Origin of the sequence: Pseudomonas sp. IT-196MI5, assembly GCF_949767415.1 — a bacterium.
Taxonomy (GTDB): domain Bacteria; phylum Pseudomonadota; class Gammaproteobacteria; order Pseudomonadales; family Pseudomonadaceae; genus Aquipseudomonas.
The window spans coordinates 342,746-400,281 of record NZ_CATKPZ010000022.1; the positions used below are offsets into that span (position 1 = coordinate 342,746).

52 protein-coding genes, 1 tRNA gene and 1 pseudogene (2 of these 54 running past the window's edge) are annotated in these 57,536 nt (G+C 59.3%); 31 read left to right on the plus strand and 23 right to left on the minus strand.

All coding sequences use genetic code 11. The features are described 5' to 3' along the window. From secA to ACM6IK_RS15895, 4 genes are all read left to right on the plus strand, one after another. Positions 1–2,696: the 3' portion of a preprotein translocase subunit SecA gene (gene secA, locus ACM6IK_RS15880; RefSeq protein ID WP_414875080.1), read on the plus strand. It extends 40 nt beyond the left edge of the window; 2,696 of the gene's 2,736 nt are visible here — the last part of the coding sequence; its start codon lies off the left edge, out of view; it ends in the stop codon at positions 2,694–2,696. A 120-nt stretch (positions 2,697–2,816) separates the two neighbouring features. Beyond that, positions 2,817–4,034, plus strand: a complete 1,218-nt coding sequence (gene argJ, locus ACM6IK_RS15885; protein WP_414875081.1) for a bifunctional glutamate N-acetyltransferase/amino-acid acetyltransferase ArgJ — start codon at positions 2,817–2,819, stop codon at positions 4,032–4,034. Between the two features lie 172 nt (positions 4,035–4,206). Next, positions 4,207–4,839, plus strand: a complete 633-nt coding sequence (locus ACM6IK_RS15890; protein ID WP_414875082.1) for a glutathione S-transferase family protein — start codon at positions 4,207–4,209, stop codon at positions 4,837–4,839. Then, positions 4,836–5,780: a Nudix family hydrolase gene (locus tag ACM6IK_RS15895; RefSeq protein ID WP_414875083.1), complete on the plus strand. Its 945-nt coding sequence runs from the start codon at positions 4,836–4,838 to the stop codon at positions 5,778–5,780. Before ACM6IK_RS15890 ends, ACM6IK_RS15895 begins: the two co-directional genes overlap by 4 nt. A gap of 117 nt (positions 5,781–5,897) precedes the next feature. Here ACM6IK_RS15895 and ACM6IK_RS15900 read toward each other — a convergent pair whose 3' ends face one another. From ACM6IK_RS15900 to ACM6IK_RS15910, 3 genes are read right to left on the minus strand one after another with little or no spacing between them, the layout of a single operon-like run. Next, positions 5,898–6,479, minus strand: a complete 582-nt coding sequence (locus tag ACM6IK_RS15900) for a cob(I)yrinic acid a,c-diamide adenosyltransferase (protein ID WP_414875084.1) — start codon at positions 6,477–6,479, stop codon at positions 5,898–5,900. Positions 6,480–6,481: 2 nt separating this feature from the next. Next, a complete protein-coding gene (locus ACM6IK_RS15905; RefSeq protein ID WP_414875085.1) occupies positions 6,482–8,518 on the minus strand; it encodes a sensor histidine kinase in 2,037 nt (678 codons plus the stop codon). A gap of 45 nt (positions 8,519–8,563) precedes the next feature. Further along, positions 8,564–9,481, minus strand: a complete 918-nt coding sequence (locus ACM6IK_RS15910; RefSeq protein WP_414875086.1) for a putative 2-dehydropantoate 2-reductase — start codon at positions 9,479–9,481, stop codon at positions 8,564–8,566. 135 nt (positions 9,482–9,616) lie between these two features. On the opposite strand from ACM6IK_RS15910, the gene ACM6IK_RS15915 reads away from it, so the two are divergent. Together ACM6IK_RS15915 and ACM6IK_RS15920 are read left to right on the plus strand one after the other, a co-directional pair. After that, the gene (locus ACM6IK_RS15915) at positions 9,617–10,102 is read left to right on the plus strand and encodes a YajQ family cyclic di-GMP-binding protein (RefSeq protein ID WP_007977344.1); all 486 of its coding nucleotides are present in this window, start codon (positions 9,617–9,619) and stop codon (positions 10,100–10,102) included. Between the two features lie 136 nt (positions 10,103–10,238). Beyond that, positions 10,239–11,081, plus strand: a complete 843-nt coding sequence (locus tag ACM6IK_RS15920; RefSeq protein WP_414875087.1) for a mechanosensitive ion channel family protein — start codon at positions 10,239–10,241, stop codon at positions 11,079–11,081. Positions 11,082–11,219: 138 nt separating this feature from the next. On the opposite strand, the gene ACM6IK_RS15925 is transcribed toward ACM6IK_RS15920, so the two are convergent. Continuing rightward, positions 11,220–12,548 carry an OprD family porin gene (locus tag ACM6IK_RS15925; RefSeq protein WP_414875088.1) on the minus strand — a complete coding sequence of 443 codons (1,329 nt, stop codon included), beginning with the start codon at positions 12,546–12,548 and terminating at the stop codon, positions 11,220–11,222. A 909-nt stretch (positions 12,549–13,457) separates the two neighbouring features. On the opposite strand from ACM6IK_RS15925, the gene ACM6IK_RS15930 reads away from it, so the two are divergent. Continuing rightward, positions 13,458–13,883: an HIT domain-containing protein gene (locus ACM6IK_RS15930; RefSeq protein WP_414875260.1), complete on the plus strand. Its 426-nt coding sequence runs from the start codon at positions 13,458–13,460 to the stop codon at positions 13,881–13,883. Positions 13,884–13,886: 3 nt separating this feature from the next. Continuing rightward, a complete protein-coding gene (locus ACM6IK_RS15935; RefSeq protein WP_414875089.1) occupies positions 13,887–14,093 on the plus strand; it encodes a SlyX family protein in 207 nt (68 codons plus the stop codon). A gap of 64 nt (positions 14,094–14,157) precedes the next feature. Here the strand turns inward: ACM6IK_RS15935 and ACM6IK_RS15940 are convergent, their stop codons facing one another. After that, positions 14,158–14,760 carry a cold shock domain-containing protein membrane protein gene (locus ACM6IK_RS15940; protein WP_414875090.1) on the minus strand — a complete coding sequence of 201 codons (603 nt, stop codon included), beginning with the start codon at positions 14,758–14,760 and terminating at the stop codon, positions 14,158–14,160. Positions 14,761–15,355: 595 nt separating this feature from the next. On the opposite strand from ACM6IK_RS15940, the gene ACM6IK_RS15945 reads away from it, so the two are divergent. The 18 genes from ACM6IK_RS15945 (at position 15,356) to nadA (ending at position 29,784) form a co-directional block, all read left to right on the plus strand. After that, positions 15,356–15,691, plus strand: coding sequence for a ribbon-helix-helix domain-containing protein (locus tag ACM6IK_RS15945; RefSeq protein WP_414875091.1), 336 nt, complete (start codon positions 15,356–15,358; stop codon positions 15,689–15,691). 136 nt (positions 15,692–15,827) lie between these two features. After that, the gene (locus tag ACM6IK_RS15950; protein WP_032829812.1) at positions 15,828–16,049 is read left to right on the plus strand and encodes an FmdB family zinc ribbon protein; all 222 of its coding nucleotides are present in this window, start codon (positions 15,828–15,830) and stop codon (positions 16,047–16,049) included. Positions 16,050–16,168: 119 nt separating this feature from the next. Further along, complete coding sequence (gene aspS, locus ACM6IK_RS15955; RefSeq protein WP_108215097.1) at positions 16,169–17,944, plus strand: aspartate--tRNA ligase; 1,776 nt, start codon at positions 16,169–16,171, stop codon at positions 17,942–17,944. Positions 17,945–18,072: 128 nt separating this feature from the next. Then, positions 18,073–18,819 carry a YebC/PmpR family DNA-binding transcriptional regulator gene (locus ACM6IK_RS15960; RefSeq protein WP_414875092.1) on the plus strand — a complete coding sequence of 249 codons (747 nt, stop codon included), beginning with the start codon at positions 18,073–18,075 and terminating at the stop codon, positions 18,817–18,819. A 133-nt stretch (positions 18,820–18,952) separates the two neighbouring features. Continuing rightward, positions 18,953–19,477 carry a crossover junction endodeoxyribonuclease RuvC gene (ruvC, locus tag ACM6IK_RS15965; protein WP_008015799.1) on the plus strand — a complete coding sequence of 175 codons (525 nt, stop codon included), beginning with the start codon at positions 18,953–18,955 and terminating at the stop codon, positions 19,475–19,477. A gap of 113 nt (positions 19,478–19,590) precedes the next feature. Next, on the plus strand, positions 19,591–20,199 hold the full coding sequence (ruvA, locus tag ACM6IK_RS15970; RefSeq protein ID WP_414875093.1) for a Holliday junction branch migration protein RuvA: 609 nt from the start codon (positions 19,591–19,593) through the stop codon (positions 20,197–20,199). Continuing rightward, positions 20,200–21,261 (plus strand): Holliday junction branch migration DNA helicase RuvB, encoded by a 1,062-nt coding sequence (gene ruvB, locus ACM6IK_RS15975; protein ID WP_046042209.1) that lies wholly within the window; start codon positions 20,200–20,202, stop codon positions 21,259–21,261. A 127-nt stretch (positions 21,262–21,388) separates the two neighbouring features. After that, a complete protein-coding gene (gene ybgC / locus ACM6IK_RS15980) occupies positions 21,389–21,856 on the plus strand; it encodes a tol-pal system-associated acyl-CoA thioesterase (protein WP_007990726.1) in 468 nt (155 codons plus the stop codon). Further along, positions 21,846–22,541, plus strand: a complete 696-nt coding sequence (gene tolQ / locus ACM6IK_RS15985; RefSeq protein ID WP_008147369.1) for a protein TolQ — start codon at positions 21,846–21,848, stop codon at positions 22,539–22,541. Before ybgC ends, tolQ begins: the two co-directional genes overlap by 11 nt. 23 nt (positions 22,542–22,564) lie before the next feature. Continuing rightward, a complete protein-coding gene (gene tolR, locus ACM6IK_RS15990) occupies positions 22,565–23,017 on the plus strand; it encodes a protein TolR (protein WP_162135951.1) in 453 nt (150 codons plus the stop codon). After that, on the plus strand, positions 23,017–24,114 hold the full coding sequence (gene tolA, locus ACM6IK_RS15995; protein ID WP_414875094.1) for a cell envelope integrity protein TolA: 1,098 nt from the start codon (positions 23,017–23,019) through the stop codon (positions 24,112–24,114). Before tolR ends, tolA begins: the two co-directional genes overlap by 1 nt. A gap of 17 nt (positions 24,115–24,131) precedes the next feature. Continuing rightward, positions 24,132–25,412, plus strand: a complete 1,281-nt coding sequence (gene tolB, locus ACM6IK_RS16000; RefSeq protein ID WP_218427092.1) for a Tol-Pal system beta propeller repeat protein TolB — start codon at positions 24,132–24,134, stop codon at positions 25,410–25,412. 52 nt (positions 25,413–25,464) lie between these two features. Then, positions 25,465–25,962, plus strand: a complete 498-nt coding sequence (pal, locus tag ACM6IK_RS16005) for a peptidoglycan-associated lipoprotein Pal (protein WP_003178634.1) — start codon at positions 25,465–25,467, stop codon at positions 25,960–25,962. A 6-nt stretch (positions 25,963–25,968) separates the two neighbouring features. Next, positions 25,969–26,808 (plus strand): tol-pal system protein YbgF, encoded by an 840-nt coding sequence (gene ybgF / locus ACM6IK_RS16010; protein WP_414875095.1) that lies wholly within the window; start codon positions 25,969–25,971, stop codon positions 26,806–26,808. Positions 26,809–26,974: 166 nt separating this feature from the next. Further along, on the plus strand, positions 26,975–27,622 hold the full coding sequence (gene queE / locus ACM6IK_RS16015) for a 7-carboxy-7-deazaguanine synthase QueE (RefSeq protein ID WP_007995628.1): 648 nt from the start codon (positions 26,975–26,977) through the stop codon (positions 27,620–27,622). 1 nt (position 27,623) lies between these two features. Then, positions 27,624–28,316: a 7-cyano-7-deazaguanine synthase QueC gene (gene queC, locus ACM6IK_RS16020; RefSeq protein ID WP_414875096.1), complete on the plus strand. Its 693-nt coding sequence runs from the start codon at positions 27,624–27,626 to the stop codon at positions 28,314–28,316. A gap of 63 nt (positions 28,317–28,379) precedes the next feature. Beyond that, positions 28,380–28,455: transfer RNA gene (locus ACM6IK_RS16025), tRNA-Lys, on the plus strand. Positions 28,456–28,725: 270 nt separating this feature from the next. Further along, complete coding sequence (gene nadA / locus ACM6IK_RS16030) at positions 28,726–29,784, plus strand: quinolinate synthase NadA (RefSeq protein ID WP_090457444.1); 1,059 nt, start codon at positions 28,726–28,728, stop codon at positions 29,782–29,784. Between the two features lie 135 nt (positions 29,785–29,919). On the opposite strand, the gene ACM6IK_RS16035 is transcribed toward nadA, so the two are convergent. The 12 genes from ACM6IK_RS16035 to arcD all read right to left on the minus strand — a co-directional run bounded on the left by ACM6IK_RS16035 (position 29,920) and on the right by arcD (position 44,574). Further along, positions 29,920–30,408 carry an RDD family protein gene (locus tag ACM6IK_RS16035; protein ID WP_414875097.1) on the minus strand — a complete coding sequence of 163 codons (489 nt, stop codon included), beginning with the start codon at positions 30,406–30,408 and terminating at the stop codon, positions 29,920–29,922. A gap of 94 nt (positions 30,409–30,502) precedes the next feature. Beyond that, positions 30,503–30,715 (minus strand): cold-shock protein, encoded by a 213-nt coding sequence (locus ACM6IK_RS16040; protein WP_007931076.1) that lies wholly within the window; start codon positions 30,713–30,715, stop codon positions 30,503–30,505. 403 nt (positions 30,716–31,118) lie between these two features. Continuing rightward, positions 31,119–32,243 carry a glycine cleavage system aminomethyltransferase GcvT gene (gene gcvT, locus ACM6IK_RS16045; protein ID WP_414875098.1) on the minus strand — a complete coding sequence of 375 codons (1,125 nt, stop codon included), beginning with the start codon at positions 32,241–32,243 and terminating at the stop codon, positions 31,119–31,121. A gap of 36 nt (positions 32,244–32,279) precedes the next feature. Further along, entirely contained in the window at positions 32,280–33,656 is a 1,377-nt protein-coding gene (locus tag ACM6IK_RS16050; RefSeq protein WP_108215106.1) for an L-serine ammonia-lyase, read from the minus strand. 207 nt (positions 33,657–33,863) lie between these two features. Then, a complete protein-coding gene (gene gcvP / locus ACM6IK_RS16055) occupies positions 33,864–36,716 on the minus strand; it encodes an aminomethyl-transferring glycine dehydrogenase (RefSeq protein WP_414875099.1) in 2,853 nt (950 codons plus the stop codon). Positions 36,717–36,727: 11 nt separating this feature from the next. Beyond that, complete coding sequence (gene gcvH / locus ACM6IK_RS16060; RefSeq protein ID WP_414875100.1) at positions 36,728–37,111, minus strand: glycine cleavage system protein GcvH; 384 nt, start codon at positions 37,109–37,111, stop codon at positions 36,728–36,730. Between the two features lie 417 nt (positions 37,112–37,528). After that, complete coding sequence (locus ACM6IK_RS16065; RefSeq protein WP_414875101.1) at positions 37,529–39,037, minus strand: sigma-54-dependent transcriptional regulator; 1,509 nt, start codon at positions 39,035–39,037, stop codon at positions 37,529–37,531. A 244-nt stretch (positions 39,038–39,281) separates the two neighbouring features. After that, a complete protein-coding gene (locus tag ACM6IK_RS16070; protein ID WP_414875102.1) occupies positions 39,282–39,644 on the minus strand; it encodes a DUF5064 family protein in 363 nt (120 codons plus the stop codon). Between the two features lie 63 nt (positions 39,645–39,707). Next, a complete protein-coding gene (gene arcC, locus ACM6IK_RS16075) occupies positions 39,708–40,637 on the minus strand; it encodes a carbamate kinase (protein ID WP_414875103.1) in 930 nt (309 codons plus the stop codon). 184 nt (positions 40,638–40,821) lie between these two features. Then, positions 40,822–41,832, minus strand: coding sequence for an ornithine carbamoyltransferase (locus tag ACM6IK_RS16080; RefSeq protein ID WP_108215111.1), 1,011 nt, complete (start codon positions 41,830–41,832; stop codon positions 40,822–40,824). Between the two features lie 24 nt (positions 41,833–41,856). Beyond that, entirely contained in the window at positions 41,857–43,113 is a 1,257-nt protein-coding gene (gene arcA / locus ACM6IK_RS16085) for an arginine deiminase (protein ID WP_414875104.1), read from the minus strand. Positions 43,114–43,146: 33 nt separating this feature from the next. Next, complete coding sequence (gene arcD, locus ACM6IK_RS16090) at positions 43,147–44,574, minus strand: arginine-ornithine antiporter (RefSeq protein ID WP_414875105.1); 1,428 nt, start codon at positions 44,572–44,574, stop codon at positions 43,147–43,149. A 498-nt stretch (positions 44,575–45,072) separates the two neighbouring features. Here arcD and ACM6IK_RS16095 point away from each other — a divergent pair, with 498 nt between their 5' ends. After that, positions 45,073–45,936: a DNA-3-methyladenine glycosylase family protein gene (locus ACM6IK_RS16095; protein ID WP_414875106.1), complete on the plus strand. Its 864-nt coding sequence runs from the start codon at positions 45,073–45,075 to the stop codon at positions 45,934–45,936. Positions 45,937–46,066: 130 nt separating this feature from the next. Here ACM6IK_RS16095 and ACM6IK_RS16100 read toward each other — a convergent pair whose 3' ends face one another. From ACM6IK_RS16100 to ACM6IK_RS16110, 3 genes and pseudogenes are all read right to left on the minus strand, one after another. Beyond that, a complete protein-coding gene (locus ACM6IK_RS16100; RefSeq protein WP_414875107.1) occupies positions 46,067–47,416 on the minus strand; it encodes a CoA transferase in 1,350 nt (449 codons plus the stop codon). Between the two features lie 172 nt (positions 47,417–47,588). After that, on the minus strand, positions 47,589–48,344 hold the full coding sequence (locus tag ACM6IK_RS16105; protein ID WP_414875261.1) for a methyl-accepting chemotaxis protein: 756 nt from the start codon (positions 48,342–48,344) through the stop codon (positions 47,589–47,591). Positions 48,345–48,446: 102 nt separating this feature from the next. Next, positions 48,447–49,727: pseudogene (locus tag ACM6IK_RS16110) on the minus strand (HAMP domain-containing protein); the annotation flags it as partial. Positions 49,728–50,100: 373 nt separating this feature from the next. Between ACM6IK_RS16110 and ACM6IK_RS16115 the strand changes: the two are divergent. After that, a complete protein-coding gene (locus ACM6IK_RS16115) occupies positions 50,101–50,973 on the plus strand; it encodes a hypothetical protein (protein ID WP_414875108.1) in 873 nt (290 codons plus the stop codon). A 61-nt stretch (positions 50,974–51,034) separates the two neighbouring features. Here the strand turns inward: ACM6IK_RS16115 and ACM6IK_RS16120 are convergent, their stop codons facing one another. The 3 genes from ACM6IK_RS16120 to gap all read right to left on the minus strand — a co-directional run bounded on the left by ACM6IK_RS16120 (position 51,035) and on the right by gap (position 53,624). Then, positions 51,035–51,769 (minus strand): hypothetical protein, encoded by a 735-nt coding sequence (locus ACM6IK_RS16120; RefSeq protein WP_414875109.1) that lies wholly within the window; start codon positions 51,767–51,769, stop codon positions 51,035–51,037. A 241-nt stretch (positions 51,770–52,010) separates the two neighbouring features. Then, positions 52,011–52,475 carry a methylglyoxal synthase gene (locus ACM6IK_RS16125; protein WP_414875110.1) on the minus strand — a complete coding sequence of 155 codons (465 nt, stop codon included), beginning with the start codon at positions 52,473–52,475 and terminating at the stop codon, positions 52,011–52,013. 147 nt (positions 52,476–52,622) lie between these two features. After that, entirely contained in the window at positions 52,623–53,624 is a 1,002-nt protein-coding gene (gene gap / locus ACM6IK_RS16130; RefSeq protein WP_414875111.1) for a type I glyceraldehyde-3-phosphate dehydrogenase, read from the minus strand. 220 nt (positions 53,625–53,844) lie between these two features. Here gap and edd point away from each other — a divergent pair, with 220 nt between their 5' ends. From edd to ACM6IK_RS16145, 3 genes are all read left to right on the plus strand, one after another. Next, the gene (edd, locus tag ACM6IK_RS16135; protein WP_414875112.1) at positions 53,845–55,671 is read left to right on the plus strand and encodes a phosphogluconate dehydratase; all 1,827 of its coding nucleotides are present in this window, start codon (positions 53,845–53,847) and stop codon (positions 55,669–55,671) included. Beyond that, positions 55,668–56,627, plus strand: coding sequence for a glucokinase (locus ACM6IK_RS16140; RefSeq protein WP_414875113.1), 960 nt, complete (start codon positions 55,668–55,670; stop codon positions 56,625–56,627). The genes edd and ACM6IK_RS16140 overlap by 4 nt, the downstream gene beginning before the upstream one ends. 185 nt (positions 56,628–56,812) lie before the next feature. Next, a protein-coding gene (locus tag ACM6IK_RS16145; protein WP_414875114.1) for a response regulator crosses the window boundary here: on the plus strand, positions 56,813–57,536 show its 5' portion. 8 nt of this gene lie beyond the right edge of the window; 724 of the gene's 732 nt are visible here — the first part of the coding sequence; the start codon lies at positions 56,813–56,815; its stop codon lies beyond the right edge, outside the window.

A 57,536-nucleotide genomic window follows, 5' to 3' on the forward strand; every position in this document is an offset into this window, starting at 1 on the left:
ACGAGCGTGAAGTCAAACGCATGCTCAAGACGGTGCAACTCGTCAATGCCTTCGAAGAGCAAATGGTGGCCCTTTCGGACGATCAATTGCGTGCCAAGACCAGCGAGTTCAAGGCCCGCCTCGCGAAAGGGGAAACCCTCGACAAACTGCTGCCAGAAGCCTTTGCGGTCGCCCGCGAAGCCGGCAAGCGTGTCATGGGCATGCGTCACTTCGATGTCCAGCTGATCGGCGGCATGACCTTGCATGAAGGCATGATCGCGGAAATGCGTACCGGTGAAGGCAAGACCCTGGTGGCAACACTGGGCGTTTACCTCAACGCGCTGTCCGGCAACGGCGTGCACGTTGTGACGGTGAACGACTACCTGGCCCGCCGTGACGCCAACTGGATGCGTCCGCTGTATGAATTCCTCGGCCTGACGGTCGGCGTGGTCACGCCGTTCCAGCCGCCGGAGGAGAAGCGTGCTGCCTACGCCGCCGACATCACCTACGGCACCAACAACGAATTCGGTTTCGATTACCTGCGCGACAACATGGCGTTCAGCATGGAAGAAAAATTCCAGCGCGAACTCAATTTCGCCGTGATCGACGAAGTCGACTCCATCCTCATCGACGAAGCCCGTACGCCGCTGATCATCTCCGGTCAGGCCGAGGACAGCTCCAAGCTGTACATCGAGGTCAACAAGCTGATCCCGACGCTTGAGTTGCACATCGAAGAAGTGGAAGGCGAAGTCACCAAGGCCGGCCACTACACCGTTGACGAGAAGACCCGCCAGGTCGAACTCAACGAAGCCGGTCACCAGTTCGTCGAAGAAACGCTGACCCGCATCGGCCTGCTGGCTGAAGGCGAGAGCCTGTACTCGGCGCATAACCTGAGCCTGCTGACTCACGTTTACGCCGGCCTGCGCGCGCACAAGCTGTTCCATCGCAACGTCGAATACATCGTGCAGGACGGTCAGGTCGTACTGGTCGACGAGCACACCGGCCGTACCATGCCGGGTCGCCGCTTGTCCGAAGGCCTGCACCAGGCCATCGAAGCCAAGGAAAACCTGAACATCCAGGCCGAAAGCCAGACCCTGGCGTCGACCACCTTCCAGAACTACTTCCGTCTGTACAACAAACTGTCCGGCATGACCGGTACGGCCGACACCGAAGCGTTCGAGTTCCACCAGATCTATGGCCTGCAGGTCATGGTGATTCCACCGAACAAGCCGCTGGCCCGTAAAGACTACAACGACCTGGTGTTCCTGACCGCCGACGAGAAATACGCGGCAATCGTGGCCGATATCAAGGAAAGCATGGCCGCCGGCCGTCCGGTTCTGGTCGGTACAGCCACCATCGAAACCTCCGAGCACATGTCCAGCCTGCTGGTGAAGGAAGGCATCGAACACAAGGTTCTGAACGCCAAGTTCCACGAAAAGGAAGCCGAGATCATTGCCCAGGCCGGTCGCCCGGGCGCACTGACCATCGCCACCAACATGGCCGGTCGTGGTACCGACATCCTCTTGGGCGGTAACTGGGAAGTGGAAGTGGCTTCCCTGGAAAACCCGACCCCTGAGCAGATTGCCCAGATCAAGGCCGACTGGCAGAAGCGTCACCAGCAAGTGCTCGAATCGGGCGGTTTGCAGGTGATTGCGTCCGAGCGTCACGAATCGCGCCGTATCGACAACCAGCTGCGTGGTCGTGCCGGTCGTCAGGGCGACGCCGGTTCCAGTCGTTTCTACCTGTCGCTGGAAGACAGCCTGATGCGCATCTTCGCCTCTGACCGGGTGAAGAACTTCATGAAGGCCCTGGGCATGCAGCCTGGCGAAGCGATCGAGCACCGCATGGTGACCAACGCCATCGAAAAGGCTCAGCGCAAGGTTGAAGGCCGTAACTTCGACATTCGTAAACAACTGCTCGAGTTCGACGACGTCAACAACGAACAGCGTAAAGTGATCTATCACATGCGTAACACGTTGCTGGCTGCCGACAACATCGGTGAGACCATCGCTGACTTCCGTCAGGACGTGCTCGACGCCACCGTCAGCGCACACATTCCTCCACAATCGCTGCCTGAGCAGTGGGACGTGGCGGGCCTGGAAGCGGCGCTGCAGAGCGATTTCGGTGTGACGCTGCCGATCCAGCAATGGCTCGACGAAGACGATCACCTGTACGAAGAAACCCTGCGCGAGAAACTGATGCAGGAACTGATCGCTGCGTACAACGAGAAAGAAGACCAGGCGGGCGCCGAAGCGTTGCGCTCCTTCGAGAAACAAATCGTTCTGCGCGTTCTGGACGACCTGTGGAAAGACCACCTGTCGACCATGGACCACCTGCGTCACGGTATCCACTTGCGTGGTTACGCCCAGAAGAACCCGAAGCAGGAATACAAGCGCGAGTCGTTCACCCTGTTCTCTGAATTGCTGGATTCGATCAAGCGCGATTCGATCCGTGTGCTGTCCCACGTTCAGGTTCGCCGCGAAGACCCTATCGAAGAGGAGCAGCGCCTGCGCCAGGAAGCCGAGGCATTGGCCGCTCGCATGCAGTTCCTGCATGAAGAAGCTCCTGGCCTTGAGCAACCGGAAGTGTTGGGCGAAGAAGTCGATGTCGCTCTCGCTGCTGCACCGGTTCGCAGCGAGCAGAAGCTGGGTCGCAATGAACTGTGCTACTGCGGTTCGGGCAAGAAGTTCAAGCATTGCCACGGGCAGATTCAGTAAAACCCGTTTCATTCGCTGAAATACCCGCGCCGCGACCGGCTTTTGCCGTCGCGGCGTTTTACCATTCGAACCACCGTTCTGCTGAAACGGTGCTGACATCATTTATAAAGGAGCGCATTCATGGCTGTTGGTCTTGGTCCTTTGCCAACGTTGCACCCGGTTGCCGGTTTTGAACTCGGTATCGCCTCGGCCGGCATCAAGCGCCCGGGGCGCAAGGATGTTGTGGTCATGCGCTGTGTTGAAGGCTCCACGGTTGCCGGCGTGTTCACCTTGAACGCCTTTTGCGCCGCACCGGTGATCCTGGCCAGGCAACGCGTACAAGGCCCTGTGCGCTACCTGCTGACCAATACCGGCAATGCCAACGCCGGCACCGGCGAACCTGGCCTGGCGGCCGCCGAGCGCACTTGCGCCAAGTTGGCGGAACTGACCGGTGTCGATGCCAGCCAGGTGCTGCCGTACTCCACCGGTGTGATCGGCGAGCCACTGCCGGTCGAGAAAATCGAAGGCGCGTTGCAAGCGGCCCTCGACGATCTGTCGATCCATAACTGGGAAGCTGCCGCCACCGGCATCATGACCACTGACACCCTGCCCAAAGGTGCCAGCCGTCAGTTCCAGCACAACGGTGTGACCATCACCGTTACCGGCATCAGCAAAGGCGCCGGCATGATTCGCCCGAACATGGCGACCATGCTCGGCTACATCGCCACAGACGCCAAGGTTTCCCGCGATGTGTTGCAAAACCTGATGCTCGATGGCGCCAACAAGTCGTTCAACCGCATCACCATCGATGGCGATACGTCGACCAACGACTGCTGCATGCTGATCGCCACCGGTCAGGCCGCGCTGCCGGAAATCACCCGCGCCGAAGGCGAGTTGTTCGCCAAGTTGAAGCAGGCGGTGTTCGAAGTGTGCATGGATGTGGCCCAGGCCATCGTTCGCGATGGTGAAGGCGCGACCAAGTTCGTGACCGTTGAAGTCAATGGCGGCGGCAATCACCAGGAGTGCCTGGACGTTGGCTACACCGTGGCCCACTCGCCGCTGATCAAGACTGCATTGTTTGCGTCCGACCCGAACTGGGGCCGTATCCTGGCTGCTGTCGGCCGTGCCGGCGTTCCGAACCTGGATGTGAGCAAGATCGACGTATTCCTTGGTGAAGTGTGCATTGCCAGCCGTGGCGCGCGCGCGGCGACCTACACCGAAGCCCAGGGCGCGGCGGTGATGCAGCAGGAAGAAATCACCATCCGCATCGAGTTGGGTCGTGGCGATTGCAGCGAAACCATCTGGACCACCGACCTGTCCCACGAGTACGTGAAGATCAACGCTGAGTACCGCACTTGATCTATCGCTAGATCGAGTCGCTGCTATCGCGAGCAAGCTCGCTCCCACAGGGATTTTGGTGCTCACACCCTTTGTGTTTCACCTTCACCACTGTGGGAGCGAGCTTGCTCGCGATGACGGTCTGTCAGTCGCTAGCTAGACTGGCCTGTTCCCCCATCAAAAGGTCCCGACTATGAGCCTGCACCTGATCATCGGCGACAAACTGCTTTCTTCCTGGTCCCTGCGAGGCGCCTTGGCCCTCGACCTGACCGGCGCTACCTACACCGAAGAACTGATCAAGCTGAACCAGCCGGACACCCGCGAGCGACTGCTCAAGCATTCGCCGACTGGCAAGGTGCCGCTGCTGAAAACCGAACACGGAACCATCGCCGACTCGCTGGCGATTGCCGAATACCTGGCAGAACAGTTCCCGGCAGCCGGTCTTTGGCCGAAAGACATTGCCGCCCGCGCCCAGGCGCGCTCGGCGTGTGCGCAGATGCACAGCGGGTTCTTCGCCATGCGCGGCAATATGCCGTTTGATCTGAGCCATGACGCAGTACTGTCGCCGGTCCCGGCCGATGTCCAGGCGGATATCGAGCGCATGTCGGCGTTGTGGGCCGAGTGTCGCGTCGCTGCGACCGAGAGCGGTCCGTACCTGTTTGGCCGCATCACGTTGGCCGACGCGTTCTTTGCTCCCATCGCGGTGCGCCTGCGCACCTATCGGGTGAAACTGTCCGCGGCTGACGAAGCCTATGTCGAAACCCTCTATCAATGGCCGGCGTTCAAGGCCTGGCAGAAGGCCGGACTGGAGGAGCTGCAAAAGTGAAACGAGTCCATGTCGCCGCCGCCGTCATCCGCGATGGCAGTGGCCAAATCCTGATCGCCCGTCGTGCCGACTCACAGCACCAGGGTGGCCTGTGGGAGTTTCCTGGCGGCAAGGTCGAGGCCGACGAGTCGGTCGAAAACGCACTGGCCCGCGAACTCCATGAAGAGCTGGGCATCGTGGTCGGCGCGGCGCGCCCGCTGATCAAGATTCGGCACGATTACCCGGACAAACAGGTGTTGCTGGATGTCTGGGAAGTGTCGGCGTTTACCGGCGAGCCCCACGGTGCCGAAGGCCAACCGCTGGCCTGGGTTAAACCTCGTGATTTGTCGAATTACGAGTTCCCGGCGGCCAATCAGCCGATCGTCGCGGCCGCGAAATTACCCGCTCAGTACCTGATCACGCCGCAAGATCTGGAAACCCCCGCATTGCTGCGTGGTATTCAGAAGGCCATTGCCGGCGGCATCAAGCTGATCCAGTTGCGTGCACCGAACGGTTACGACCCGAAATACCGCGACCTGGCCGTGGATGCGGCAGGGCTGTGTGCCGGCAAGGCGCAATTGATGATCAAGGGGCCGTTCGAATGGCTGGGCGACTTCCCGTCCGCGGGTTGGCACATTACCTCGGCGCAGCTGAGCAAATATGCAGCGGCTGGCCGACCGCTACCGGCGTCGCGCTGGCTGGCGGCCTCGTGCCATAACGCTGAAGAGCTGGCGCTGGCCGAACAGATGGGGGTGGACTTTGTGACCCTGTCGCCGGTTCAACCGACCCTGACTCATCCTGGCGCCGAGCCGTTGGGCTGGGAGCAGGCGTCGAGCCTGATCGACGGGTTCAGCAAGCCGGTGTTCCTGCTCGGGGGAGTTGGTCCGGCTGAGGTCGAGAAAGCCTGGGCTGCGGGGGCACAGGGTGTGGCGGGGATTCGGGCGTTTTGGCCTGAGAGTTGATTCTCTAGCGAGCCTACCGGCCCCTTCGCGGGCAAGCCCGCTCCCACTGGTTTTGTGATCACCACAAATCCACTGTGGGAGCGAGCTTGCTCGCGATGAGGGCCTGACAGCCGCCGACTAAACCTCAGGTTTCACCGCCGGCTGCCATAGAATTTCGGCCACTCCCTGTCGCTTGGCAATCAGCCGCGCCATCACAAACAACAGATCCGACAACCGATTGATATACGCCAGGCCGACCCCGGCCAGCGGCTCAATCGCATTGAGTTGCTGACACCGCCGCTCTGCGCCGCGCGCCAGGCTGCGGCAGACATGGGCCTGGGCAATCAGTGCCGAACCGCCGGGCAAGATGAAATTTTCCAGCGGTCCCAACTCTTCATTCCACGCATCGATCGCGGCTTCCAGGCGTTCGATTTCCGCGGCATTCAACGCCTGATACACCGGCATCGCCAGTTCGCCACCGAGGTCGAACAATCGGTGCTGGCAAGGCGCCAAAACATCGATCACTTCCTGAAAGCCTGCAATGGCGTGCGTTTGTGCAGCCAATCCGGCCAGCAACACGCCCACCTGGCTGTTCAGCGTATCGACTTCGCCAATGGCCTCGATCCGCGGGTGATCCTTGGGTACGCGACGGCCATCGCCCAGTCCGGTCTCGCCTTTGTCGCCGGTGCGGGTGTAAATCTTCGACAAACGAAAGCCCATGGTTACCTCGATAGCAAATTGAGTTGTTGCGCGACAGGTGGCGTGCTCGCCAGGGGCAGGCGCAAGGTGAAGCACGTGCCTTGGCCCGGGGTCGATTGCACTTCCATCTGCCCCTTGTGGTTGTTGGTGATGATGAAGTACGACACCGACAGCCCAAGTCCGGTGCCCTGGCCGATCTCCTTGGTGGTGAAGAACGGTTCGAAGGTCCGTTTGCGCACGTTTTCGCTCATGCCGATGCCATTGTCCTCGACCTGAATTTCCGCCCACGGCGGATTCAGTCTGGTGCGCAGAATGATCCGTCCCGGCTCGCTGCTGTCTTCACGCTGGTGAATGGCTTGCGCGGCGTTTTTCAACAGGTTGAGCAGTACTTGCTCCAGCTCGTTGGCGGTGCCGGGGACCGGGCCCAGCGCCGGATCGAACTGGCGAATGATGGCCTGGCCCTTGAAATCGAAGCCGATCGCCAGGTCGAAGTCGTTACTGGCGATCTCCACCGCCTGGTCGATCAGTGCGGGCAGATCGCACGGAGCCATCTGGCGGGTGCTGCGACGGCTGAAGCTGAGCATGTGGGTGACGATTTTGGCGGCCCGGGCACCGGCCTGCTGGATGCCGTCGAGCAACTTCGGCACTTCGCGCAGTTGCAGATACTGATTGACCGCCGTCAGTTCGATGCCGGCCTGTTCGGCCACTTCAAGGTTCTTCGGCAAATCGGGGGACAGGCGTCGGCGAATGTTTTGCACGTTGTGCAGGATTGCCCCCAGCGGGTTGTTGATTTCGTGGGCCATGCCGGCGGCAAGACCACCCACAGAAAGCATCTTCTCCGACTGCACCATCATCTCTTCCAGGGACAGGCGCTGGGTGATGTCGTCGATCCGGATCACCACGCCACGCCCGGCGCCGCCCATCAATGGATAAAAGGTCAGGGCATAGTGGCGGGGCTCGTCATCCTTGAGCCAGGTGACACGTTCGATCTTGGCCACCGTATGCTGCTCGACCGTTTGCTTGAGTTGTGGCAAGAACGGCTTGAGCGGTTCGAAGGCGAGGAAGATGGGCTGGTTCAGGGCTTCGTCCAGGCGTGTGCCGGAAAGTGCGCTGGCTTCCTGGTTCCACTGCGTCACGTAGAGCTGTTCGTCGAGGGCGATCAGCGCCGATGGCATGGAGTCGATGATGCTGTTGAGGTAGTTCTGGAAGCCGGTGAGCTTTTTCTCGATCTTGCTGCGCACCTGGACTTCAAGCTCCAGTTTGCGGTTGGTGTGCCGGGTTTCTTCCGCCAGACCCTGGGCCTGGTCGTAGGCTGCCTGGGAGTCGTCCCGGGCCCGCTTGAGTTGCTGCTCCCGGGCCTCGATTCGCGAAAGCATGGTGTTGAACGCTTCCGCGAGGCTGCCGATTTCATCGTGGTTTCCTCGTGAAGCTCGCAGTGCGTAATTTTCTTCACGGGTTACCTGCCGGGACAGCTCTTCGAGCTGGTGGATCGGCCGGGTAATCAGGCGCTTGATTTGACGGGCGATGACCAGCCAGAGCAGCACACTGAAAATCAGAATCCCCAGACTGGCCGTCAGGGTCCCGGTATAGAACGCCACTGGCAATTCACTGCTGGCGACCAATAGCAAATGCCCCGGTGCCGCTCCGGGGCGGGGCAGGGTAATGACCTGGTTGCTGCGAAACTCGGTAACCTGCCAGTCTTCGATATGCCGGAACCGTTTCGGCAACTCCAGTTTGTCGCCATGCTGCAATTGCGCCAATTGCTCGCCTTTTCCGTCATACAGGACTGCCGCGCGCAACGGCGAATAGCTATTGAGTTCGTTTAGCAGGCGTTCGGCGCTTTGCGGCGAATCGAGGGCTTCGGAGGTCAGGCTCGGGTTGGATACCAGTCGGCCGATGGTCTGCAGGGCCTGGGGCGCCATGCTTTCCTGGGAGATGTAGTACGCGGCGCTGATAAAGGTCAGGTTGGCGACCAGCAGGACGGTGGTCAACAGCACTAGCAGGGCGGCCAGCAGTTTCTGGCCGACAGGCAGGTTTTCAAGACGCTGGCGCAATGGCATCGGGTTCATCGCTGAAAAGGAACAAGTGGCCAGCGTAGCCGCTGCTCAGTCGCTGGGCAATCCAAGGCTTTGCAGGCGGGCGACCAACCTTGACTCAAGCTGATTGAGATGAGGCAGGTTCAATTGATGACGCCCGGCCACTTTGCAGGCGTAACCCAGCAGGTAGCTGATTTCTGTGCGGCGCCGGCTTGTGACGTCCTGATGCATCGAGGAGTAGTTGGCTGCGGTGGCGTGAATCACCCGTTCGACTTCCAGCTGCAGGTTTTCGGCCGCTGCCGGCTGACCACAACGCTCAAGCAACTCCACCAGTTCGCCGCACAGAGTAGCGACTTCGCAGTGATGTTGCTGCAAACCGCCGTTGCGGCAATCGTGCAGTACCGTCAGCGGATTGATCGCACAGTTAAGGGCGAGTTTGCGCCACAACCTGGTCAGGATTTCGGTGCTCCACTCGTGGGGGATACCGGCAGTGCTCAGGTCATCGAGCCAGATCGGCGCTATCGGATGGCTCGCATCCCCCAGCCAGGTGAAGCCATGCCCGGCAAACACCACGCGCCAATCACCCGCGCGGTAGGCGCCTTCGGTGCTCGACGCATAGATGCAGCGTGCCTGAGGCACCTGTGCCGCCACCGCGTCCTGACTGCCCAGGCCATTTTGCAGCAGGATCAGTTCGGCACCTGGGGCCAGGCGTGGCGCCAGTCGGGCCACCGCGCTTTCGGTATCGTAGGCCTTGCACGCCACCAGCAGACGGTTGATCGGTTGGGTGCTGTCGGCTGTCTCGGCGGGCACGGCATAGCGTTGCGCCTCGCCGTGTTCCACCAGTGTCAATCCACCGGCCGCCTCATAGGCCTGCAGCCTCGCGGTGTCCCGCAGGACCAACCTGACCGGCGCTCCAGCGCGTGCCAGACGTGTCGCCCATAAAGTGCCGAGGCTGCCGGCACCCAGAACATGCCAGGTGGTAGACATCAGCTTTTTGCTCTGTTTAAGGCGTGCATCGGCAGCTCACAGTGAATGATGGGAAAGACCCGTTATAATCAGCGCGGATTTTAACCGCAAGCCAGGCGTGCTCCGTCAGTGCGCCTTTAAATTTGGAGAGATTACATGCCGTCGTTCGACGTGGTATCCGAACTGGACAAACACGAAGTCACCAACGCGGTCGAGAACGCCGTCAAGGAACTCGATCGTCGTTATGACCTGAAAGGCAAAGGCAGCTTCGAGTTCAAGGAAAAAGACCTGACCGTCAACCTGACCGCGGAAGCGGATTTCCAGCTCGAAGCGATGATTGAGATCCTCAAGCTGGCTCTGGTCAAGCGCAAAATCGACGTTCAGTGCCTTGAAGTCAAGGACGCGTTCGCGTCAGGCAAGCTGATGAAGCAGGAAGCCGTCCTCAAGGAAGGCATCGACAAGGAGCTGGCGAAGAAAATCGTCGCTCACGTCAAAGATGCCAAGCTCAAGGTCCAGGCGGCCATTCAGGGCGAGCAGGTTCGTATAACCGGCAAGAAGCGTGATGACCTGCAAGAAGCCATTGCGGTGCTGCGGGCCAAGGAATTCGGTATGCCGCTGCAGTTCAACAACTTCCGCGACTGACCTTGGAAGCGGGAACCTCTTGGCGTTTACGACGTCGCAGATCCAAGCAACGGCAGAAACGATTTAGCCCGTCGTGGTTCGATCTTTCTGCCGCTTTTTTACGCAGGCCGGGTAGCCGGAAAACAGGAGAGAGTAGATGGACTTAAATGCCGAGGTAGACAATCTGGTCAAGGTATCCCAAACCTGGATCCCGATGATCATGGAATACGGCAGCCGTGTACTGCTGGCGGTCATTACCCTGGCCATTGGCTGGTGGCTGATCAACAAGGTCACGAAAAAGCTCGGCGGCCTGATTGCATTGCGTAATGCCGACCTGGCGCTGCAGGGCTTTATCAGTAGCCTGGCAAACATCATCCTCAAGATCTTGCTGATCGTCAGCGTGGCCTCGATGATCGGGGTGGAAACCACATCATTCGTTGCGGCAATTGGTGCGGCGGGTCTGGCCATTGGCTTGGCGTTGCAGGGCAGCCTGGCGAACTTCGCAGGTGGCGTGCTGATTTTGCTGTTCCGTCCGTTTCGTATTGGTGACTGGATCGAGGCTCAGGGTATTGCCGGTACTGTCGACAGCATCCAGATTTTCCATACCGTACTGCGTACCGGTGACAACAAGACCATCATCGTGCCTAACGGCAATCTGTCAAATGGCATCATCACCAACACCAATCGTCAACCGACCCGCAAAGTCGTGTTTGATGTAGGCGTCGATTACGAAGCGGACTTGCAGAGAGCCCGAGAAGTGTTGCTGGAACTGGCCAAGGATCCGCGTGTATTGATTGATCCGGCGCCTCAGGCAGTCATATCGACATTGGGCGACAGTTCTATCACTGTTTCCCTGCGTGTTTGGGTGAAGACCGCGGATTATTGGGATGTGATGTTCATGTTCAACGAACTGTCCCGTGATCGCCTGAGAGAGGCGGGCATTGATATTCCATTTCCACAGCGGGTTATTCGTGTGGTTCAGGAGTCGGCGGTGCAGTAAGGGGGGCGGTTAGTGCCTGGCTTCTTGGTCAGGCATGTACTGTAGAGTCTGTTTGGTTAAATGTTGTACAGCAGACAACGAAAAAGGCCCATCCGAAGATGGGCCTTTTTTTGATTACCGCGAACTAACTTTCTGCGATTACAGAATGTTGAGTGGGTAGTCGGTGATCAGGCGGAACTCAGAGATATCGCCTTCGCCTTCGTCAGTGTTGGCAGAGTGCCATGCTTGACGGATGCGGAACGACAGATCTTTGGCTGGGCCGGTTTGAATGACGTACTTGGCTTCCACGTTGGTTTCGTGGTGTTTGCCGTCTGCACCGTACAGGCCGGCGTAGGGGCTGTTCGCTGGAGTGTTGGTACCGTCGATGTTCCAACCATTCACGTAACGGACCATGAAGCTCAGGCCAGGTACGCCGTACTCGGCCATTTTCAGGTCGTAACGGGCTTGTACCGACTTCTCGCCCGGAGCGTTGAAGTCAGAGTACTGAATGGAGTTGGCGAGGAAGATCGAGTCGCCACCGCGGTTGTTTTTACCCACACCGATGTAGTCGAACGGGGTATCGCCGTTGACCTTCTGGAAGCCCAGGGTCACGGTGTGTGCTTTCAGGAACGAGTAAGCAGCAGCCAGGGAGTAGGCGGTGTTGCTGATTTCGCCTGCTTTAGCGTTACCGGTATCCTGAGTGTTGTAGATGTTACCGTCGAAGTTGATCGAGTTGTCACCGCCCAGTGCGAGGGTGTAGTTCGCGTTGGCGTAGTACTGGTTCCAGACGTCTTCGAGCTTGGCACCGTAGAGCGAAACACTCAGGTCTGGGGTAATGCCATACTTGCCGCCGAAGTAGTCGATGGAGTTGGCTTGCACGCCAGCGTAAGTAGCCCACAGGTCGCCGTCACGGGCGTTGCTGTCCTGGCTGGTTGCCGAGTAGAAGTGACCGGCTTCGAGGTCGAGGTCTGTAACTTCGCTGCTCTGCAGTTGGATACCGCTGGCAGTTTGGTGAAGGATACGGGAACCGCCTACAGCGAACACTGGAGAGGTGCTTGGCTGCATGTCGCCGACTTTCAGTTCGGTCTTGGAGATGCGGAACTTGGCGGCAGCGCCGGCTTTGCCCTGGTTGTTGTTGACCTGGCCATCACCGTCCACGGACATGTTACCGGAGCCTGCGTATTTGTCGGAACCGTCCAGCTTAATGGCCAGTTGGCCCCAAGCTTCAACGCCAACACCGATCAGACCTTGGGTGTAGCCAGAGCTGTACATGCCCTGAATGCCCTGGGTCCAGTCTTTGTCATCGACTGCGCCGTCTTTCTTGTTACGGTTGTAGTAGTAGTTGCGAACCAGCAGATCGAGTTTGCTGTCTTCAACGAAACCTTTGGCTTCGGCCTGGTCGCTTACGAAAGGTGCGGCTACTGCCAACTGAGTACTGGCTGCTGCTGCAACTGCCAGTGCGATCATGCTCCACTTCATCACGCGCATCGTGATTTGCTCCTTTGGTTTTAGAAGAGTACTGCCGTCCCACCTGTTTTTTTATCTGGGCGGCTCTTTCTTTTTGTGTCGGCGCAAACTTATATCACGCCGACAATGTTGGCGATACTTGCGTATCTAACCTTTCGCCTTCTTTACGACCCTGTCGCAAACAGCGAGGTAGATGTCGCAAATTTCCAGCTCCAGCGCAACCGGGCTGACAACGTTAATGCTGTTTTTCGAGCCTTGGCGCCGGTAAAAAGAGTCCTGGTGAAACGTTTGAATCTCCATCGGGCTACCTTGCCGCTGTCTTTTTTTGCCTGAAGACTTCCGCTTCCAGCGGGTGTCACATCAGGTGATGTTGAGTATGTCTGCAACAATCGTGCACAAATTTCAGTTTCGTTGCAATTTTTTTCAAATGACAATCTGATGCTGCAAACACCTCATAAAACCGGGGGCAAGCGCGTTTAGTTTGAGCTTGACGCCTTGCCTGGCATCATGTTGCACCCTTCTGGGCGACTGTCTTATAAGCAAAAATGTTACCGGTTCACCCCGCCGCTGAGTAAAAGGCGGATGTCGAAGCACACAGCGTAGACCCGCTGTGCGGTTTTGGTGCGAAATTTTTTAGTCTGGTACTGAATTCATTCCTGTTGATCGCGTGTCTGGCGCGAACTCTTCGTTGTTAATCAGTCATTTCGGCGGTTTTTCGCGGCCGATCGGTGCTGTAGTGGTGCGTAGCAGCGAAAAATGTCTCATTCGGGGGCGGGGTGTCAGCTTTTTGCAGGCGCTGGTGACCTCTGTGCAAGGTTCGTCGTGAAGCATGCGACGTTCGCAGGTATGCTGCCGTCCGGTCGTTTGGCGCGCCGTCCCGTCAGGATGAGCGCTAAGCTGAAAAATGATGATCCGGCGGGAGTGCGCACAGTGTTCGCTTTAGATCCACGACTTCAACAAGATACGTTACCGATCGGGGACTTTCCGCTCTGCCGGTTGCTGCTGTCCAACGATTCGAACTATCCCTGGTTCATCCTGGTACCTCGTCGCGAGGCTATCAGTGAGATATTTCAGTTGGATGTCGCAGATCAGCAACAGCTTTGGCAGGAAACAACTGTGCTTTCGCAAGTGCTCAAGGACTCGTTCGATGCGGACAAGTTGAATGTGGCGGCGCTGGGCAATGTCGTGAGTCAGTTGCACATGCATGTGATTGTGCGCAAGCGCGAAGATGCCGCCTGGCCAGCGCCAGTTTGGGGTAAGCACCCGGCAAAACCCTACGGTTCGGAGCAGATCGCCGCGATTCGCGAACGTTTGCGCTTGATTTTGACCGATGATTTTACGTTTCTGGAGGGCTGAATCATGAGCCTGGAAGAACGCGTTACCGAACTTGAAAGCCGTCTGGCGTTTCAGGATGACACCATCCAGGCGTTGAACGATGTGCTGGTGGCGCAGCAGCGGGTGGTCGAGCGCCTGCAGCTGCAAATGGCTGCGCTGCTCAAGCGGCAGGAGGAAATGGTCGGCCAGTTCGAGTCATTCGAAGAAGACGCGCCGCCGCCCCACTATTAAATAAATCGCAGGCATGAAAAAACCGCGGACAGCTCGGCTGTACGCGGTTTTTTTTAGCCTTGAATCAGCGGCGCGGCAGCGCGGCGATCACATCTTCGGCTTGCAGGCCCTTGTCACGATTCATGACAGAGAACTCCACGCGCTGGCCTTCTACCAGGACGCGGTGACCTTCACCGCGAATGGCCCGGAAGTGGACGAAGATATCGTCGCCGGAGTCGCGGGAAATAAAGCCGAAGCCTTTGGATGTGTTGAACCATTTGACGGTGCCGGTATCGCGGTTGCTCATGTCGTAGCTTGGCGAGGTGGCTGCCGGTGACGATTTGTAGAAGCTGATGCCCAGATGCAGGACAACAGCGATGAAGGTTGCGACCAGGCTGAACAGAACGGCGGGTTGACCGGCGATGACAGGCATCGGTGCGATCAGTGTCAGGGTTTGCAGGACTACCGCCAGAACGAGCAGGGCGCTGACCAGGTTTTGCAGCTGGTGGCGCGGACCTTTGTTCCAGTAAGGGATGACAGGTGCAAGCGTGAGGTTGAGCAGGCCGAAAAAGGCCAGGTACAGCGCATCAGGTTGTTGCAGGTAAGGTAAGGCTTCGGATTGCAGGCTAGGGACGAAGGACAGCAGCAAGGCCGCTGCGCCTATCAGTAGATGGACGATTTTCAACATTTTGATTAACTCACGTTAAGACAGTTCACAAGGAAGAGCTGATGGCGCACGGTTCGCTTCAAGATAATAAAGAGGCGTTGGACACGTACCCGGTATCAGCCTATGCGCCGTGCCCGGAAAAAATAGGCACTGGCGACACGCTGCCTATTTAACAGCAAAGCCGCAGGCTACTCAAATCAGGGCGTCCGGCGGCTCGTTTGAGGCAATTTGCCGCGGGTTGGTCGAAGTTCAGAGGCTGTGATGCGACGACAGGCTTGCTAGAGAGGTTGGGTGCCTGTTGGATGAAGCCCATCACCTTTAGGGGGGGATTCAATCGGTCGATACAGCCGATTGGCTAAATCTTTCAGTGGGTGTTTCTTAGTGTTCGCGCTCTTCTTTCCTACGCCATTCAATCCTGTGTTTCTGAAGGGGGCGTCACTTCACTGCGTGGGAAATTGTCCGGAGTAGGACGTTCTCCAGGATCTGCCAAGAGTTGTTGGCTTGTCCTACGTCGAAGGTCAGGAAGTCGTCTGGCTATACCTCTGCGCCTGCGTTTTTATATGTCGACAGGCAATTGCTCTTAACGAAACCAGGATGGCAAAGGAGTGTCAGCGTTATGGTTTATGAACGGCAAGAAGAGGGGCGATACGGTTCGCACAGGGATGTAAAGGTCGATCCGTTTGTTCGCGAGTTCGATATGGGGCTGGCCCAGCCCTTGTCCCGCTCCGTACGATTGAATGGCTTCGCCACCTGTTTGCGGCTTGAACAGATTTATTGGGATATTTTGGGGGAGATGGCCCGGGCCAATGGCTGCTCGGTCAGTAGTCTGTTATCTCACGTGGATCGTGAAGTTCACTTGCGTCACGGCGGGGTAAGGAACTTCAGTGGGTTGGTACGGGTTGTCTGTGTCGTGCACAGCCTCAAGGAAGGCGGGGGCGACGTCATGGCCTAGCCTGGGCGGCGAAAGCAGCAGAGTGTCGGTCTGTGCAGTCTTACGGCTGCACAGGCCGCATTTAATGGATATAATCCCGCTCTTTGCCGCAAAACCCTGCGTGTGCGGTAGCAATCTGATCGCCGAGACAACCTCCATGCCGATGTACGATTATCAATGTGCTTCCTGTGGTCATCAGTTGGAAGCCATTCAAAAGATCAGCGATGCACCGCTGGTCGACTGCCCTGCCTGTCAGGCGCCAGAGCTTAAAAAGTTGCTGTCCATGCCGGGCTTCCGCCTCAGCGGCACGGGTTGGTACGAAACCGATTTCAAGACCGGTTCCAAGAAGAACCTGGCCGGCGGCGACAAAGCTGACTAAGGTCTGGAACCTGAGTTGAACGACACGCGTGCTCTTGCATCACCCGGCGACTTTTTTAAAGGCGGGGCTGCTGCAGGATCTCCACCGAATTTCGAATTACGAGAAGTGAAACCACGACCATGATGCGCAGCCATTATTGCGGCCAACTGAACGAAAGCCTGGACGGCCAGGAAATTACCCTTTGCGGATGGGTCCACCGTCGCCGTGACCACGGTGGGGTGATTTTCCTCGATATCCGTGATCGTGATGGTCTGGCCCAGGTCGTGTTCGATCCGGACCGCGCTGAAACCTTCGCCGCAGCCGATCGCGTGCGTAGCGAGTACGTCGTGAAAATCACCGGCAAGGTTCGCCTGCGTCCGGCCGGTGCGACCAACGCGAACATGGCGTCGGGCATGATCGAAGTCCTCGGCTATGAGCTGGAAGTGCTGAACGAATCGGAAACCCCGCCGTTCCCGTTGAACGAGTTCTCCGACGTCGGCGAAGAAACCCGCCTGCGCTATCGCTTCCTCGACCTGCGTCGCCCGGAAATGGCCGAGAAGCTGCGCCTGCGTTCGCGCATGACCACCAGTATCCGCCGCTTCCTGGACGAGAACGGCTTCCTCGACGTCGAGACGCCGATCCTGACCCGTGCCACCCCTGAAGGCGCGCGCGACTACCTGGTGCCGAGCCGTACTCACGCCGGTTCGTTCTTCGCCCTGCCGCAATCGCCGCAGCTGTTCAAGCAACTGCTGATGGTGGCCGGCTTCGACCGTTACTACCAGATCGCCAAGTGCTTCCGTGACGAAGACCTGCGCGCCGACCGTCAGCCGGAATTCACCCAGATCGACATCGAGACCAGCTTCCTCGATGAAAAAGAGATCATGGGCCTGACCGAGCAAATGATCCGCAATCTGTTCAAGGAAGTGCTGGATCTGGAGTTCGGCGATTTCCCGCACATGACCTTCGAAGAAGCCATGCGCCGCTACGGTTCCGACAAGCCAGACCTGCGTAACCCGCTGGAACTGGTGGACGTGGCCGATCAGCTCAAGGAAGTCGATTTCAAGGTGTTCAGCGGTCCGGCCAACGACCCGAAATGCCGCATCGCCGCCTTGCGCGTACCTGGCGGGGCAAGCATGCCGCGCAAGCAGATCGACGATTACACCAAGTTCGTCGGCATCTACGGTGCCAAGGGCCTGGCGTACATCAAGGTCAACGAGCGCGCTGCCGGTGTTGAAGGTCTGCAATCGCCGATCGTGAAAAACATCCCTGAAGCCAACCTGAATGTGATCCTCGATCGCGTCGGTGCGGTCGACGGCGATATCGTGTTCTTCGGCGCCGACAAGGCGAAGATCGTCAGCGAAGCCCTGGGCGCGCTGCGGATCAAGCTGGGCCACGACCTGGACCTGCTGACCTGCAAGTGGGCGCCAATGTGGGTCGTCGACTTCCCGATGTTCGAAGAAAACGACGACGGCAGCTTCACTGCCTTGCACCACCCGTTCACCGCACCGAAGTGCACCCCGCAAGAGCTGGAAGCCAACCCGGCTGGCGCTCTGTCCCGTGCCTACGACATGGTGTTGAACGGCACCGAACTGGGTGGCGGTTCGATCCGTATCCACCGCAAAGAGATGCAGCAGTCGGTGTTCCGCCTGCTGGGCATCAACGAAGCGGAACAGGAAGAGAAATTCGGCTTCCTGCTCGACGCCCTGAAATACGGCGCACCGCCGCACGGTGGCCTGGCCTTCGGTCTGGACCGTCTGGTAATGCTGATGACCGGCGCCCAGTCGATCCGTGAAGTGATCGCCTTCCCGAAAACCCAGAGCGCGGCGGACGTCATGACTCAGGCACCGGGTCAGGTGGATGCCAAGGCATTGCGCGAGCTGCACATTCGCCTGCGCGAAACGCCTAAGGCCGAGTAAGGCTGACCTGAAGGGCGCATCTGTGGATGCGCCTTTTCTTTATAGGCAGAGCAGTTCAAGATTTTTGTTTGTCGGCCGGCGCAATGCAGCGCAGCGGGCAATGTTTCAAAGAGAATTCGGAGCGAGTTATGGCAGGTCATTCCAAGTGGGCGAACATCAAGCACCGCAAAGAACGTCAGGATGCCAAAAAAGGCAAGATTTTCACCAAGTGGATTCGTGAACTGACCGTCGCGGCTCGTCAGGGCGGCGGTGATCCAGGTTCCAACCCGCGTCTGCGCCTGGCATTGGACAAGGCCCTTGGCGCGAACATGAGCCGCGACATCATTGATCGGGCGGTCGCTCGTGGTGCCGGTGCCGCCGATACCGACGACATGGTCGAACTGACCTACGAAGGCTACGGCCCCGGTGGCGTCGCGGTGATGGTCGAGTGCATGACCGATAACCGTAACCGTACTGCGGCCGCTGTTCGTCACGCGTTCAGCAAATGCGGCGGCAACCTCGGCACTGACGGTTCGGTGGCCTATCTGTTCGAACGCAAGGGACAGATCTCCTTCGCGGCCGGTGTTGACGAAGACGCACTGATGGAAGCGGCCATGGAAGCCGACGCTGATGACGTGGTGACCAACGAAGACGGTTCTATCGACGTATTCACCTCGTTTGCCGGGTTCTATTCCGTGCGTAACGCACTGGAAGCGGCGGGTTTCAAAGGTGACGACGCGGAAATCGTCATGTTGCCGACCACCAGCGCCGAACTCGATCTGGAAGGCGCCGAGAAAGTCCTCAAGCTGATCGACATGCTCGAAGACCTGGACGACGTGCAAAACGTCTATTCCAACGCGGACATCCCGGAGTCGGTCGCCCAACAACTAGGCTGATCGCCACTGCCATTGTAGGCGCTGGCTTGCCAGCGAAGGCGGCCTCGAGACTTACACAAGTTCAAAGGGCCTCTTCGCTGGCAAGCCAGCTCCTACAGTTCCCTCGGACATTCGCATCAGCTTTGCAGGCGTTATGACTTTAATTCTTGGTATCGACCCCGGTTCGCGCATCACCGGTTACGGTGTGGTTCGTGATACCGGCCGTGGCTGTGAGTACGTCGCCTCCGGTTGTATCCGCACCGGTGCCGGCGAGCTGCATGAGCGACTGCAGATAGTCTATCGCGGGGTGCGGGAGATCATTCAGACTTACCATCCGGTGACCATGGGGATCGAAAAGGTGTTCATGGCCCGTAACGCCGACTCCGCCCTGAAACTGGGGCAGGCCCGTGGCGCAGCGATCGTGGCAGGTGCCGAGGAAAGCCTGGAAATTGCCGAATACACCGCAACCCAGGTCAAGCAGGCGGTCGTAGGCACCGGCGCGGCCAATAAGGAGCAGGTGCAGATGATGGTGATGCACATGCTCAAGCTCACCAGCAAACCGCAGATCGATGCCTCGGACGCCCTGGCCATTGCCATCTGCCATGCTCATACACGCTCCAGCCTGTTGCCCCATGGTCTGGGCGCAGCACGCAGTCGTGGCGGGCGCCTGCGTCTCTGATAGCATCAACAATCATTTTCATGGAACGGGGGTGTTTCGCCTGGTTATCGGCGGCATTCCCTCGCTCTATCAGTCGCTGGCCCAGAGCTGGCCAACGCTCAAGGATTTGTAACGTGATTGGACGTTTGCGCGGCACCCTGGCTGAGAAGCAGCCTCCGCATCTGATTCTGGATGTAAATGGCCTGGGCTATGAACTTGAAGTGCCCATGACGACCCTTTACCGCTTGCCGTCGGTCGGTGAACCGCTGACCTTGCACACCCATTTGGTCGTGCGCGAAGACGCACAGTTGCTCTATGGTTTTGTCGGCAAGCGTGAGCGCGACTTTTTCCGCGAGTTGATCCGCCTCAACGGCGTCGGGCCGAAACTGGCACTGGCCTTGATGTCGAGCCTGGAGGTCGACGAACTGGTTCGTTGCGTACAGTCCCAGGACACGTCGGCGCTGACCAAGGTCCCGGGCGTCGGCAAGAAAACCGCCGAACGCTTGCTGGTGGAACTCAAGGATCGCTTCAAGGCCTGGGAAACCGTACCGGCCATGTTCGCCCTGGTGCCGAACCAGCCGGATGGACCGGCTCCGGTGAACACTGCCGAGACTGATGCCGTCAGCGCCTTGATTTCCCTGGGCTACAAGCCCCAGGAAGCGAGCAAGGCGGTTTCTGCAATCAAAGTGAAAGGTTTGAGCAGCGAAGACATGATCCGCCGCGCCTTGAAGGGAATGATCTAAGTGATTGAAGCTGATCGTCTCATCGCTGCCACGCACAGTCCGCGTGAGCGCGAAGAAGTCCAGGATCGGGCGATTCGCCCGGTCAGCCTGGCCGAATACATTGGCCAGCCGACCGTTCGCGAGCAGATGGAGTTGTTCATTCAAGCCGCTCGCGGTCGGAACGAGTCCCTGGATCACACGCTGATCTTCGGGCCTCCCGGCCTGGGCAAGACCACCCTCGCCAACATCATCGCCCAGGAAATGGGCGTGTCGATCAAGAGCACCTCGGGGCCGGTGCTGGAGCGTCCAGGTGACCTGGCAGCGCTGCTGACCAACCTGGAGCCTCACGACGTTCTGTTTATCGACGAAATCCATCGGTTGTCGCCGATTGTCGAAGAGGTACTGTACCCGGCCATGGAGGATTTCCAGCTCGACATCATGATCGGTGAGGGCCCGGCCGCGCGCTCGATCAAGCTGGACCTGCCGCCGTTCACCCTGGTTGGCGCAACGACGCGGGCGGGGATGCTGACCAATCCGTTGCGAGACCGTTTCGGGATTGTCCAGCGCCTGGAGTTCTACAACACCGCCGATCTGTCGACAATTGTCAGCCGCTCGGCAAGCATCCTTGGTTTGCCGCTGGATCCGGAAGGTGCTTTCGAAATCGCCCGCCGTGCCCGTGGCACTCCACGAATCGCTAATCGATTGCTGCGCCGGGTGCGCGACTTCGCCGAAGTTCGCGCCAAGGGCCACATCACCAAGCCGATTGCCGACCTGGCGCTGAACCTGCTGGACGTCGACGAACGTGGCTTCGACCACCAGGACCGGCGTCTGTTGTTGACCATGATCGAGAAATTCGACGGTGGGCCAGTCGGGGTCGACAGCCTGGCCGCCGCCATCAGCGAAGAGCGTCACACCATTGAAGACGTGCTGGAGCCTTACCTGATCCAGCAGGGCTACATCATGCGCACGCCACGGGGGCGAGTGGTGACGCGACATGCCTACCTGCATTTCGGTTTAAACATTCCGTCACGATTGGGCGAAATGCCCGTGGTAGACGAGTTTCTCGATGCCGCTGACGATTAATTAACATTACGTACTGATTTTTTCGGGCAATGTAGGGTCCCAGGACCGTACTTTCACGTGAAAGCCGCAGAACAATGAAAAACAGTTGCCATGCCGGATTGGCAACCTGAGGAGTAAGCACTAGAGTATGCGCGCGCAAAACGGGCTTGAGCCTTTCGCACATCGCTGTCGCGTTTATTACGAGGACACCGATGCGGGGGGCATCGTGTATTACGTTAATTACCTCAAGTTTATGGAACGGGCTCGAACCGAGCGGCTACGAGATCTGGGCTTTGCCCAATCGCAGCTGGCAGGGGAGGACCTGTTGTTCGTCGTGCATTCCAGCGAAGCGCGCTATCACGCGCCGGCGCGACTGGACGACGAACTGCTGGTAAGCGCTGAAGTAATCGAATTGAACCGTGCCAGCCTGCGCTTCAAGCAGCAGGTCAGGCGGGCAACGGATAATGTGCTGCTCTGCGAAGGGCAGTTTCTGGTGGCCTGTGTGCGCACTGAAAGTTTGAAACCCCGGGCCATTCCCGAAGCTCTACGAGCGGCCTTTGCCGACGTGAGCGGCGCGGGTACACACTCAAAGCAGGAGATAAAGCGTGGAAGCTAACGTCGTCGACCATTCCTCCATGTGGAGCCTGGTCAGCAATGCCAGTATCGTGGTGCAACTGGTAATGCTGATCCTGGTAGCCGCATCGGTGACCTCGTGGATCATGATCTTTCAGCGCAGCAACCTGCTGCGCGCCGGTCGACGTGCCCTGGAGAGCTTTGAAGAGCGCTTCTGGTCGGGAATCGACCTGTCCAAACTGTACCGTCAGGCCGGCAGCAACCCGGACCCTGATTCGGGTGTCGAGCAAATCTTCCGTGCCGGCTTCAAGGAATTCTCCCGTCTGCGCCAGCAGCCAGGCGTTGACCCGGAAGCGGTCATGGAAGGCGTGGCCCGCGCCATGCGCGTTGCCATTTCCCGCGAAGAAGAAAAGCTCGAGCAGAGCCTGCCCTTCCTGGCCACCGTCGGTTCCGTCAGCCCGTATATCGGCCTGTTCGGTACTGTTTGGGGGATCATGAACTCCTTCCGTGGTCTGGCGACGGCCCAGCAAGCGACCCTGGCCACTGTGGCCCCGGGTATCGCCGAAGCACTGATCGCCACGGCGATCGGTCTGTTCGCTGCCATTCCAGCCGTTATCGCTTACAACCGTTTTGCTGCTCGCAGCGAAACCCTGCTGGGCCGCTACTACACCTTCGCCGACGAGTTCCAGGCGATCCTGCACCGCAAAGTGCACACCAGCGAAGAATAAGCAGGTAATTTCCAATGGCTTTAATCGCTCGAGCTCGCAAAAAGCGCAAGCCGGTCGCCGAGATGAACGTAGTGCCTTACATCGACGTGATGTTGGTGCTGCTGGTCATCTTCATGGTGACCGCACCGATGCTCAATCAGGGCGTGAAAGTTGATCTGCCCAAGGTTTCCAGCGAAGCCTTGCCGCAGGACAACAACACCCAGGTCCTGACCATTTCCATCAAATCCGACAAGACCTACTACTGGAACCTTGGCAGCGAAGTCGACACCGAAAAGCAGCAGGATCGGGCCATGACCCTGCCGCAGATGACTGACGCGGTGACCAAGATCATTCGCGTCGGCAACGAAGGCGGCAAGCGTACCCAGGTCTTCATTCGCGGCGACAAGAGTGTCGATTACGGCTCCGTCATGGGGGCCATGGGCGGGCTGCAGAAAGCCGGGGTCGGTAATGTTGGCTTGATTACCGAGGCGCCCTGATGCAGCAACAGCGAGAGCCGTCCGCCTCGGAAAGCTACTTCTGGCCTAGTGTCTGGGCGATTGGCTTGCACGTGCTGGTGTTCGGCATGCTGTTCGTCAGTTTTGCCTTTACCCCGGAACTGCCGCCGGCCAAGCCGATTGTCCAGGCGACCTTGTACCAACTGAAATCGAAAAGTCGGGCGACCACCCAGACCAATCAGAAGATTGCCGGTGAAGCGCAGAAATCTGCTGCGCGTCAGACCGAAGTCGAGCAGATGGAACAGAAAAAGGTCGAGCAGGAAGCGGTGAAGGCTGCGGAACAAAAGAAAGAAGAGGCGGCTCAAAAGGCCGAAGAAGCCAAGAAGGCTGACGAGGCGAAGAAAGCGGACGAGGCAAAGAAAGCGGACGAGGCGAAAAAGGCTGATGAAGCCAAGAAAGCCGACGACGCGAAGAAAACCGCGGAAGCCAAGAAGGCACAAGAGAAACAATTGGCTGATATAGCCAAGAAGAAAGCCGAAGAAGAAGCCAAGAAAGCTGCGGAAGAAGAGGCCAAGAAAGCGGCCGCTGAAGAAGCCAAGAAGAAGATCGTCGAAGACGCGAAGAAGAAAGCCGCGGAAGACGCCAAGAAGAAAGCTGAAGCTGAAGAGGCGAAGAAGAAAGTCGCCGAGGAAGCGAAGAAGAAAGCGACTGCCGATGCTGCGAAGAAGAAATCGCAGGACGCGGCACGTAAGTCCGCCGAAGACAAAAAGGCCCAGGCCCTGGCAGATTTGCTTTCCGACACGCCGCAGCGTCAGCAGGCGTTGGCCGATGAGCAGGGCGACGAAGTCGCTGGCAGTTTCGATGACCTGATTCGTGCGCGTGCAGCGGAAGGTTGGGCTCGTCCACCTTCGGCACGCAAAGGCATGACGGTCGTGTTGCAAATCGGCATGTTGCCGGACGGTACGGTGACTTCGGTCAGCGTGTCCAGGTCCAGTGGCGACGGTCCGTTTGACGCCTCGGCTGTTGCAGCGGTGAAGAATATTGGACGTTTGACAGAAATGCAGGGAATGAAGCCGAGTGATTTCGCTCCGTATCGTTCATTCAAGATGACATTCACACCTGAGGATCTAGCCTTGTGAGAAACCTTCTACGAGGAATGCTGGTCGTTATCTGCTGCATGGCAGGGATGGCGATGGCAGATGAGAAAAACATTCTGGTTACCAGCGGCAGCGATCGGGCGACCCCGATCGCCGTTGTGCCGTTCGGCTTCCAGGGTGGTAGCGTGCTGCCGGACGACATGGCGGAAATCATCGGTAACGACCTGCGCAACTCGGGTTACTACTCGCCGCTTCCAAAGCAGAACATGATCAGCCAGCCGAGCCAGGCCAGCGAAATCATTTTCCGTGACTTCAAGGCGCTGGGTGCCCAGTACGTCATGGTCGGCAGCATTGTGCCGGCGGGCGGTCGCCTGCAGGTGCAATACGCACTGTTCAACGTGGCCACCGAGCAGCAAGTGCTGACCGGTAGCGTGTCGGGCGGCGTCGATCAGTTGCGCGACATGGCGCACTACATCTCCGACCAGTCGTTCGAAAAACTCACGGGTATCAAGGGGGCCTTCTCGACTCGCCTGCTGTACGTAACGGCCGAGCGTTTCTCCGAGAACAACACTCGCTACACCCTGCAGCGTTCGGACTACGACGGTGCCCGCGCCGTGACCCTGCTGCAATCGCGCGAGCCGATCCTGTCGCCGCGTTTCGCACCGGACGGCAAGCGCATCGCTTATGTCTCCTTCGAGCAGAAGCGTCCACGCATCTTCATGCAGAACATCGACACCGGTCGCCGTGAGCAGATCACCAACTTCGAAGGCCTGAACGGTGCGCCAGCCTGGTCGCCGGATGGCAATCGCCTGGCGTTCGTGTTGTCCAAAGACGGCAACCCGGACATCTATGTGATGAACCTGGGCTCGCGTCAGATCACCCGCGTCACCAATGGTCCTGGCATCAACACCGAGCCGTTCTGGGGCAAGGATGGCTCGACCATCTACTTCACCTCAGACCGTGGCGGCAAGCCGCAGATCTACAAGACCAGCGCAGGTGGTGGCGGTGCCGAGCGTGTGACGTTCGTCGGTAACTACAACGCCAACCCTAAACTGTCGGCTGATGAAAAGACGCTTGTCATGATTCACCGTCAGGATGGCTTCACCAATTTCAAGGTGGCGGCCCAGGACTTGCAACGCGGTAGTGTAAAGATCCTCACTGATAGCACTCTGGACGAGTCGCCCACTGTCGCGCCCAACGGCACCATGGTAATCTACGCAACCCGCCAGCAGGGCCGGGGAGTCTTGATGCTCGTGTCCATCAATGGACGCGTAAGGCTCCCGCTTCCTACCGCACAAGGCGAAGTCAGAGAACCTTCCTGGTCCCCTTTCCTGAACTGACGCGGCGCTATACGTTTTACTTAACACACTGGGGTTCATTAGGAGTTTCACGATGGAAATGCTGAAGTTTGGTAAATTTGCTGCGCTGGCACTGGCCATGGCTGTAGCTGTAGGTTGCTCGTCCAAAGGCGGCGACAATGCCGGTGAAGGCGCGGTAGATCCAAACGCTGGTTACGGCGCAAACACTGGTGCAGTTGACGGCTCCCTGAGCGAAGAAGCTGCCCTGCGCGCTATCACCACTTTCTACTTCGAATACGATAGCTCGGACCTGAAGCCAGAAGCCATGCGCGCTCTGGACGTTCACGCCAAAGACCTGAAAGCAAACGGCGCTCGCGTTGTTCTGGAAGGCAACACCGACGAACGTGGTACTCGTGAGTACAACATGGCACTGGGCGAGCGTCGTGCGAAAGCCGTTCAGCGCTACCTGGTACTGCAAGGCGTTTCCCCAGCTCAGCTGGAACTGGTTTCCTACGGCGAAGAGCGTCCAGTTGCTACCGGCAACGACGAGCAGTCCTGGGCTCAAAACCGTCGCGTCGAACTGCGTAAGTAATTCGTCATGCGAACGTGCCGTCGTGCTGTAACTGTTTTGGCTCTCAGCCTCGCACCGTTTGTGGTGTGGGCTGCGGTTCCTGTGGTCGAGGACAACTCCGGCTATAACAATAGCGGGAGCAGTTATCCGCCTGCGGGTTACGGTACGAACGGCGCCTATGCCGGGGGAGGGGTTTCGACTCCTGTCTCGGCACAGGGTCAGCTGTTCAACCAACTGCAACAAATGCAGGAACAGATCTCGCGCCAACAGGGTGTGATCGAAGAACTGCAAAATGATGTAGCGCGCATGAAGCAGGAAAACCTGGAGCGATACCAGGATCTTGATCGGCGTATAGGAACCGGCGTTGCACCAGCCGCGACTCCTCAAAATTCTTCCACCGGTGGTGATTTGAATGCCCCCGGCGCAGCCGCAGGTGCGGCAGCTGGCGCAGCCGCTGCTCAAGCACCCGCCGCAGGTAGCGAACCGGCAGATCCGGCGAAGGAAAAGCTCTATTACGATGCTGCCTTCGACCTGATCAAGGCCAAGGATTTCGACAAGGCCAGCCAGGCTTTCGCAGCATTCCTGCGCAAATACCCGAATAGCCAATACGCGGGCAATGCCCAGTACTGGTTGGGCGAAGTAAACCTGGCCAAAGGCGATCTGCAAGGTGCAGGTCAGGCATTTGCCAAGGTTTCGCAGTTGTATCCGAAGCACGCCAAAGTGCCTGATTCGCTATACAAGCTTGCTGATGTGGAGCGCCGCCTGGGTCATACCGACCGGGTCAAAGGTATTCTGCAGCAGGTTGTGTCCCAATATCCGGGCACTTCCGCCGCTCAACTGGCCCAGCGCGATCTGCAGAAAATGTAAGCGTGCTTGACCTGTTTTGAAGAAACCCGCGCTTGTCGCGGGTTTTTTCGTTAGAATTCACCCCCTTTTTCTGAAACACGCTTTTTGGGATCTGCGCATTGCCGGGGTTCCTTGAAGTGCCTGACGGAGGCGGACAGCCTGTTTAGCTGTTACGCCCGTGGCGACTATGCAAGACACATTGAGAATCACCGAAGTTTTCTACTCGTTGCAGGGTGAAACTCGGACTGCCGGGCTGCCCACTGTTTTTGTGCGCCTGACCGGTTGTCCGTTGCGTTGCCAATACTGCGACAGCGCCTACGCGTTCACCGGTGGGACCATCCGCACCCTCGACGATATTCTCGAGCAGGTCGCCGGTTTTCGTCCGCGATATGTCTGTGTCACGGGCGGCGAGCCCCTGGCGCAACCCAACGCCATTCCCTTGCTCAAGCGCCTGTGTGACGCCGGTTACGAAGTGTCACTGGAAACCAGTGGTTCTATTGATATCTCGGCAGTAGATTCCCGGGTCAGTCGCGTTGTCGACCTGAAAACCCCGGGTTCGAAGGAAGCGCACCGTAACCGCTATGAAAACATTGAGCTGCTCACGCCCAACGATCAGGTGAAGTTTGTCATCTGCTCGCGGGAGGACTATGACTGGTCCGTTTCCAAGCTGATCCAGTACGGTCTGGATCAGCGTGCCGGCGAAGTCCTGTTCTCGCCAAGTCACCATGATCTCAATGCCCGGGACCTGGCGGACTGGGTGGTGGCGGACAATCTGCCAGTGCGTTTGCAATTGCAGCTGCATAAATATCTATGGAATGACGAGCCGGGGCGCTGAAATGACTGAACAACTCAATACTGCTGAAAAACGTGCGGTCATCCTGCTCTCCGGCGGCCTGGACTCGGCGACCGTCGTGGCCATGGCGCGCGCCGAAGGCTACAGCTGCTACACCATGAGCTTCGACTACGGTCAGCGCTCTCACGCCGAACTGTACGCCGCCGAGCGTGTGGCGCGGGACCTGGGGGTGGTCGAGCACAAGGTGATCGGTCTGAACCTGAACGGAATAGGCGGCTCGGCGCTGACCGACAGCAGCATCGATATTCCGGAAGAGTTGGGAGAGGGTATTCCCGTGACTTACGTGCCAGCGCGTAACACGGTGTTCCTGTCCCTGGCCCTGGGCTGGGCTGAAGTACTCGGCGCACGCGACATCTTTATTGGCGTCAACGCGGTGGACTACTCGGGTTACCCGGACTGCCGTCCCGAGTTCATCGAGTCGTTCGAGCGCATGGCCAATCTGGCGACCAAAGCCGGCGTGGAAGGCAATGGCTTCCGCATTCAGGCACCGCTGCAAAACCTCAGCAAGGCGCAGATCGTCCAGGCGGGCGTGAAGCTTGGCGTGAACTACGGGCTGACTGTTTCCTGCTATCAGGCCGACGATAACGGTCGTGCGTGCGGCAAGTGCGACAGCTGCCGACTGCGTGCAGAAGGCTTTGCGGCAGCCGGAATCAGCGATCCAACCCCTTATTTTTGATTTATTTCAAAATAGGTGTTGAATAGTCCTTAAAAATCAGTATTATACGCGCCACCACACAGCGGGTCGTTAGCTCAGTTGGTAGAGCAGTTGGCTTTTAACCAATTGGTCGTAGGTTCGAATCCCACACGACCCACCATTTTTGGCGGTTTAGAAAATCCGGAAGGCCCACGCAAGTGAGGATTTCCGGGTTTTTTTTTGCCCGCGATTCAAGTCCGCTTCGCTACGGGCTACTGCGCATGACGCAGGTCAGAATCACCTTTTGCATCCTTCCGATATTCTGTAGCCTTGCGCAGCTTCAACGCTGTCCGTGCCTGATCAATACTCACTTTCCCGGCGGTACCCCGATGGGTCCGGAGCCGGGTGTATACTCGACTTTCGCGCAAATGCGCCTGCAGGTCTTGCGAACATGACGCAAATTTCCGAACGCCTTCTGGTTCAAGCCCACCTCGACGCCAAACGGCCCAAGCCGCTGACCGCCGATGAAGAGGCTTATTACCGTGCTGCCATCGCTGCCGAGCTCAAGGCTCAGGACGCGGTGCTGGTGGCCCATTTCTATTGTGACCCTGTGATTCAGGCGCTGGCCGAGGAGACGGGCGGTTGTGTCTCCGACTCGCTGGAGATGGCTCGTTTCGGCAACGCCCATCCGGCCAAGACTGTGGTCGTCGCCGGTGTGAAGTTCATGGGTGAGACCGCCAAGATCCTCAACCCGGAAAAACGCGTGCTGATGCCGACGCTCGAAGCGACCTGTTCGCTCGACCTGGGTTGCCCGGTGGACGAATTTTCCGCGTTCTGCGATCAACATCCGGAGCGCACGGTGGTGGTGTACGCCAACACGTCGGCTGCGGTAAAGGCCCGAGCGGATTGGGTGGTGACTTCAAGCTGTGCGCTGGAAATCGTCGAAAGCCTGATGGACAACGGCGAGACCATCATCTGGGGCCCGGACAAGCACCTGGGGACCTACATCCAGCGCCAGACCGGTGCCGACATGCTGCTGTGGGACGGTGCCTGCATCGTTCACGAAGAGTTCAAGTCCAAGCAGCTTGAAGACATGAAGGCGCTGTACCCGGATGCTGCGATCCTGGTGCACCCGGAGTCACCGACATCGGTGATCGAACTGGCGGACGCCGTGGGTTCCACCAGTCAGTTGATCGCGGCGGCACAGAGCCTGCCGAACAAGACGCTGATCGTGGCGACCGACCGCGGCATCTTCTACAAGATGCAGCAGCTGTGCCCGGACAAGGTCTTTATCGAAGCCCCGACGGCAGGTAACGGCGCGGCGTGCCGCAGTTGTGCGCATTGCCCGTGGATGGCCATGAACACCCTTGAGCGCACGCTCAAGGCGTTGAAGGAAGGGGCGAACGAAATCTTTGTCGACCCGGCGCTGATTCCGCAGGCGATCCGGCCGCTCAAGCGCATGCTCGATTTCACCCAGGCGGCGCGGATGAAGCTGGCCGGTAACGCCTGAGATCTGTCAGGTAAGTCGTAAAAACTGTGGGAGCGAGCTTGCTCGCGATGAGGGCGTGTCAGTTGACACTAATGTCTGCTGTCAGGCCGCCATCGCGAGCAAGCTCGCTCCCACAGTGGTTTTCGCTCAGTTCAATTACTTGGTTTTCTTGGGAATGCGCACAAGCTGGGTGTTCGAATACATGTCATGCCAGCTGCGTTTCTGCTTGTCGAACAGCGACCAGAAGAATCCCAGGCCAACGCAAAGCAGCGAGGCAATCGACACCACAAAGCGCAGCAGCGCCTGCCACAGGCTGATGGATGAGCCATCGGCGTTCTGCAGGCGGATGCACCAGACTTGCATGCCGAGGGTCTGACCGGACCAGGTCCAGAATTTGGCGAAGAAGCCGAACAGCACGAACAGCAGCACTGTGGAGAGCAGGGGATCGCCGTCCAGCGCGCCCGCTTCGGTCAGGGTGCGCATCTTTTCTTCGCCGATGAGCGCCATCTGGATCATCTTGTAGATGCCGCTGGTGACGATCAGCAGGGCAGTACACAGCAAGAAATCATAGAACATGGCTGCCAGGCGACGACCCAGGCCGGCGGCAGGAAAGTCGCCCTGGGGAGTAAGCAGGTGTTTCGACATGGCAGGTTCTCGGCGAAAAAGAAGCCATTTTACGGATTTGCGCGCACAAAAAAGCCCCTGATGTCAGCATCAGGGGCTTTTTCGTTACAGAAGATTAACCTTCCGCTTGTACTTCGTCAGCCTGCATGCCTTTCTGACCCTGTACGGCGATGAAGGTCACTTTCTGGCCTTCTTTCAGGCTCTTGAAGCCGTTGCCCTGGATGGCGCGGAAATGCACGAACAGATCCGGACCGCTTTCAGGAGTGATAAAACCAAAACCTTTCTCGTCGTTAAACCACTTGACGGTACCGCTCTGACGTTGGGACATTTCTTATTTCCTTTGACGCAAAAATTAATGACAGTCTCCTTCTTATGAAAGAGTACTGGGGCTGGTTGCAGGAGAGTAAGAAGACGTCGAACGGGATGTAGCTAACTTGTAGGCTACTGCCCAGGTCACGATTCCAAGCGACCCATGCAAACACAGTGAACAAACTCTACGCCAACTACGGGAGAAAAAACAAGCCCCGTGAAGGCCCGTATTTCCTCGGGTTGATGGCATTTAGTCAGTCCACTAGTGGGGCCTTGTACGCTAGCGTTATTCAATTGTTTTCGATCGTTATAAGCAAAATTCATAATCGAAGCTTAGAGCCAAACAACGCACTATTTTATGGCGGTTGCGTTACACATTAGTGCGCTGTTAACGCAACCGCGTTACTTATAGGAACATTCAATCAGCCGCGATAGTAGCGTTGTGGAACAAATGGCATTTTGCTTACAAGCAAAGGCACCTTTTTCCCACGAACGATCGCCCAAACCGGTGTGTCCAGTGCGATGTAGGCGCTGTCGACATAGCCCATGGCCAGCGGACCGCCCAGGGTTGGCCCGAAACCACCGCTGCAGACGCTGCCGATGATATCGCCGGCTTCGTTGACGATCTCGGCACCTTCACGCACGGGTGTACGTTCCTGTGGTAGCAGACCTACACGTTTGCGGTTCACGCCGGCCTGTTGCTGGGTGAATACGGTATCGGCGCCAGGGAAGCCGCCGGCCCGTGCGCCATCGGCGCGACGTGGCTTGGAGATCGCCCACAGCAGGCTTGCTTCGATCGGGGTGGTGTCGGTGTTCATGTCGTGGCCGTACAGGCACAGGCCGGCTTCCAGGCGCAGGGAATCGCGGGCGCCAAGACCGATGGCGGCCACTTCCGGTTCGGCCAGCAGGGCGCGAGCCAGGGCTTCGGCGTTGGCGGCGGGTACGGAAATTTCGAAACCGTCTTCACCGGTGTAACCCGAGCGGCTGACAAAGCAGTCCACGCCCAGCAGCTTCACGCGGGCGAACTGCATGAAGGTCATCTTCGCAACTGTAGGCGCCAGGCGTGCCAGCACGGTCACGGCGGCCGGGCCTTGCAGGGCGAGCAGGGCGCGTTCTTCGAACAGCGGCTCGATCGTGCACTGGTCGCCAATGTGCTGGCGCAGGTGTGCCAGGTCCTGATCCTTGCACGCGGCGTTGACCACCAGGAACAGTTCGTCGTTACCCAGATTGGCGACCATCAGGTCGTCGAGGATGCCACCGGTCGCATTGGTGAACATGGCATAGCGCTGCATGCCCACCGGCAGGTCGATGATGTCCACCGGCACCAGGGTTTCCAGGGCCTTGGCGGCATTGGCGCCAGTCAGGCGGATCTGGCCCATGTGCGAGACATCGAACAGCCCGGCCTGGTCGCGGGTGTGCTGGTGTTCTTTCATCACGCCCAGCGGGTATTGCACCGGCATGTCATAGCCGGCAAATGGCACCATGCGCGCGCCGAGTTCGATGTGCAGTGCGTGCAACGGGGTTTTCAACAGTTGTTCGGTGGACATATTCAGCTCCTGAAGAAGGGTGCAGATGAGCGCGCATCAGCACTCGATAATGTTGACCGCCAAACCGCCACGGGCGGTTTCCTTGTATTTGCTTTTCATGTCGGCGCCGGTCTGGCGCATGGTACGGATGACCTTGTCGAGGGAGACGAAGTGTTGTCCGTCACCGCGCATGGCCATGCGCACGGCGTTGATGGCCTTGACCGAGCCCATGGCGTTGCGTTCGATGCAAGGCACTTGCACCAACCCGCCAATCGGGTCGCAGGTCAGCCCGAGGTTGTGTTCCATGCCGATTTCCGCGGCGTTCTCCACTTGTTGCACGGTGCCGCCAAGCACTTCGCACAAGGCGCCGGCGGCCATCGAGCAGGCGACGCCGACTTCGCCCTGGCAACCGACTTCGGCGCCGGAGATCGAGGCGTTTTCCTTGTACAGAATGCCGATGGCTGCGGCCGTGAGCAGAAAACGCACCACGCCGTCGTCATTGGAGCCCGGGATAAAGCGCATGTAGTAGTGCAACACCGCTGGAATGATCCCTGCCGCACCGTTGGTGGGCGCGGTCACGACGCGCCCGCCGTTGGCGTTCTCCTCGTTGACCGCCAGCGCGTAGAGATTGACCCAGTCGAGCACCGACAGTGGGTCGCGCAAAGACGATTCCGGGTTCTTGCACAATTGCCGATGCAGCGCGGCGGCCCGGCGCTTGACCTTCAGTCCGCCAGGCAGGATGCCTTCATTGCGGCACCCGGCGGCGACGCAGTCCTGCATCACTTGCCAGATTTTCAGCAGGCCGGCGCGGGTTTCCGCTTCCGGACGCCAGGCGCTTTCGTTGGTCAGCATTACCTGGCTGATGGACAGCCCGTATTTGACGCAATGACCGAGAAGATCCTTGGCGCTTTTGAACGGAAAGGTCAGGGGCGTGGCGTCTTCGACGATGCGGTCGGCGCCGGCGGCGTCCTCATCGACCACAAAACCGCCGCCGACCGAGTAGTACTCGCGGCTGCGGATCTGCAGGCCCGCTGCGTCGAAGGCGCGGAAAATCATGCCGTTGGGGTGATAGGCCAACGGTTTGCGAATCATCGCCAGGTGTTCTTTCTCGTTGAACGCAATGCTGTGTTCACCGAGCAGGTTCAAGCGTCCGTTGCTGCGGATTTCTTGCAGGCGCGCGGCGACGGTTTCCGTATCCACGGTGTCCGGGTGCTCGCCTTCCAGGCCCAGCAGCACAGCCTTGTCACTGCCGTGGCCTTTGCCGGTGGCACCGAGCGAGCCGTAGAGCTCGACTTTGACGCAGGTGGTGGCCGGCAGCAGCCCTTCACGGCGCAGGCCTTCGACGAAACGCGCAGCGGCGCGCATCGGGCCGACGGTGTGAGAGCTGGAGGGGCCGATGCCAATCTTGAACAGGTCGAACACGCTTAACGACATGATGGTTCTCCGGTTTCTTGTTATAGGAATTCACCGACTCGGGTGGTTGGCGCAATTCACTGTGGGAGCGAGCTTGCTCGCGATGACGGACTGACATTCACCATGGATGTCGACTGAAAGACCGCTATCGCGAGCAAGCTCGCTCCCACAGAGGACTGTGGTGTTCTTGCGAAAAAGGGGGCGGGATCTACCGCCCCCCTCTTTCGTTTAAGCGTAGCTTTCGATCGACGGGCAGGCGCAGACCAGGTTGCGGTCGCCAAACACGTTGTCGACACGACCGACCGGTGGCCAGTACTTGCCTTCGATCAGCGACGCAACCGGGTACACCGCTTGTTCGCGGCTGTATGGGTGCGACCACTCGCCGACCAGCTCCTTGGCGGTGTGCGGCGCGTTTTTCAGCGGGTTGTCGTCCTTGTCCAGGGTGCCGTTTTCCACCGCGCGGATTTCTTCGCGGATGCGGATCATTGCATCGCAGAAACGATCCAGTTCTTCTTTGGATTCGCTTTCGGTCGGCTCGATCATCAACGTGCCGGCCACCGGGAACGACATGGTCGGCGCGTGGAAGCCGAAGTCGATCAGGCGCTTGGCGACGTCATCGACGCTGATGCCGCTGCTGTCTTTCAGTGGGCGCAGATCAAGGATGCACTCGTGCGCCACCAGACCGTTGCTGCCGGTGTACAGCACTGGATAGTGCTCTTCGAGGCGACGGGAGATGTAGTTGGCATTGAGGATCGCCAGCTGTGATGCACGCTTGAGACCCGCGCCACCCATCATGCGAATGTACATCCAGGTGATCGGCAGGATGCTCGCGCTGCCGAACGGTGCCGCGCAAACGGCGCCCTCCTTGCGCTCCATCTGTGCGTGGCCCGGCAGGAATGGTGCCAGGTGCGATTTCACACCGATCGGGCCGACGCCCGGGCCGCCACCACCGTGGGGGATGCAGAAGGTCTTGTGCAGGTTCAGGTGCGACACGTCGCCGCCGAACTTGCCCGGCGCGCAGAGGCCGACCATGGCGTTCATGTTGGCGCCGTCGATGTACACCTGGCCGCCGTTGTCATGAACGATGCCACAGATTTCGCGGATGCCTTCTTCGAACACGCCGTGGGTCGACGGGTAGGTGATCATCAGCGCGGCGAGGTGTTCGCGGTGCTCGATGGCCTTGGCGCGCAGGTCTTCGATGTCGACGTTGCCGCGGGCATCGCACGCGGTCACGACCACGCGCATGCCGGCCATGTTGGCGGTGGCCGGGTTGGTGCCGTGGGCGGACGACGGAATCAGGCAGATGTCGCGACGGTCTTCGCCACGGCTCTGGTGGTAGGCACGGATCGCCAAGAGACCTGCGTACTCACCCTGGGAACCGGCGTTCGGTTGCAGCGAAACCGAGTCATAACCGGTGGCGGCGCAGAGCATCGCTTCCAGTTCGTCGGTCAGTTGCTGGTAGCCGGCGCTTTGCTCGGCCGGGGCGAACGGGTGCAGGGCACCGAACTCGGCCCAGGTCACCGGGATCATTTCGCTGGCAGCGTTGAGTTTCATGGTGCACGAACCCAGCGGGATCATGGTGCGGTCCAGCGCCAGGTCCTTGTCCGCCAGTTTACGCAGGTAACGCATCAGCTCGGTTTCCGAGTGATAGCGGTTGAACACCGGGTGGCTGAGGATCGGCGACTGACGCACCAGCGCGGCCGGAATGGCGCTCTGCACCGAGGCGGCGAGGGCGGCGAAGTCCGGCAGGGCCTTGCCGTCGGACAGCAGGACCCACAGGGTTTCAACGTCGGCCTGAGTGGTGGTTTCGTCCAGGGACAGGCCCAGGCGCTCGCCATCGACCACGCGCAGGTTGATGCGCTGGGCGTGCGCCTTGTCGTGCAGGGCCGCGGTTTGAACGCCGGTCTTCACGGTCAGGGTGTCGAAGAAGCTCGCTTGCTCGACGTTCAGACCCAATGCGCTCAAGCCTTTGGCCAGGATTGCAGTCAGGTGATGGATGCGATTGGCGATCTGCGTCAGGCCTTTCGGACCGTGGTACACGGCATACATGCTGGCGATGTTGGCCAGCAGTACTTGCGCGGTGCAGATGTTGCTGGTGGCTTTCTCGCGACGGATGTGTTGCTCGCGGGTCTGCATGGCCAGGCGCAGGGCCGGGTTACCGAAGCGGTCTACGGAAACACCGACCAGACGGCCCGGCATGTCACGCTTGTATGCGTCCTTGGTGGAGAAGTACGCCGCGTGCGGGCCACCGAAGCCCAGCGGCACGCCGAAGCGTTGTGCACTGCCGATGGCCACGTCGGCGCCGAATTCGCCCGGTGCGGTCAGCACGGTCAGGGCCAGCAGGTCGGCAGCCACGGCAACGAGGGCGTTGGCGGCGTGGAAGCGTTCGGTCAGTTCGCGGTAATCGAACACGTCACCGTTGCTTGCCGGATATTGCAGTAGCGCGCCGAAGAACGGCGTCACGTCAGTCAGTTCGCGTTCGTCGCCAACCACCACGTCGATGCCCAAAGGCTCGGCACGGGTGCGCAGCACGTCGAGGGTCTGCGGGTGGCAATGCACGGAGGCGAAGAAGGCGTGGCTGCCCTTGTTCTTGCTCAGGCGTTTGCAGAAGGTCATGGCTTCGGCAGCGGCGGTGGCTTCGTCGAGCAGCGAGGCGTTGGCGATCGGCAGGCCGGTGAGGTCGCTGATCAGGGTCTGGAAGTTCAGCAGCGCTTCGAGACGACCCTGGGAAATTTCTGGCTGGTACGGGGTGTAGGCGGTGTACCAGGCCGGGTTTTCCAGCAGGTTGCGCAGGATTGGCGACGGCGTGTGGGTGCCGTAGTAACCCTGGCCGATGAAGGTCTTGAACAGCTGGTTTTTAGTCGCGATGGACTTGATCAGGGCCAGGGCATCGGCTTCGCTCAGGCCGTCTTCCAGACCGAGGACGCTGGTGCCCTTGATGCTGTCGGGAATCACGCTGGCGCTCAGGGCTTCCAGGGAGTCGAAGCCGAGGCTGTTGAGCATGGCTTGCTCGTCACCGGCGCGCGGGCCGATGTGACGGGCGATGAATTCGTTGGCGGTGGTCAGTTTTACTTGAGTCATGTCAGCGCTCCTCAGGCTTCGGCTTCGGCTTTGATCAGGCGGTCGTAGGCGTCCTGATCCAGCAGTTGGCCGACAGCGGCGGTGTTGGCAGGTTTGAAGCGGAAGAACCAGCCTTCGCCCAGCGGATCTTCGTTGACCAGCTCAGGGCTGCTGTCCAGCGCCGGGTTCACTTCCAGCACTTCGCCGTCCAGCGGCATGTACACGCCGCTGGCAGCCTTTACCGATTCCACGGTGGCGGCTTCGGCGCCTTTGTCGTAGGACTGCAGCTCAGGCAGTTGAACGAAAACCACGTCGCCCAAGGCGTTCTGTGCGAAAGCGGTGATGCCGACCGTGACGCTGCCGTCAGCTTCGGTGCGCAGCCATTCGTGATCTTCAGTAAAACGCAACTCGCTCATGGAAACTCCTAAGGGGCCAGACTCGTCTGGTGGACGTGATTGAATGCTTGGGCGATGCCCGGGTTATGAGGAGTACATAGCAAGAACGCGGCCAACGTTGTTTTTATTGTTATTGATCAATGATTTAGGTTGTTTCGACAAGCGCTGAAATTCGCACGTTGTAGCGAAATCGATACGGCGTATGTCAAGGATAAAAGCCGAGGTGGATCAAAGCCTTGTGCAGCCGTGATCGGAGTGGGGTGTAGCGATATCGTTCCGCTGTAGCGCTTTCAGTACAGATGGAGGTCGTTTTTGAGCGCTACTGCATTCCTGTAGGAGCTGGCTTGCCAGCGAATGGGCCATCCCGCACGACATTTGTCTGATGGGAGGCGAAAACCGCCTTCGCTGGCAAGCCAGCTCCTACAGGTGTGTGCAGTGTCAGACCTTGTTGGGAATCCCATACTTGCGCAACCGATGGGCAATCGCGGTGTGGGAGGTTTGCAGGCGGGTCGCCAGTTGCCGGGTCGAGGGATAGCTGGCGTAGAGTTTTTCCAGCAGGGTTTTCTCGAATTCGTCCATGGCCTGTTCCAGGCTGTCGACGTCATGGTCGCCCTGGCGGGCCACCGAGGTGCCGGCGATGTCGAGGTCGCCAATGTCCACCAGGCTGCTTTCGCAGATCGCCGCGGCACGGAAGATCACGTTCTGCAATTGCCGCACGTTGCCCGGCCAGCGGTTGCCCAGCAGCGCCGGGTAAGTGCCAGGTGCCAGACGACAGACCGGTCGCTGGATCTGCGCACAGGCCTGCTGCATGAAGTAGCGGGCCAGCAGCAGGATATCCTGGCCGCGCTCACGCAACGGCGGGACCTCAACGTTGAGGACATTGAGGCGATAGAACAGGTCTTCGCGGAACAGGCCTTCGCTGACCATCTTCTCCAGATCGCGGTGGGTCGCGCTGAGGATCCGTACGTTGACCTTGACCTCACGGTCACCGCCGACCCGGCGAAAGCTGCCGTCGTTGAGGAAACGCAGCAATTTGGCCTGCAGGTACGGCGACATCTCGCCGATTTCATCGAGAAACACCGTGCCCTGGTTGGCCAGTTCCATCAGTCCTGGCTTACCGCCCCGCTGCGCGCCGGTGAAGGCGCCGGGTGCGTAGCCGAACAGTTCGCTTTCGGCGAGGTTCTCCGGCAACGCCGCGCAGTTCAGCGCCAGAAACGGTGAACTGTACCGGGCGCTGATGGCGTGGCAGGCCCGGGCCACCAGTTCCTTGCCGGTGCCGGTTTCACCCTGGATCAACAGCGGTGCATCGAGGGCCGCCACCCGCTGGGCGCGCGCCTTGAGGGTGCGGATCACCGGGGACTCGCCGAGCAGTGCGTCGAAACCTTCGGCGTGGTCATGGTGCAGCGCGGAAAGGCGTTCGCCGATGCGGTTGGGTTGATACAGGGTCAGCAGGGCGCCGGCATCGGTGATCGGTGTGGCGTCGAGCAACAAGGTCTGGCCGTTGACGGTGATTTCCCGCAGCGGCAGGCGAAAGCCCTGTTCGAGCAGGGCGTCGAGCAAGGCCGGGTCGGCAAACAGCTCGGCCACGCTTTCACCGTTCGGTTCGCGGCCGTACAGGGCGATCAAGGCCGGGTTGGCCAGCAGCACCTTGCCGTCGCTGTCCAGTGCCAGCACCGGGTCGGTCATGGCGGCCAGCAAGGCGTCGAGCTGCAAGTGCCGGCGTTGGCCGGGCAGGATGTCGACCACCGTCACCGCTTGCACGCCGCGCACGCTGAACAGGGCATCGCGCAGCTCCTCGAGCACTTGCGGGCTCAGGGTCGGGGCGTCGATATACACATTGGGCGGGACCATTTCCACCGCATCCAGGTTCAGATTGCGCCCGCCGAGCAGGGCCAGGACTTCCTGGGTGATACCGACGCGGTCGATGAAGCTGACGTGGATACGCATGGGGCGGTTTTGGGTTCTGCAGTGCGAAGGGTGGCAAGTATGCCTTGGGGCGGGCTAATGGTGAAATTTTGCGCGGACTTCAATATGGCGAACGACCCCTGTGGGAGCGAGCTTGCTCGCGATGGCAGTGTGTCAGTCAACATCAATGGTGGATGACAGGCCGCCATCGCGAGCAAGCTCGCTCCCACAGGGATCGGTGGTGTAAACAGAATCTGAGTCCACCACCAACAGGCTGTGGGAAGGGTCATTCCAGGTGCTCGGGTTTGACCGGGTCGCCCGATTTCATGTTCAACTGCACCCGCACGTCTTCGAACATGGCGTCGTAGTGCTTGTGGATCGAACCAATGTTGCTATGGGTTTTCGGGACACCGTACTTTTCGGCAATCTTGGTGACGTTGCTGGCGAAGTTGTAGGCCATGTCCTTGGGCAGGAAGAACGACTCGCTCATGTCCTTGCCCTGGATGCTGCCGTGCATCTTGAACTGCATCCCTTTGCCTTCCTTGGGGTCCAGGCTGACTTCATAGTCGAGGTAGATGTTGTAGCTGACGTCGTCCTTGTTCAGCGCGTGTCGCTCGATGTGCAGGTGACCCGGCTCGAACGTTGCCATTGTTGACTCTCCTTCAAAATGTCTTGAATCAGGACAGGCCTCAGGCCTGCCCCGCAGTTTCGTTTATTGATAGCTGATGCCTGGTGTTGCCGTACTGATGCGTGTACCGGCGGTGCCCTGGACAATTGCTTCGATGTCCGCGAGCGAGCCGATCACTGCGACTTTTCCAGTATGGCGCGCGAATTCGCAGGCTGCCTGCACCTTCGGTCCCATGGAGCCGGCGGCGAAGCCGAGTTTTTCCATTTCGTCGGGGTGGGCCTGGGCGATGGCTTTTTGCGTGGGTTTGCCAAAGTCGATGAACGCGGCGTTGACGTCGGTGGCGATCACCAGCAGATCGGCTTCAAGCTGTTCGGCCAGCAGTGCCGAGCACAGGTCTTTGTCGATGACCGCTTCGACGCCTTCGAGTTTGCCGGGCGAGGTATACATGGTCGGAATGCCGCCGCCCCCGGCGCAGATCACGATGCTGCTTTTTTCCAGCAGCCATTTGATCGGGCGGATTTCGAAGATGCGCTTGGGTTTCGGGCTGGCGACCACGCGACGGTATTTGTCGCCGTCCGGGGCAATGGCCCAGCCTTTTTCGGCGGCCAGTGCTTCAGCCTCATCCTTGGTATAGACCGGGCCGATGGGTTTGCTCGGGTTCTTGAAGGCCGGGTCATTGGCATCGACTTCGACCTGGGTCAGCAGGGTCGCAAAGGGCACTTCGAAGTCCAGCAGGTTGCCCAGTTCCTGTTCGATGATGTAGCCGATCATGCCTTCGGTCTCGGCACCGAGCACGTCCAGCGGATAGGGTGAAACCGAGGTGTAGGCCGCCGCCTGCAATGACAGCAGGCCGACTTGCGGGCCATTGCCGTGGGCGATGACCAGTTGGTTGCCGGGATGGATCCTGGCGATCTGTTCGGTGGCGATCCGGATGTTGGCGCGCTGGTTGTCAGCGGTCATCGGTTCGCCCCGGCGGAGCAGGGCATTACCGCCCAGAGCAACGACGATACGCATGGTGCAGTCCTTCTAAAAGAGAAGTAAACAGGCGACTCGGTCTGTCGATGGAACCCGATCCTGTGGGAGCGAGCTTGCTCGCGATGGGATCGCCGCGGTCTGTCTGATGCACCGCGGCGCTGCCATCGCAGGCAAGCCAGCTCCCACATTGACCGTGTTCCGTCAGTGGGAGCCGAGTGAGCCGTTAGAGGTCAGCCAACGTCGACACCAGAATCGCCTTGATGGTGTGCATGCGGTTTTCCGCTTGCTCGAAGGCGATGCAGGCCGGCGACTCGAACACGTCATCGGTCACTTCGATGCCGTTGCTCAGGTGCGGGTACTGCTCGGCAATCTGTTTGCCGATCTTGGTGTCGCAGTTGTGGAACGCCGGCAGGCAGTGCATGAACTTGGTGCGCGGGTTGCCGGTGGCCTTCATCAGTTCGGCGTTAACCTGATACGGCAGCAATTGCTGGATGCGCTCGGCCCAGGCTTCGACCGGTTCGCCCATCGACACCCAGACGTCGGTGTGGATGAAGTCCACGCCCTTGACCGCCGCTTTCGGGTCTTCGGTGAGGGTGATGCGCGCGCCGCTTTCTTCTGCGTATTGCTTGCAGCGAGCCACCAGGTCGTCCGCCGGCCACAGGGCTTTCGGGGCGCAGATGCGCACGTCCATGCCGAGCTTGGCGCCGATCAGCAGCAGCGAGTTGCCCATGTTGTTACGGGCATCACCGAGGTAGGCGTAGCTGATTTCGTGGATGGGCTTGTCGGCGTGTTCACGCATGGTCAGCACGTCGGCGATCATTTGCGTTGGGTGGTATTCATCGGTCAGGCCGTTGAACACCGGCACACCGGCGAACTTGGCCAGTTCCTCGACGATTTCCTGCTTGAAGCCACGGTACTCGATGGCATCGTACATGCGCCCAAGCACACGGGCGGTGTCCTTCATGCTTTCCTTGTGGCCGATCTGCGAGGAGTTCGGGTCGATGTAGGTGACGTTGGCGCCCTGGTCATAGGCTGCAACTTCGAACGCACAGCGGGTGCGGGTCGAGGTCTTTTCGAAGATCAGCGCGATGTTATTGCCCTTGAGATGCTGCTGTTCGGTGCCGGTGTACTTGGCACGCTTGAGGTCGCGGGACAGGTCGAGCAGGTAGCGCAATTCGCGAGGGGTGTGGTGTTCCAGGCTCAGCAGATTGCGGTTATGAATATTGAACGCCATTTTGGATCTCCCAAGGTGAACAGGTTAGTAGTCAATCGGATCGCGGATGATCGGGCAGGTCATGCAATGGCCGCCGCCCCGGCCGCGACCGAGTTCGCCGGCGCTGATGGTGATGACTTCCACCCCGGCTTTGCGCAGCAAGGTATTGGTGTAGGTATTGCGGTCGTAGCCGATGACCACGCCTGGCTCCACGGCCACCACGTTGTTGCCGTCGTCCCATTGCTCGCGTTCGGCGGCGAAGCTGTTGCCGCCGGTTTCCACTACGCGCAGGGCCTTGAGATTGAGGGCCTGGGCCACGGTGTCGAGGAAGTTGGTTTCTTCGCGGCGGATGTCGATGCCGCCGGCCTTGCTTTCATCGGGACGCAGGGTGAAGGCGACAATCTGGTTCACCACTTCCGGGAAGATCGTGACGAGGTCGCGATCGCAGAAGCTGAACACGGTGTCCAGGTGCATCGCCGCGCGGGATTTCGGCAGGCCGGCGACGATGACTTTCTCGACGGCCTTGTTTTTGAACAGGTTCACTGCCAATTGCGCAATGGCCTGCCGCGACGAGCGTTCGCCCATGCCGATCAACACCACGCCGTTGCCGATCGGCATCACATCACCGCCCTCAAGGGTGGCGTTGCCATGGTCCTTGTCCGGGTCGCCGTACCAGATCTGGAAGTCGGCGTTGGTGAACGCGGGGTGGAATTTGTAGATGGCGGTGGTCAGCAGGGTTTCCTGACGGCGCGCCGGCCAGTACATCGGGTTGAGGGTGACGCCACCGTAGATCCAGCAGGTGGTATCGCGGGTGAACTGGGTGTTGGGCAGCGGCGGCAGGATGAAGCTGGAGTGGCCGAGGAAGTCGCGAAACATCTCGATGGCCTTGCCACCGAAACTGGTGGGCAAATCGTCGCCCGAGACACCACCGATCAGGAACTCGGCAATCTTGCGCGGCTCCAGGCTGCGCAGCCACGAGGCGGTTTCGTTGATCAGGCCCAGGCCCACCGAGTTGGCGGTGATCTTGCGCTCCAGGATCCAGTCCAGGGCTTCGGGGATGGCAACGATGTCCGTCAGCAGGTTGTGCATTTCCAGCACATCGATGTTGCGTTCGCGCATCTTGGTGACGAAGTCGAAGTGGTCACGCTTGGCCTGGGCCACCCACAGCACGTCATCGAACAGCAGTTCATCGCAGTTGTTCGGGGTCAGCCGCTGATGGGCCAAGCCTGGGGAGCAAACCATGACTTTACGCAGTTTGCCGGCTTCGGAATGGACGCCGTACTTAACTTTTTCCGTGGTCATTACAGTGATCCTCCAGATGACAAAACAAGGGAGTTAAAGAGTCAGGAAGCCGTCATAGAGACCGTAGGCCGCCACCACGGCGCCCACGACCACTGCAGCGAAAATCAGCTTCTCGACGTTGGTGAAAATCGGTTTGCCGACTTCCAGCTTGGCCTTGGCGAACAGGATCACGCCGGGGGCGTAGAGCAGGGCGGACAGCAGCAGGTATTTGGTGCCGCCGGCGTACAGCAGCCAGATCGCGTAGATCAGGGCCACGGCGCCGATGAGCAGATCCTTCTGCCGTTCGCCTGTCGCGCCTTCGTAGCTTTCGCCACGCACCGCCAACAGCAACGCGTAGGCCGCCGACCACAGGTAAGGCACCAGGATCATCGAGGTGGCGAGGTAGATCAGCGACAGGTAAGTGCTGGCCGAGAACAGCGTGATGATCAGGAAAACCTGCACCATGGCGTTGGTCAGCCACAGGGCGTTGACCGGTACATGGTTGGCGTTTTCCTTGCGCAAAAACGCCGGCATGGTGTGGTCCCTGGCGGCGGCGAACATGATCTCCGCGCACAACAGCACCCACGACAGCAACGCCCCCAGCAACGAGATGATCAAACCGACGCTGATCAGCACCGCGCCCCAGTGACCGACCACGTGCTCCAGCACGGCGGCCATCGACGGGTTCTGCAGTTTGGCCAGTTCCGGCTGGGTCATGATCCCCAGCGACAGCACATTGACCAGCACCAAAAACAGCAGCACGGTGACGAAGCCGATCACGGTGGCCTTACCCACATCGCTGCGTTTTTCCGCCCGGGCCGAAAAAATGCTCGCCCCTTCGATGCCGATGAACACCCACACGGTGACCAGCATCATCTTGCGCACCTGGTCCATCACGCTGCCCAGGTCCGGGTTCTTCAGGCCCCAGATGTCGGCGGTGAAGATGTCCAGTTTGAAGGCGAACAACGCAATCAACATGAACAGCAGCAGCGGCACGATCTTGGCGACGGTGGTCACCAGGTTGATGAACGCTGCTTCCTTTATTCCTCGCAGTACGAGGAAATGTACGGCCCAGAGCAGCACCGAGGCGCCGATCACGGCAGCAGGGGTATTGCCCTCCCCAAATAGCGGAAAGAAGTAGCCGAGCGTGCTGAACAGCAAGACGAAGTAACCGACGTTGCCCAGCCAGGCACTGATCCAGTATCCCCAGGCGGACGAGAAGCCCATGTAGTCGCCGAAACCGGCCTTGGCGTAGGCGTAAACCCCGCCATCAAGATCGGGTTTGCGGTTGGCCAGGGTCTGGAACACGAACGCCAGGGTGAGCATGCCGACGGCGGTGATCGCCCAACCGATCAGAATGGCGCCGACATCGGCACTGGCGGCCATGTTTTGTGGCAAGGAAAAGATCCCGCCACCAATCATCGAACCCACGACTAACGCAACCAGCGCGCCGAGTTTCAGTTTTCCGGGAGCTTCAGACATTGCATGACTCCAATGCAGGAGAAGAGAGGCAACAGACTAATTCTGTTGGCTATCCAATCAGCTGACTTAGATCACTAAATGAGAGCGTTCCCGGGTTGTTGGCGGAGTGCCATCATTTACAAGGCGGCTGCCTGTAACGCCTGTTCTAGAGGCTTTTGCAGGTTTTTAAGAACTTTTTAGCATTTGTTTCGAATTATGACGCTAGTTGGTTTTTCAAAATCTGCAAATTTTATTCATGCATTTTTTGTACTGAATTGATGTATTAAAAAGACGTATAAAACAAATGATTATATCGGTGTAAAAATAGCCATTTTGTGCAAGTAAAAAAGAAGCTTGTTGGCGTTATCCAATAAACGTTATTACTCTCCATCAGTTTAGTTGACGCCCGTTATGTGACGACTTCGCGGCAGTTGCCGCCGCCAAAAATGGAGATGCAACGATGTCGCAATCACCGAACAAGCTTCGCCTGAGCGCATTGATCGCGTTGGTGGTGGGTCTGTGAAGTTGTTGCTGGCGTACCAGCCACCCTATGACTGGCCGGCGCTGCTCGGATTTTTGTCGGCGCGGGCGATTGTCGGGTTGGAAACGGTGGTCGACGGTGTGTATTCGCGCAGCATCGGTTTGAACGGTGCTTGCGGTATGTTCTCGATCCAGCCTGGCACCTCGGATGCCCTTGAGTTGACCCTGGATTTTCCTGATCCGGGCGCCATCCCTGCAATCGTCGCAAGCGTGCGGCGGATGTTTGATCTGGACGCCGACCTGTCCACGATTCACCGGCACCTGGCAGTTGATCCGCTGCTGGCGCGGCTGATTGCCGAGCACCCCGGGCTGCGTGTGCCGGGGGCGTGGGATGGCCTGGAGTTGGCGATCCGCGCGGTGCTGGGGCAGCAGATTACAGTGGCGGCGGCGATCAAACTGGCGGGCAAACTCGTAGCGCAGTACGGCACGCCATTGCATTCACGGTTGCCGGGGTTGACCCATGTGTTCCCTGAGGTCAGCGTTTTGGCTGGCGCAGATCTGGCTGCGTTGGGCATGCCGAAAAGCCGAGGCCGGACGCTGTCGGGGGTGGCCCAGGCATTACTCGATGATCCGCGGTTGTTCGAGCCCGGTCGAGAGGGAGGCGTAGCGCGGTTATTGGCCTTGCACGGAATTGGTGACTGGACGGCGCAATACATTGCGTTGCGACAGTTACGGGAGATGGATGGATTTCCCAATGGCGACGTGGGGTTGATCAATGCGTTGGCGGCACTGGAGGGTGGGCGGGTGACAGCCAGGCAGCTGTTGTTGCGGGCTGAAGGGTGGCGGCCTTATCGAGGGTATGCGGCGCAGGTGCTGTGGACTTCTTTGAGTCGGGCGGACTGAGCTGATCCGGAATTTGTGTTGCGGTTTCTGGCGCCATCGCGAGCAGGCTCGCTCCTACAGTTGACCGAGTTCTAGCTGACGACCGCGATCAAATGTGGGAGCGAGCCTGCTCGCGATAGCTATCTAAAAGTCACCACCACTGTGCGGGATGTGAACCCAATTCTGTGGCCGGAAGCGTCCATTGCAATGGCGTCGCTGTGATCTTCAAAGGAGCGTGCAACCGATGCGCCGGCCCCCACGGCGTCTGCTCCACCTTCAACCCCTGATCCTGCTCATCTTCCGTACGTAACGCTTCACTCGTCCCTGGCCCATGCTCGATCAACAACCTCGCCGTACGCGCCAACGACAACCGGGCCGATCCCCCCATCCCGCTGCTCAAATGTCCTGCCAACAACCTGATCGCACTGGCCGCCATCAAATACCCGGTGGCGTGATCGAGGGCCTGCACCGGCAACGGTGTCGGCTTGTCCGCCTGTTTCCAGCGCATGCCCGCTTCGGCAATGCCACTGCTCATCTGCACCAGGCTGTCGAAGCCCCGGCGGTTTTGCCAGGGGCCGCTCCAGCCGTAGGCGTTGAGGCAAACATCGATCAGGCCCGGGTTCAGTTGCCGGCGCTCACTCGTGCCGAAGCCAAGTCGCTCCAGTGCATCGGCACGATAGCCGTGGAGCAGAATGTCGGCATCCTTGAGCAGGCATTCGAATACGCCGCGGTCGGAGCTGTCGTTCAGATCAAGACGCGCACAGCGCTTTCCCAGCGTGACTTCCGGCACCACCCCCGGCTCGTTCCAGGTCGACGGATCGATGCGCAAGACATCGGCGCCCAGGCCAGCCAGAAAGCGGCTGGCGATGGGGCCGGCCAATACCCGGGTCAAATCCAGCACCTTGATGCCGGCCAGTGGTCGAGCCACTGAGCCTGTCCACGGTCTGCTGCCCTGGCCGGGGTGGTTGGTGAGTTGGATCAAGGGTTCGGCATTTACCGCCTGGCCTTGAGGATGGGTCTGCCATTGTTCCCAGGTACGCATTTCGGCGGCACAACCACCGGCATCGACCACCGCCTGCTCCAGCTCGCTTTTCGCCCATTGCGCCACTTGGTAAGCCATCGCTGCGCGGTCGGCACAGGCACCGAGCACGCTTTCGGCAGCGGCGCGATGGTGGGGCGCGTTGGTGTGCAGGCGAATCCAGCCGTCGCGGGTAGCGTAGTCACCGGCCACCGGGTCCCACAGCGGCGGAACGCTCCAGCCGATCGGGCGAATCGAGGTCGCGAACCAGAAGGACGCCAAACGCCGGTCAACTTCAAGATCGGGCAGGCCTCCGGATTGTTGGTGCAGCAGTTCGCTGGTGGCCTGGCCGGCAGCAGCGATGCTGGCGCAGGCCAGATCAGTGACGGCAAACGCCGAGGGCAGGGCGCCGCTGGACGTGAATGGAATCGGGGTGTGAGGCAAACCGAGTGCGGCTTGAATGGACGTGAGCAGATCAGTCATCGAAGGGCCCTCCGGAACGAGAGCCAGATCTTAGATCAAAAAATTCCAGGCCAGATGAAATCCATGTGGGAGCGAGCTTGCTCGCGATGACGGAATTACATTCAACATCAATGTTGATTGAAAGACCGCTATCGCGAGCAAGCTCGCTCCCACAGGGGGGAAGTGGTGCTTCTTAAACGCGGAACTGATCCATCAACGTCATCTGCCGGGTGGTCAGGGCGTTGAGCTGGCTGCTGATCTGTGCCGATTCGGTGGCCTGGCCGGTCAGGGTTTCGGTGACGGTGCGGATCGCCGAGACGTTGCGGTTGACCTCTTCGGCCACGGCGCTTTGCTGCTCGGCGGCGCTGGCGATTTGCAGGTTCATGTCGCTGATCACGGTGACTGCATCACTGATCTTGCTCAAGGCCTGGACCGCCTGCTGGATCTGCCCGGCATTGCTGTGGGCCTGGGTCTGGCTTGAATGCATGGTGGCGACCACGCCGCGGGTGCCGCTCTGGATACGTTCGATCACCAGGCGAATTTCTTCCACCGAATCCTGGGTGCGTTTGGCCAGGTTGCGCACTTCATCGGCCACCACCGCAAAGCCGCGACCGCTCTCGCCGGCACGGGCGGCTTCAATCGCCGCGTTGAGAGCCAGCAGGTTGGTTTGTTCGGCGATGCTGCGAATCACCTCCAGCACCGAACCGATCTGCTCGCTGTTGACCGCGAGGGCTTCGACTTCGGTCACGGCCTTGCTGACCTCTTCGGCCAGTTGATTGATATCGCGGGTGCTGCGCTCGATGATCGACAGGCCGTCGCGGGCCGATTGGTCGGCACCCTTGGCAGCGTTGGCGGCGTTCGAGGCGCTGTTGGCGACATCGTGGGCGGTGGCGCTCATCTCGTTGGACGCCGTGGCGACCTGGTCGATTTCGCGGAATTGCACCTGCATGCCTTCGCTGGTCTGACGGGCGATTTCTGAAGACTGGTCGGCGGTGCCGCGGGCATCGGTGATGCTTTGCTTGATCTGCGCGATGGTCGGTTGCAGCTTGTCGAGGAAGCGGTTGAACCAGCTCACCAGTTCGCCCAGTTCGTCCTGCTTGCTGTAGTGCAGGCGCTGGGTCAGGTCGCCGTCGCCACTGGCAATCGCCTTGAGCATGTCGGCCACGCTGTTGATCGGGCGGGTCACGCCGGACGCGGTAAGCCACATCAGCAACAGCCCGAGCAGGCCGGCAATCACCGCCACCGAGAGCGCCTTGAGCGTACCGCTTTGCTGGGCATCGTCGAGCACCGCTTGCAGCTTCACCGAATCGGCCAGCAGCACTTGTCTGGGCAGGTCGATCACCACGGCCCAGGCCTTGGCATCGGCAATCGGGCTGACCGGGTACACCGCACGGATCAGGTCGCCTTGCTGGAGAATCTTCGGTGCACCGCTACCGAGCAATTGCAGGATGTCCTTGCCATCGGCGCCCAGGGTGTCGCCGATGTTCTTGCCGACTTTACCGGCATCGACACTGTAGGCGGCCAGCACGCCAGTGCCGGAAACGATCAGCATGTGCCCGGCACTGTTGAACAGGTCGCGCTGGGAGTTGACCGCCGCCGCTTGCAGGGCGTCGAGGGCGATGTCGATACCGACCACGCCGATGGACTTGCCATCCACCAGCAGCGGTACGGAAATGGTGGTCATCAACACTTCCTTGCCGCCGACCGTATCGGCGTAGGGGTCGAGCAGGCAGGTGCGCTTGCTGTCCCGAGGGCAGGTGTACCAGACGTTGTACGGCGTGCCACTGAGGTTCAGGGTGGTTTTGGTCATGTCCTCTTCGACCATGATCGTGTTCAGCGACTCACCCCCGGCGCGGCTCCAGTAGGTGGCGAAACGGCCGTTCTCGTTGGACCGGCGCGCGGCGTCGTTGGCGAATTCGCTGTCCTTGCCGTCCAGGCCGTTGGGTTCGAACGCCAGCCAGATACCCAACACTTTGCTGTTGCGCTCGAACGCGGTTTTCAGGCTCAGGTTCAATTCCTCACGCAAAGCGCCGGGCTCAAGCGAGCGTTTGGCGGCCAGGGTGCGCATGTCCTTGATCTGATCGGCCAGGGCGGTCACCACCGTCAGGGTTTCACCGAACGTCTTCTGCACCCGCACCGCTTGCTCGGCGGCCTTGGCCTGGAGCAGGTCCTGCACACTGGCGGTGAGCATTGCACTGCTGGAATCGTTGACCAGGTCATCGTTCTGACTGGTCTGGTAGATGTTCATGCCCACTATCAAGGCGACTACACCCAGCAGGCACAGACCGGACAGCAGGACGATTTTCAGGCGGATGGACAGTGAGTCGAACATAGGGCGAACTCGCGAATGGATGAAGTGTTGGCTGTGGGCCACTGCGGCTCACTCGCTAAGTCCGTTTAGCGCCGATCAATGCACATCGGCGTGGCGCTGAGGTTGCATGAGGAGTAACTCGACGAACGGTAGTGGTTGAACGTTTGCGCAGGAGAATGTGCCGAAAGGGCGGTTAAAACGAGGAAAAATCGCGGATGGGTGCTGATCAATATTGCATCGACGCCCAGAAGGGGGGGCTTTAAATGAAACTCACGAAATACATATGTACCGCTTCTCATTAAGGACGGACCGATTAAATGCAGATGCCACCTCGGTGGAACGCTTCTGGAAGTTTTGGCTTCTGGCATCTGACATTAAATAATGAGAAGACCTTATGTGGATTACTTACTTTAGAGGGACTGGGTTGCACTCGGTGTTGTTGTTTTGGGGGATTTTATTGGCGGCAGGTGCGGCTCCTGCGATGTCTTTTCTGAACTCGGCAGCTGTTTCGGGTATCGCGTCCCAAATAACCCCGGCGGCCATGGTACTGCCAGACAAACTGAACACCCTCAAGGAAAGTCTGGCTGACGAAGCGGATGTGAAGCAATACAGCTTCATGGCGGTACGGGGGCAGGATGTGTGGATCCGTGCGAGTGGGACTGAAGGCAGGCCGTTGACACTGGAATACAATCGACATGGCACATGGGCCGTAATCCCTTGGGGTGTACCCTTTACGGTGTCTGGCTTACAGCCGAATGAGGAGGTTCAGGTTCGTATCTCGAAGAAACCGTCTGCCCCATTCGTGGCAGGTGATATCTACAAGCTCGAGTTTGGCTCAGCGCCTTATTACGCCGACAGTCGCGTCCAGGGCGATACCGGTGATCTGCGGCACTACTGGGCGACTACGCAGGCCTACAGAGTCTTGAACTGGTCGGTGCGGTTGAGGGATTCAACCGGGCAACCGCTCGAAGGTGCTACAGCTACCTTGATATTGAACAAGGGGACGGGTGATCGAAGGCACGATCTTATAACGGACAACACTGGTAGCGCTGCGCAAGCCCTTGAGTTGGGCGGGTGTTATGGCCAGTTGAAGTCTGATCCTTTCTGGACCAGCAGTGGCAAGTATCGCTATAAGTGGGAAGCTGAATACAATCTGGGGCATTGGTCGATTCAGGTTCAAGACAAAGAGGATTCGGGGGTGGGAGGTTACAACGTGCCGAATGTTTCATTTGCTCAGATCTGCTATCAACAGATGTTGCTTTTTTAGGTCTGTCATGTTCCCGGCAAAGCGCTTATGCACACTCGCTTTGCCGGGCTTTATCAAGCGATCAGGCCTCGATGTGCAGCCCCTGCTTTCTCTCGCTCGGCTCCTTCTCGGCCTTTTTATGCAATTGGTCCAGCCAGGAATCTGTACTTCTCAGGTCAAGCGCACCTTTGTTCAGCAATAATCCATAGTCAATCATCTTGTGGAAGTTGCTCAGGTCCAGTGTCACCTTGCCCTCGAACTGCGGCTTATCCCGCTTGACCAGTTCGATCACGGCCTTGGCGTGCTTGAGGGTCAAGGGTTGCAAGCCTTTGGCCTCGTTCAACAGGGCATTCAATATTTCCTCATCCCTGGCAGTCAGGGTGTTGGGCGGTGAAGTGACTTTCAGTTGACCGTCTTCGGTCACGGTGAAGCCCATTGGCTTATTGGCCAGGCCAGACCATTTGCTCTGCAGATCTTTTTTGAAATTGGAGTAAATCCCTTCCAATTCACGGAGCATATCTCCTGCGCGGAGTTCGTTACCCCAAAGGATTACAGCTCTAAAACCCTTTATCTCATGACGTAGCCCACCAAGCCTTTCGTCTGGATCGTTCACACTTAAAAATTCCTCCAGCTCATCCAGGTTTTCGCTGGTGATATCTTTCTGACTAGGGGACCGGAGTTTCTCGATGGTCGACCACACCCTTTGCTCATTCATTACCGAGCCTTCGACTTGTTTCTCGGGTTGGGCGTTTTCCGTGTTCACCCTCATTGCTTGCGGGTACGGAAATCGAAAATATGCAGCGTCACTTACATTCATGTCAGCTTCTCGTTGTGGGGTTTCATGGTGCTTAACGGCCAAACCCGGTCATGGATGACCTGATAAACACGTAGGAGAAATCCGAACAGGAAGTAGGTACTTTCAAGTGTGCTGTTGTCGGCTGTTACAGGGTGGTTTGAAAAGACTTCAGGTGACTTGCGGCAGTGACTCCGGTCGTGACCAGATCTACAGATTGCCCAGCCAGGCACTCAGGCGCGGCGAACTGCGCGCCGCAGTACATTTACGCACGACCCTGCAAATAGGTCGCGTAATCGGGAATCCGATGGGTGTGCGCCTGATCCATCAGCGGGCTGCTGAGCAGGTAGTCGGCGCTGCATTCGTTGCACGCCACCGGGATATTCCACACTGCTGCGACGCGCAGCAATGCCTTGATATCCGGGTCGTGGGGTTGAGGTTCGAACGGGTCCCAGAAAAACACCAGCATATCGACCCGCTGCTCGGCGATTTGCGCACCGAGCTGTTGGTCTCCGCCCAGCGGACCGCTGATCATGCTCTCCACGGGCAGGTCGAGGCGTTGTTGCAACAACAACCCCGTGGTGCCGGTGGCGACCAGATCATGTTGGGCCAGTCTGTCTTTTTGCCGTTCGGCCCAGTCCAGCAAGAACACCTTGCAGTGGTCATGGGCGACCAGGGCGATACGCTTGCGCGCCGCCAGGGTCTTTTGTGTAAAGCTGATGCCGATCATGGGTTGCTCCATAGACAGAAGACGATCTCGAGGACACCCCCCGACTTGTAGGAGCCGGCTTGCCGGCGAAGGCGGTCTTGAGGACGTCTTCGCTGCGATGCGGCGACCCGACAAGCCAGCGCCTACAGAATCGGGTATGGCATTAGCTTATTCAGCGTTGCACAGCGCCAGGCAGTTATCGAGCATGCGGTTGGAGAAGCCCCACTCGTTGTCGTACCACGCCAGTACCTTGAGCAGTTTGCCGCTGGCCTTGGTGTGGTTGGCGTCGAAGATCGACGACAGCGGGTTGTGGTTGAAGTCGCTGGAGACCAGCGGCAGGGTGTTGTAGCCAAGGATCTTCGAGTGCTGGCTGGCTTCTTTCAGCAGCGCATTGACCTCATCGGCCGACGCTTCGCGCTTGAGCTGCACGGTCAGGTCCACCAGCGACACATTGATCACCGGTACGCGCACCGACATGCCGGTCAATTTGCCCGCCAGTTCCGGCAGCACCAGGCCCACCGCTTCGGCAGCACCGGTCTTGCTCGGGATCATGTTCTGGGTGGCCGAACGGGCGCGGTACGGGTCGACGTGATAGACGTCGGTCAAGTGCTGGTCGTTGGTATAGGCATGAATGGTGGTCATCAGACCGCTTTCGATGCCCAGCTCGCGGTGCAGCACCTGGGCCACCGGGGCCAGGCAGTTGGTGGTGCACGACGCGTTGGAAATAATCTGGTGCGATTGGCGCAGAATGTCGTGGTTCACCCCGTAAACCACGGTAGCGTCGGCGCCTTTGGCCGGGGCCGAAATGATCACTTTGCGGGCGCCGGCCGTAATATGCGCGGCGGCTTTGGCCCGGTCGGTGAACAGACCGGTGCATTCGAACACGACATCAATTTTTTCCGCGGCCCAGGGCAGGTCGGCCGGGTTGCGGATGGCGCTGACCGAAATGCGGTCGCCGTTGACCGTCAGGCTCTCCTGGTCGTGCTGAACATCAGCATCGAACGTGCCGTGAACGGTGTCGTACTTGAGTAGATGAGCATTGATCGCGCTGTCGCCCAGGTCGTTGATGGCGACGATCTGCAGATCCTGACGGTAGCCTTGGGTATAGAGTGCGCGAAGGACATTGCGGCCGATGCGGCCAAAACCATTGATTGCGATTCGAAGAGTCATATTGCGGCGCTACCGTCGTTTTGTTGTTGGAATTACAAGATTATTCGTAAAAAAATAGAAAACAAGCCTTTTTGATGGCAATATTTTGTTCGATCTACAACGAGTGACCTGAATCAACTGGTCCGAATGGTCAAACAAACCGTTTGTCATCCCATCGACACCGGCCTTTGATCAGCATAGACAATCAGGTCGCCACATCCGTTAGCCTGGAGTTCTACACATGCATCCCCGCGTCCTTGAGGTCACTGAACGGCTTATCGCCCGCAGCCGCGCCACGCGTGAGGCCTACCTTGCATTGATCCGCGGTGCGGCCAGCGACGGTCCGATGCGCGGCAAGCTGCAATGCGCCAACTTTGCCCACGGCGTGGCCGGTTGCGGCAGCGACGACAAGCACAGCCTGCGGATGATGAACTCCGCCAACATCGCGATAGTTTCGTCATATAACGACATGCTCTCGGCGCACCAGCCGTACGAAGTCTTTCCCGAGTTGATCAAAAAGGCCCTGCGCGAGATCGGCTCCGTCGGCCAGTTCGCCGGTGGCACCCCGGCGATGTGCGATGGCGTGACCCAGGGCGAACCGGGCATGGAACTGAGCCTGCCGAGCCGCGAGGTGATCGCGTTGTCCACGGCCGTGGCGCTGTCCCACAACATGTTCGATGGCGCACTGCTGCTCGGCATCTGCGACAAGATCGTGCCGGGCCTGATGATGGGCGCGCTGCGCTTCGGCCATCTGCCGATGATCTTCGTGCCGGGTGGGCCGATGGTCTCGGGCATTTCCAACAAGCAGAAAGCCGACGTGCGCCAGAAGTACGCCGAAGGCAAGGCGACCCGCGAAGAGCTGCTGGAATCGGAAATGAAGTCCTACCACAGCCCTGGCACCTGCACCTTCTACGGCACCGCCAACACCAACCAGTTGCTGATGGAAGTCATGGGCCTGCACCTGCCGGGCTCGTCCTTCGTCAACCCGAACACGCCGTTGCGCGATGCCTTGACCCGCGAAGCCGCGCACCAGGTCACGCGCCTGACCAAGCAGAACGGCGACTTCATGCCGATCGGCGAAATCGTCGACGAGCGTTCGCTGGTCAACTCGATTGTCGCGCTGCACGCCACCGGTGGCTCGACCAACCACACCTTGCACATGCCGGCCATCGCCATGGCGGCGGGCATTCAACTGACCTGGCAGGACATGGCCGACCTCTCCGAAGTCGTGCCGACCCTGAGCCACGTCTACCCGAACGGCAAAGCCGACATCAACCACTTCCAGGCGGCGGGCGGCATGTCGTTCCTGATCCGCGAACTGCTGGAAGCCGGGTTGCTCCACGAAAACGTCAACACCGTGATGGGCCATGGCCTGAGCCGCTACACCCAGGAACCGTTCCTCGACAATGGCCAGCTGGTGTGGCGTGAAGGCGTGACCGACAGCCTCGATGAAAGCATCCTGCGTCCGGTCGCCCGTGCGTTCTCGGCAGAGGGTGGCCTGCGGGTGATGGAAGGCAACCTCGGTCGCGGTGTGATGAAAGTCTCCGCCGTGGCCGTGGAAAACCAGATCGTCGAAGCGCCGGCCATGGTGTTCCAGGATCAGCAGGACCTGGCCGATGCCTTCAAGGCCGGTTTGCTGGAGAAGGACTTTGTCGCGGTGATGCGCTTCCAGGGCCCGCGCTCCAACGGTATGCCGGAACTGCACAAGATGACGCCGTACCTCGGTGTGTTGCAGGACCGTGGCTTCAAGGTGGCGCTGGTAACGGATGGGCGCATGTCCGGCGCGTCGGGTAAAATTCCGGCGGCCATTCACGTCAGTCCCGAAGCCTATGTCGGTGGCGCTTTGGCGCGGGTGCAAGAGGGCGATATCATCCGCGTCGATGGCGTCAAAGGCACCCTGGAGCTTAAGGTGGACGCCGAAGAATTTGCAGCGCGCACGCCGGCCAAGGGCCTGTTGGGCAACAACATCGGCACCGGTCGCGAGCTGTTTGGTTTCATGCGCATGGCCTTCAGCTCGGCGGAGCAGGGCGCCAGCGCCTTCACTTCTGCCCTGGAGACGCTTAATTGAAACTGGCTTTGGTCGGTGACATCGGTGGGACCAACGCACGTTTCGCGTTGTGGAAAAACCAGCAACTAGAAAGCGTCCAGGTGCTGGCAACGGCGGACCATGCCAGCCCAGAGGAGGCGATCAGCCTCTACCTGAGCGGGCTCGGTCTGGCGCCGGGTTCGATCGGCTCGGTGTGCCTGTCGGTGGCCGGTCCCGTCAGCGGCGATGAATTCAAGTTCACCAACAATCACTGGCGCCTGAGCCGCAAGGGTTTCTGCCAGACCTTGCAGGTCGAGCAGCTGTTGCTGGTCAACGACTTCTCGGCCATGGCCCTGGGCATGACCCGTTTGCAGCCTGGCGAATTTCGCGTGGTCTGCGAAGGCACGCCGGAGCCGTTGCGTCCGGCGGTGGTGATTGGTCCGGGCACGGGCCTGGGTGTCGGCACCTTGCTCGATCTCGGCGAAGGGCGTTTTGCCGCGTTGCCCGGCGAAGGCGGTCACGTCGATTTGCCGCTGAGCAGTCCACGGGAAACCCAACTCTGGCAGCACATCTTCAACGAAATCGGTCATGTCAGCGCCGAAACAGCCTTGAGTGGCGGTGGCTTGCCCCGTGTCTACCGGGCGATCTGCGCGGTGGACGGGCACACGCCGGTGCTCGACACGCCGGAAGCCATCACCGCTGCCGGGCTGGCGGGCGACCCGATTGCCGTGGAAGTGCTCGAGCAGTTCTGCTGCTGGCTCGGGCGCGTGGCCGGCAACAACGTGCTGACCACCGGTGGGCGTGGTGGCGTGTACATCGTGGGTGGGGTGATTCCGCGGTTTGCCGATTTCTTCCTCGAAAGCGGTTTCGCCCGGTGCTTCGCCGACAAGGGATGCATGAGCGATTACTTCAAGGGGATTGCGGTGTGGTTGGTGACGGCGCCGTATTCGGGCCTTGTCGGAGCGGGAGTAGCGCTCGAACAATCCACCCCGACTTGAAACCCGATCACCTGTAGGAGCGAGCCTGCTCGCGATGGACGTCAACGATAACGCGTGCTTTCTGAATGCACGCGGTGCCTTCAAGTCCATCGCGAGCAGGCTCGCTCCTACAGTGGTTCTGTAGTGTTTGTAAAATCAGCGCTTAAGGCATAATCCGCCCAATTCAAACAACAAGGACGCCGCCCGTGAGCTCAGTCAACAAATCGATTTTGTTGGTCGATGACGATCAAGAGATACGCGAGTTGCTGGACACCTACCTGACCCGCGCCGGTTTCCAGGTGCGGGCCACCGCCGATGGCGCCGGTTTTCGCCAGGCGCTGAACGACGCGCCGGCCGATCTGGTGATCCTTGATGTGATGCTGCCCGACGAAGACGGCTTCAGCCTGTGTCGCTGGATTCGCCAGCACCCACGCCAGGCCCAGGTGCCGATCATCATGCTCACCGCCAGTTCCGACGAAGCCGACCGCGTCATCGGCCTGGAACTGGGTGCCGACGATTATCTGGGCAAACCGTTCAGCCCACGGGAGTTGCAGGCGCGGATCAAGGCATTGCTGCGCCGCGCGCAGTTCGGTCAGGAGCGTAGTGGCGGTGAGGTGCTGGCCTTCGATGACTGGCGGCTGGACATGGTCAGCCATCGGCTGTTTCACATCGACGGCGAAGAGGTGATTCTCTCGGGCGCCGACTTTGCGCTGCTGAAGCTGTTCCTCGATCACCCGCAGGAAATCCTCGACCGCGACACCATCGGCAACGCCACCCGTGGCCGCGATTTGATGCCCCTCGATCGCATCGTCGACATGGCAGTCAGCCGGTTGCGCCAGCGCCTGCGCGACACCGAAAAACCGCCACGGCTGATTCGCACCGTGCGCGGCAGTGGCTACCAATTGGCAGCCAATGTGGTTGCCAGCAATG

Bases quoted from the DNA above. Each gene is read 5' to 3' on its own strand.
- ACM6IK_RS16070 (WP_414875102.1), bottom strand. From the start codon at position 39,644: ATGGCAACGTTCGAGCCGGGTCACCTGCACATCGAGCGACACGCGCTG.
- gcvH (WP_414875100.1), bottom strand. From the start codon at position 37,111: ATGAGCGAGTTGCGTTTTACTGAAGATCACGAATGGCTGCGCACCGAA.
- ybgF (WP_414875095.1), top strand. From the start codon at position 25,969: ATGCGAACGTGCCGTCGTGCTGTAACTGTTTTGGCTCTCAGCCTCGCA.
- aspS (WP_108215097.1), top strand. From the start codon at position 16,169: ATGATGCGCAGCCATTATTGCGGCCAACTGAACGAAAGCCTGGACGGC.
- gcvP (WP_414875099.1), bottom strand. From the start codon at position 36,716: ATGACTCAAGTAAAACTGACCACCGCCAACGAATTCATCGCCCGTCAC.
- ACM6IK_RS15915 (WP_007977344.1), top strand. From the start codon at position 9,617: ATGCCGTCGTTCGACGTGGTATCCGAACTGGACAAACACGAAGTCACC.
- arcD (WP_414875105.1), bottom strand. From the start codon at position 44,574: ATGTCTGAAGCTCCCGGAAAACTGAAACTCGGCGCGCTGGTTGCGTTA.
- ACM6IK_RS16120 (WP_414875109.1), bottom strand. From the start codon at position 51,769: ATGAATGTAAGTGACGCTGCATATTTTCGATTTCCGTACCCGCAAGCA.
- tolB (WP_218427092.1), top strand. From the start codon at position 24,132: ATGCTGGTCGTTATCTGCTGCATGGCAGGGATGGCGATGGCAGATGAG.
- queE (WP_007995628.1), top strand. From the start codon at position 26,975: ATGCAAGACACATTGAGAATCACCGAAGTTTTCTACTCGTTGCAGGGT.
- gcvT (WP_414875098.1), bottom strand. From the start codon at position 32,243: ATGTCCACCGAACAACTGTTGAAAACCCCGTTGCACGCACTGCACATC.
- ruvC (WP_008015799.1), top strand. From the start codon at position 18,953: ATGACTTTAATTCTTGGTATCGACCCCGGTTCGCGCATCACCGGTTAC.
- ACM6IK_RS15905 (WP_414875085.1), bottom strand. From the start codon at position 8,518: ATGCCATTGCGCCAGCGTCTTGAAAACCTGCCTGTCGGCCAGAAACTG.
- ACM6IK_RS15910 (WP_414875086.1), bottom strand. From the start codon at position 9,481: ATGTCTACCACCTGGCATGTTCTGGGTGCCGGCAGCCTCGGCACTTTA.
- ACM6IK_RS16080 (WP_108215111.1), bottom strand. From the start codon at position 41,832: ATGGCGTTCAATATTCATAACCGCAATCTGCTGAGCCTGGAACACCAC.
- ACM6IK_RS15900 (WP_414875084.1), bottom strand. From the start codon at position 6,479: ATGGGCTTTCGTTTGTCGAAGATTTACACCCGCACCGGCGACAAAGGC.
- ACM6IK_RS15925 (WP_414875088.1), bottom strand. From the start codon at position 12,548: ATGCGCGTGATGAAGTGGAGCATGATCGCACTGGCAGTTGCAGCAGCA.
- ACM6IK_RS15940 (WP_414875090.1), bottom strand. From the start codon at position 14,760: ATGTTGAAAATCGTCCATCTACTGATAGGCGCAGCGGCCTTGCTGCTG.
- ACM6IK_RS16115 (WP_414875108.1), top strand. From the start codon at position 50,101: ATGTGGATTACTTACTTTAGAGGGACTGGGTTGCACTCGGTGTTGTTG.
- ACM6IK_RS16050 (WP_108215106.1), bottom strand. From the start codon at position 33,656: ATGTCGTTAAGCGTGTTCGACCTGTTCAAGATTGGCATCGGCCCCTCC.
- ybgC (WP_007990726.1), top strand. From the start codon at position 21,389: ATGCGCGCGCAAAACGGGCTTGAGCCTTTCGCACATCGCTGTCGCGTT.
- ACM6IK_RS15920 (WP_414875087.1), top strand. From the start codon at position 10,239: ATGGACTTAAATGCCGAGGTAGACAATCTGGTCAAGGTATCCCAAACC.
- ACM6IK_RS15945 (WP_414875091.1), top strand. From the start codon at position 15,356: ATGGTTTATGAACGGCAAGAAGAGGGGCGATACGGTTCGCACAGGGAT.
- ACM6IK_RS16100 (WP_414875107.1), bottom strand. From the start codon at position 47,416: ATGACTGATCTGCTCACGTCCATTCAAGCCGCACTCGGTTTGCCTCAC.
- gap (WP_414875111.1), bottom strand. From the start codon at position 53,624: ATGACTCTTCGAATCGCAATCAATGGTTTTGGCCGCATCGGCCGCAAT.
- ACM6IK_RS16035 (WP_414875097.1), bottom strand. From the start codon at position 30,408: ATGTCGAAACACCTGCTTACTCCCCAGGGCGACTTTCCTGCCGCCGGC.
- argJ (WP_414875081.1), top strand. From the start codon at position 2,817: ATGGCTGTTGGTCTTGGTCCTTTGCCAACGTTGCACCCGGTTGCCGGT.
- ACM6IK_RS16065 (WP_414875101.1), bottom strand. From the start codon at position 39,037: ATGCGTATCCACGTCAGCTTCATCGACCGCGTCGGTATCACCCAGGAA.
- ACM6IK_RS16105 (WP_414875261.1), bottom strand. From the start codon at position 48,344: ATGCAGGTGCAATTCCGCGAAATCGACCAGGTCGCCACGGCGTCCAAC.
- ACM6IK_RS15890 (WP_414875082.1), top strand. From the start codon at position 4,207: ATGAGCCTGCACCTGATCATCGGCGACAAACTGCTTTCTTCCTGGTCC.
- nadA (WP_090457444.1), top strand. From the start codon at position 28,726: ATGACGCAAATTTCCGAACGCCTTCTGGTTCAAGCCCACCTCGACGCC.
- pal (WP_003178634.1), top strand. From the start codon at position 25,465: ATGGAAATGCTGAAGTTTGGTAAATTTGCTGCGCTGGCACTGGCCATG.
- arcC (WP_414875103.1), bottom strand. From the start codon at position 40,637: ATGCGTATCGTCGTTGCTCTGGGCGGTAATGCCCTGCTCCGCCGGGGC.
- edd (WP_414875112.1), top strand. From the start codon at position 53,845: ATGCATCCCCGCGTCCTTGAGGTCACTGAACGGCTTATCGCCCGCAGC.
- queC (WP_414875096.1), top strand. From the start codon at position 27,624: ATGACTGAACAACTCAATACTGCTGAAAAACGTGCGGTCATCCTGCTC.
- arcA (WP_414875104.1), bottom strand. From the start codon at position 43,113: ATGACCACGGAAAAAGTTAAGTACGGCGTCCATTCCGAAGCCGGCAAA.
- ACM6IK_RS15935 (WP_414875089.1), top strand. From the start codon at position 13,887: ATGAGCCTGGAAGAACGCGTTACCGAACTTGAAAGCCGTCTGGCGTTT.
- tolA (WP_414875094.1), top strand. From the start codon at position 23,017: ATGCAGCAACAGCGAGAGCCGTCCGCCTCGGAAAGCTACTTCTGGCCT.
- ACM6IK_RS16040 (WP_007931076.1), bottom strand. From the start codon at position 30,715: ATGTCCCAACGTCAGAGCGGTACCGTCAAGTGGTTTAACGACGAGAAA.
- ACM6IK_RS15950 (WP_032829812.1), top strand. From the start codon at position 15,828: ATGCCGATGTACGATTATCAATGTGCTTCCTGTGGTCATCAGTTGGAA.
- ACM6IK_RS15960 (WP_414875092.1), top strand. From the start codon at position 18,073: ATGGCAGGTCATTCCAAGTGGGCGAACATCAAGCACCGCAAAGAACGT.
- ACM6IK_RS16125 (WP_414875110.1), bottom strand. From the start codon at position 52,475: ATGATCGGCATCAGCTTTACACAAAAGACCCTGGCGGCGCGCAAGCGT.